The 55,803-nt window shown below is 72.1% G+C and carries 55 protein-coding genes and 1 pseudogene (1 of these 56 only partly in view); 29 read left to right on the top strand and 27 right to left on the bottom strand.

Going from position 1 to position 55,803, the window contains the following annotated elements:
- From BG452_RS09595 to BG452_RS09580, 4 genes are all read right to left on the bottom strand, one after another.
- Positions 1–684 carry the 5' end (the start) of a DEAD/DEAH box helicase gene (locus BG452_RS09595; RefSeq protein ID WP_317620967.1) on the bottom strand. It extends 1,806 nt beyond the left edge of the window, so only the first 684 of its 2,490 coding nucleotides appear in the window; it begins with the start codon at positions 682–684; its stop codon lies off the left edge, out of view.
- 323 nt (positions 685–1,007) lie between these two features.
- Complete coding sequence (locus BG452_RS09590; protein ID WP_223241978.1) at positions 1,008–2,363, bottom strand: serine/threonine protein kinase; 1,356 nt, start codon at positions 2,361–2,363, stop codon at positions 1,008–1,010.
- Positions 2,344–4,476, bottom strand: a complete 2,133-nt coding sequence (locus BG452_RS09585; protein ID WP_188303781.1) for an AIPR family protein — start codon at positions 4,474–4,476, stop codon at positions 2,344–2,346. The genes BG452_RS09590 and BG452_RS09585 overlap by 20 nt, the downstream gene beginning before the upstream one ends.
- 61 nt (positions 4,477–4,537) lie before the next feature.
- Positions 4,538–5,284 carry an SAVMC3_10250 family protein gene (locus BG452_RS09580; protein WP_188303780.1) on the bottom strand — a complete coding sequence of 249 codons (747 nt, stop codon included), beginning with the start codon at positions 5,282–5,284 and terminating at the stop codon, positions 4,538–4,540.
- A gap of 1,147 nt (positions 5,285–6,431) precedes the next feature.
- Between BG452_RS09580 and BG452_RS09575 the strand changes: the two genes are divergently transcribed.
- The 6 genes from BG452_RS09575 (at position 6,432) to BG452_RS09550 (ending at position 12,631) form a co-directional block, all read left to right on the top strand.
- The gene (locus BG452_RS09575) at positions 6,432–6,575 is read left to right on the top strand and encodes a hypothetical protein (protein ID WP_188303779.1); all 144 of its coding nucleotides are present in this window, start codon (positions 6,432–6,434) and stop codon (positions 6,573–6,575) included.
- A 16-nt stretch (positions 6,576–6,591) separates the two neighbouring features.
- A complete protein-coding gene (locus tag BG452_RS09570; protein WP_188303778.1) occupies positions 6,592–7,296 on the top strand; it encodes a VIT family protein in 705 nt (234 codons plus the stop codon).
- Positions 7,297–7,418: 122 nt separating this feature from the next.
- Positions 7,419–9,992 (top strand): ATP-dependent Clp protease ATP-binding subunit, encoded by a 2,574-nt coding sequence (locus BG452_RS09565; RefSeq protein ID WP_411292915.1) that lies wholly within the window; start codon positions 7,419–7,421, stop codon positions 9,990–9,992.
- Between the two features lie 289 nt (positions 9,993–10,281).
- Positions 10,282–11,409: a sensor histidine kinase gene (locus tag BG452_RS47610; RefSeq protein WP_188303776.1), complete on the top strand. Its 1,128-nt coding sequence runs from the start codon at positions 10,282–10,284 to the stop codon at positions 11,407–11,409.
- Positions 11,406–12,083 (top strand): response regulator, encoded by a 678-nt coding sequence (locus BG452_RS09555; protein WP_188303775.1) that lies wholly within the window; start codon positions 11,406–11,408, stop codon positions 12,081–12,083. Before BG452_RS47610 ends, BG452_RS09555 begins: the two co-directional genes overlap by 4 nt.
- 251 nt (positions 12,084–12,334) lie before the next feature.
- Positions 12,335–12,631 (top strand): SHOCT domain-containing protein, encoded by a 297-nt coding sequence (locus tag BG452_RS09550; protein ID WP_188303774.1) that lies wholly within the window; start codon positions 12,335–12,337, stop codon positions 12,629–12,631.
- 93 nt (positions 12,632–12,724) lie between these two features.
- On the opposite strand, the gene BG452_RS09545 is transcribed toward BG452_RS09550, so the two are convergent.
- The 3 genes from BG452_RS09545 to BG452_RS09535 all read right to left on the bottom strand — a co-directional run bounded on the left by BG452_RS09545 (position 12,725) and on the right by BG452_RS09535 (position 14,362).
- Positions 12,725–13,615, bottom strand: coding sequence for a metallophosphoesterase (locus BG452_RS09545; protein WP_317620966.1), 891 nt, complete (start codon positions 13,613–13,615; stop codon positions 12,725–12,727).
- Positions 13,616–13,730: 115 nt separating this feature from the next.
- On the bottom strand, positions 13,731–14,114 hold the full coding sequence (locus BG452_RS09540) for a DUF4190 domain-containing protein (RefSeq protein ID WP_411292910.1): 384 nt from the start codon (positions 14,112–14,114) through the stop codon (positions 13,731–13,733).
- A 92-nt stretch (positions 14,115–14,206) separates the two neighbouring features.
- On the bottom strand, positions 14,207–14,362 hold the full coding sequence (locus tag BG452_RS09535) for a hypothetical protein (protein ID WP_188303803.1): 156 nt from the start codon (positions 14,360–14,362) through the stop codon (positions 14,207–14,209).
- A gap of 121 nt (positions 14,363–14,483) precedes the next feature.
- Here BG452_RS09535 and BG452_RS09530 point away from each other — a divergent pair, with 121 nt between their 5' ends.
- The 6 genes from BG452_RS09530 (at position 14,484) to BG452_RS09505 (ending at position 21,451) form a co-directional block, all read left to right on the top strand.
- Positions 14,484–15,113: a TetR family transcriptional regulator gene (locus BG452_RS09530; protein ID WP_188303773.1), complete on the top strand. Its 630-nt coding sequence runs from the start codon at positions 14,484–14,486 to the stop codon at positions 15,111–15,113.
- A gap of 163 nt (positions 15,114–15,276) precedes the next feature.
- Positions 15,277–16,164 (top strand): serine protease, encoded by an 888-nt coding sequence (locus BG452_RS09525; RefSeq protein WP_188303772.1) that lies wholly within the window; start codon positions 15,277–15,279, stop codon positions 16,162–16,164.
- Between the two features lie 275 nt (positions 16,165–16,439).
- Positions 16,440–17,933, top strand: a complete 1,494-nt coding sequence (locus tag BG452_RS09520) for a S28 family serine protease (RefSeq protein ID WP_223241976.1) — start codon at positions 16,440–16,442, stop codon at positions 17,931–17,933.
- A 200-nt stretch (positions 17,934–18,133) separates the two neighbouring features.
- Entirely contained in the window at positions 18,134–18,850 is a 717-nt protein-coding gene (locus tag BG452_RS09515) for a TetR/AcrR family transcriptional regulator (RefSeq protein WP_188303771.1), read from the top strand.
- Positions 18,834–20,468, top strand: coding sequence for an acyl-CoA dehydrogenase family protein (locus BG452_RS09510; protein ID WP_188303770.1), 1,635 nt, complete (start codon positions 18,834–18,836; stop codon positions 20,466–20,468). Before BG452_RS09515 ends, BG452_RS09510 begins: the two co-directional genes overlap by 17 nt.
- 59 nt (positions 20,469–20,527) lie before the next feature.
- The gene (locus tag BG452_RS09505; RefSeq protein WP_411292913.1) at positions 20,528–21,451 is read left to right on the top strand and encodes an amidohydrolase family protein; all 924 of its coding nucleotides are present in this window, start codon (positions 20,528–20,530) and stop codon (positions 21,449–21,451) included.
- On the opposite strand, the gene BG452_RS09500 is transcribed toward BG452_RS09505, so the two are convergent.
- On the bottom strand, positions 21,444–22,256 hold the full coding sequence (locus BG452_RS09500) for an inositol monophosphatase family protein (RefSeq protein WP_223241975.1): 813 nt from the start codon (positions 22,254–22,256) through the stop codon (positions 21,444–21,446). The two genes, BG452_RS09505 and BG452_RS09500, sit on opposite strands and share 8 nt — an antisense overlap.
- Before the next feature lie 114 nt (positions 22,257–22,370).
- Between BG452_RS09500 and BG452_RS09495 the strand changes: the two genes are divergently transcribed.
- Together BG452_RS09495 and BG452_RS09490 are read left to right on the top strand one after the other, a co-directional pair.
- Entirely contained in the window at positions 22,371–23,360 is a 990-nt protein-coding gene (locus BG452_RS09495) for an Lrp/AsnC family transcriptional regulator (protein ID WP_188303769.1), read from the top strand.
- 191 nt (positions 23,361–23,551) lie between these two features.
- Positions 23,552–23,980, top strand: coding sequence for a hypothetical protein (locus BG452_RS09490; protein WP_223241974.1), 429 nt, complete (start codon positions 23,552–23,554; stop codon positions 23,978–23,980).
- Between the two features lie 23 nt (positions 23,981–24,003).
- On the opposite strand, the gene BG452_RS09485 is transcribed toward BG452_RS09490, so the two are convergent.
- The 3 genes from BG452_RS09485 to BG452_RS09475 all read right to left on the bottom strand — a co-directional run bounded on the left by BG452_RS09485 (position 24,004) and on the right by BG452_RS09475 (position 26,277).
- Entirely contained in the window at positions 24,004–24,831 is an 828-nt protein-coding gene (locus BG452_RS09485; protein WP_188303768.1) for a helix-turn-helix domain-containing protein, read from the bottom strand.
- Positions 24,832–24,904: 73 nt separating this feature from the next.
- Positions 24,905–25,387 carry a DUF2269 family protein gene (locus BG452_RS09480; protein WP_188303767.1) on the bottom strand — a complete coding sequence of 161 codons (483 nt, stop codon included), beginning with the start codon at positions 25,385–25,387 and terminating at the stop codon, positions 24,905–24,907.
- A 182-nt stretch (positions 25,388–25,569) separates the two neighbouring features.
- Positions 25,570–26,277, bottom strand: coding sequence for a 4'-phosphopantetheinyl transferase family protein (locus BG452_RS09475; RefSeq protein WP_188303766.1), 708 nt, complete (start codon positions 26,275–26,277; stop codon positions 25,570–25,572).
- A 312-nt stretch (positions 26,278–26,589) separates the two neighbouring features.
- Between BG452_RS09475 and BG452_RS09470 the strand changes: the two genes are divergently transcribed.
- Positions 26,590–28,032: a choice-of-anchor A family protein gene (locus BG452_RS09470; RefSeq protein ID WP_188303765.1), complete on the top strand. Its 1,443-nt coding sequence runs from the start codon at positions 26,590–26,592 to the stop codon at positions 28,030–28,032.
- An 89-nt stretch (positions 28,033–28,121) separates the two neighbouring features.
- Here the strand turns inward: BG452_RS09470 and BG452_RS09465 are convergent, their stop codons facing one another.
- The 4 genes and pseudogenes from BG452_RS09465 to BG452_RS09450 all read right to left on the bottom strand — a co-directional run bounded on the left by BG452_RS09465 (position 28,122) and on the right by BG452_RS09450 (position 31,384).
- Positions 28,122–28,625 (bottom strand): hypothetical protein, encoded by a 504-nt coding sequence (locus BG452_RS09465; RefSeq protein WP_188303764.1) that lies wholly within the window; start codon positions 28,623–28,625, stop codon positions 28,122–28,124.
- Positions 28,626–28,736: 111 nt separating this feature from the next.
- Positions 28,737–28,964 (bottom strand): annotated as a pseudogene (locus BG452_RS09460) (SDR family NAD(P)-dependent oxidoreductase); the annotation flags it as partial.
- Positions 28,965–29,285: 321 nt separating this feature from the next.
- Positions 29,286–30,518: a kynureninase gene (kynU, locus tag BG452_RS09455; RefSeq protein WP_188303763.1), complete on the bottom strand. Its 1,233-nt coding sequence runs from the start codon at positions 30,516–30,518 to the stop codon at positions 29,286–29,288.
- A gap of 35 nt (positions 30,519–30,553) precedes the next feature.
- The gene (locus BG452_RS09450) at positions 30,554–31,384 is read right to left on the bottom strand and encodes a tryptophan 2,3-dioxygenase (protein ID WP_188303762.1); all 831 of its coding nucleotides are present in this window, start codon (positions 31,382–31,384) and stop codon (positions 30,554–30,556) included.
- A 219-nt stretch (positions 31,385–31,603) separates the two neighbouring features.
- Here BG452_RS09450 and BG452_RS09445 point away from each other — a divergent pair, with 219 nt between their 5' ends.
- A complete protein-coding gene (locus BG452_RS09445) occupies positions 31,604–32,038 on the top strand; it encodes an Lrp/AsnC family transcriptional regulator (RefSeq protein WP_188303761.1) in 435 nt (144 codons plus the stop codon).
- 94 nt (positions 32,039–32,132) lie between these two features.
- Positions 32,133–32,687, top strand: a complete 555-nt coding sequence (locus BG452_RS09440) for an NADPH-dependent FMN reductase (RefSeq protein WP_188303760.1) — start codon at positions 32,133–32,135, stop codon at positions 32,685–32,687.
- Positions 32,688–32,741: 54 nt separating this feature from the next.
- Here the strand turns inward: BG452_RS09440 and BG452_RS09435 are convergent, their stop codons facing one another.
- Entirely contained in the window at positions 32,742–33,377 is a 636-nt protein-coding gene (locus tag BG452_RS09435; protein WP_188303759.1) for a MarC family protein, read from the bottom strand.
- Positions 33,378–33,615: 238 nt separating this feature from the next.
- On the opposite strand from BG452_RS09435, the gene BG452_RS09430 reads away from it, so the two are divergent.
- The 3 genes from BG452_RS09430 (at position 33,616) to BG452_RS09420 (ending at position 37,051) form a co-directional block, all read left to right on the top strand.
- A complete protein-coding gene (locus BG452_RS09430) occupies positions 33,616–34,176 on the top strand; it encodes a DoxX family protein (protein ID WP_188303758.1) in 561 nt (186 codons plus the stop codon).
- Between the two features lie 120 nt (positions 34,177–34,296).
- The gene (locus BG452_RS09425) at positions 34,297–34,905 is read left to right on the top strand and encodes a hypothetical protein (protein WP_223241973.1); all 609 of its coding nucleotides are present in this window, start codon (positions 34,297–34,299) and stop codon (positions 34,903–34,905) included.
- A 328-nt stretch (positions 34,906–35,233) separates the two neighbouring features.
- Positions 35,234–37,051 (top strand): glycosyl hydrolase family 18 protein, encoded by a 1,818-nt coding sequence (locus BG452_RS09420; protein WP_188303757.1) that lies wholly within the window; start codon positions 35,234–35,236, stop codon positions 37,049–37,051.
- A gap of 194 nt (positions 37,052–37,245) precedes the next feature.
- Here BG452_RS09420 and BG452_RS09415 read toward each other — a convergent pair whose 3' ends face one another.
- Positions 37,246–37,830, bottom strand: a complete 585-nt coding sequence (locus tag BG452_RS09415) for a MarR family winged helix-turn-helix transcriptional regulator (RefSeq protein WP_188303756.1) — start codon at positions 37,828–37,830, stop codon at positions 37,246–37,248.
- 155 nt (positions 37,831–37,985) lie between these two features.
- Between BG452_RS09415 and BG452_RS09410 the strand changes: the two genes are divergently transcribed.
- The 4 genes from BG452_RS09410 to BG452_RS09395 all read left to right on the top strand — a co-directional run bounded on the left by BG452_RS09410 (position 37,986) and on the right by BG452_RS09395 (position 42,674).
- A complete protein-coding gene (locus BG452_RS09410; RefSeq protein WP_317620965.1) occupies positions 37,986–39,281 on the top strand; it encodes an MFS transporter in 1,296 nt (431 codons plus the stop codon).
- A gap of 201 nt (positions 39,282–39,482) precedes the next feature.
- Positions 39,483–41,102, top strand: coding sequence for a dolichyl-phosphate-mannose--protein mannosyltransferase (locus BG452_RS09405; protein WP_188303754.1), 1,620 nt, complete (start codon positions 39,483–39,485; stop codon positions 41,100–41,102).
- Positions 41,102–41,884, top strand: a complete 783-nt coding sequence (locus BG452_RS09400) for an ABC transporter permease (RefSeq protein WP_188303792.1) — start codon at positions 41,102–41,104, stop codon at positions 41,882–41,884. The genes BG452_RS09405 and BG452_RS09400 overlap by 1 nt, the downstream gene beginning before the upstream one ends.
- A 205-nt stretch (positions 41,885–42,089) precedes the next feature.
- The gene (locus tag BG452_RS09395; protein ID WP_188303753.1) at positions 42,090–42,674 is read left to right on the top strand and encodes a TMEM165/GDT1 family protein; all 585 of its coding nucleotides are present in this window, start codon (positions 42,090–42,092) and stop codon (positions 42,672–42,674) included.
- A 100-nt stretch (positions 42,675–42,774) separates the two neighbouring features.
- Here the strand turns inward: BG452_RS09395 and BG452_RS09390 are convergent, their stop codons facing one another.
- Positions 42,775–43,857 (bottom strand): peptidoglycan-binding domain-containing protein, encoded by a 1,083-nt coding sequence (locus tag BG452_RS09390; protein ID WP_188303752.1) that lies wholly within the window; start codon positions 43,855–43,857, stop codon positions 42,775–42,777.
- Between the two features lie 358 nt (positions 43,858–44,215).
- Here BG452_RS09390 and BG452_RS09385 point away from each other — a divergent pair, with 358 nt between their 5' ends.
- Positions 44,216–46,318 (top strand): MDR family MFS transporter, encoded by a 2,103-nt coding sequence (locus BG452_RS09385; protein ID WP_188303751.1) that lies wholly within the window; start codon positions 44,216–44,218, stop codon positions 46,316–46,318.
- Positions 46,319–46,373: 55 nt separating this feature from the next.
- Here the strand turns inward: BG452_RS09385 and BG452_RS09380 are convergent, their stop codons facing one another.
- Positions 46,374–46,865 carry a MarR family winged helix-turn-helix transcriptional regulator gene (locus BG452_RS09380; RefSeq protein ID WP_188303750.1) on the bottom strand — a complete coding sequence of 164 codons (492 nt, stop codon included), beginning with the start codon at positions 46,863–46,865 and terminating at the stop codon, positions 46,374–46,376.
- Between the two features lie 47 nt (positions 46,866–46,912).
- Here BG452_RS09380 and BG452_RS09375 point away from each other — a divergent pair, with 47 nt between their 5' ends.
- Both BG452_RS09375 and BG452_RS09370 read left to right on the top strand, forming a co-directional pair.
- Positions 46,913–47,323: a cupin domain-containing protein gene (locus BG452_RS09375; RefSeq protein WP_188303749.1), complete on the top strand. Its 411-nt coding sequence runs from the start codon at positions 46,913–46,915 to the stop codon at positions 47,321–47,323.
- A 99-nt stretch (positions 47,324–47,422) separates the two neighbouring features.
- A complete protein-coding gene (locus BG452_RS09370) occupies positions 47,423–47,749 on the top strand; it encodes an antibiotic biosynthesis monooxygenase family protein (protein WP_188303748.1) in 327 nt (108 codons plus the stop codon).
- 69 nt (positions 47,750–47,818) lie between these two features.
- On the opposite strand, the gene BG452_RS09365 is transcribed toward BG452_RS09370, so the two are convergent.
- Positions 47,819–47,998, bottom strand: a complete 180-nt coding sequence (locus BG452_RS09365) for a hypothetical protein (protein ID WP_188303747.1) — start codon at positions 47,996–47,998, stop codon at positions 47,819–47,821.
- Positions 47,999–48,066: 68 nt separating this feature from the next.
- On the bottom strand, positions 48,067–48,945 hold the full coding sequence (locus BG452_RS09360) for a LysR family transcriptional regulator (protein ID WP_188303746.1): 879 nt from the start codon (positions 48,943–48,945) through the stop codon (positions 48,067–48,069).
- Positions 48,946–49,303: 358 nt separating this feature from the next.
- Here BG452_RS09360 and BG452_RS09355 point away from each other — a divergent pair, with 358 nt between their 5' ends.
- Positions 49,304–49,750: a hypothetical protein gene (locus tag BG452_RS09355; RefSeq protein ID WP_188303745.1), complete on the top strand. Its 447-nt coding sequence runs from the start codon at positions 49,304–49,306 to the stop codon at positions 49,748–49,750.
- A 141-nt stretch (positions 49,751–49,891) separates the two neighbouring features.
- Positions 49,892–50,197, top strand: coding sequence for a putative quinol monooxygenase (locus BG452_RS09350; protein WP_188303744.1), 306 nt, complete (start codon positions 49,892–49,894; stop codon positions 50,195–50,197).
- 85 nt (positions 50,198–50,282) lie between these two features.
- Here the strand turns inward: BG452_RS09350 and BG452_RS09345 are convergent, their stop codons facing one another.
- From BG452_RS09345 to BG452_RS48050, 6 genes are all read right to left on the bottom strand, one after another.
- Positions 50,283–50,945, bottom strand: coding sequence for a hypothetical protein (locus BG452_RS09345; RefSeq protein ID WP_188303743.1), 663 nt, complete (start codon positions 50,943–50,945; stop codon positions 50,283–50,285).
- Between the two features lie 58 nt (positions 50,946–51,003).
- Positions 51,004–51,990, bottom strand: coding sequence for an RICIN domain-containing protein (locus BG452_RS09340; RefSeq protein ID WP_188303742.1), 987 nt, complete (start codon positions 51,988–51,990; stop codon positions 51,004–51,006).
- 53 nt (positions 51,991–52,043) lie between these two features.
- Positions 52,044–52,883 (bottom strand): ECF transporter S component, encoded by an 840-nt coding sequence (locus tag BG452_RS09335; RefSeq protein ID WP_188303741.1) that lies wholly within the window; start codon positions 52,881–52,883, stop codon positions 52,044–52,046.
- Complete coding sequence (locus BG452_RS09330) at positions 52,880–54,481, bottom strand: ABC transporter ATP-binding protein (protein WP_188303740.1); 1,602 nt, start codon at positions 54,479–54,481, stop codon at positions 52,880–52,882. The genes BG452_RS09335 and BG452_RS09330 overlap by 4 nt, the downstream gene beginning before the upstream one ends.
- Complete coding sequence (locus BG452_RS09325) at positions 54,478–55,584, bottom strand: energy-coupling factor transporter transmembrane component T (RefSeq protein ID WP_317620963.1); 1,107 nt, start codon at positions 55,582–55,584, stop codon at positions 54,478–54,480. The genes BG452_RS09330 and BG452_RS09325 overlap by 4 nt, the downstream gene beginning before the upstream one ends.
- A 91-nt stretch (positions 55,585–55,675) precedes the next feature.
- Positions 55,676–55,735, bottom strand: coding sequence for a hypothetical protein (locus BG452_RS48050; RefSeq protein ID WP_411292912.1), 60 nt, complete (start codon positions 55,733–55,735; stop codon positions 55,676–55,678).
- Positions 55,736–55,803: the final 68 nt, after the last annotated feature.

Below are 55,803 nucleotides of genomic sequence, written 5' to 3'. Positions count from 1 at the left end.
GGTGACCTCGCTCTCGCGGTTGGCCCAGGCCCAGAACGGCACCTGGAGCACGGCGGAGGGCACCGCAGTGGTCAGGTCGAGGTAGATGCTGTGCGACTGGAGCCGCAGGTCCTGCTCAAACATGGAAAGGAGCCGGTCAAACGCCTCCGGGTGCTTGTCCTTGGTGACGGTCATCGTGAACTTCTCGCGGACGATGGCGAGCGCCGCGTGGGCGTCGTCCACAACGAGGGTGCCGACGTCGACGATCGGGCGCCGCCCGTCGCCGAGCAGCCCGAAGATGCTCTTGCCGTTGACGAAGCGGTTGAGGCTCAGCACGCAGATCGCCTCGCCGCTGGTGAACTGCGGCGAACGAGGGTCGTCGGTGACGGCAAGGCCGATCTTGCGGGCCTCCTCAGCCGCCTCTTCGGCAAGATGCGAGTTCGGCGCGAGGTAGAGGACGGGCCCCTTGCCCTCATTGAGGCTGGACTGGCAGATCAGCAGGCCAACCACGGTCTTCCCGGCGCCGGTGTTCATCTTGATCACCAGGTCCTGCTCGTGCCGCTGCTCGAACCAGGTCTGGAGCACCTGCCCCTGCGGGTCACGCAGGAACTCGTAGCGCTCGGCCCGCGGCAGGGAGTCGAACAGCACCCGGGGGTCTACGGGCGCGGGGGCGGCGCCGGAGTCGAAGACTGAGAAGTCGATCACCACGAGGAACTCCCGCAAGGTATGTGCCCGTTGTGGCGCTCAACCGGGCCACAACTGGCAGGCTATCCGACCGGATTTCCGGGGCTGAGTGAGGCGCTCGTGCAGTACTAGGCGTGCCAGCTCGATGGCGGCTGGCCCGAGCCTCAGCACACTGACATCGAGCCCGTCAGGGTCGGAGACATAGACGGTGTCGGCGATCAGGATGGCGCTGTTGACCAGAAGACCCCCGCCTCCGCGTAGACGGCCCCTTTCGCCAGGTCAGGCAACGGCTGGCGTTGCTCCGGCGCGCGGGCACGATCTCGGAGGTGTGGGGCGCGCTCTCCCTATTGGGACCAGAATGCGGTATGGAGTAGTGCCCGGCTGACGGTCGCATAGAAATCGGTGTCCTCAGGGCGGTTGGCATCTTTCAAAGCTTGGAAGACTGCGGCGATCTCGATAATACCGTGTCCATCATTCTCATCGAGAAGCAACTGGCCGATGCGAAAGCGGACCTTGAGTAGCAGACGGTCGTCCGACGCGCGACAGGAAGCCAGGTCGTCCACGAGTGTGCGGAGATGATTCAGCGCCTCCTTCAGGTGCCCAAGGTGTGCCAAGCAGCAACCGTGCCTGAAACGGCACCACGCGGCCTTTTCCGCATACTCACGTCCAAGGGCCTCCAACTCTCCTGTGAGGTGGGCGAAGCGAGGAAGCGCCTCACCAATCCGGCCCCCCTCGAAGAGGACCTGGGCCTGTGCGAGCCGTACATTGAGCGGTAGGGGATCGCTTGGGACGGCAGGCGCTATCACTCGGGCGTAGTTCTGCGATGCCGGATTGCTCGGACCTACTACGTTCCGTCCTACCAAGTTGAGCTGTTCACGGAATTCCTGAGCGGACGCTGGGCGGTCGCTCATCCGTTTCGCCAACCCGGCCATGATGACCTCTTCCAGCACGGGGTCGACGCCAGGGCACAGCAGACCTACCGGGTTCGGGGCGCGCTTTAAGTGCTTGAGCATGACACTCGGGACATCATCGCCAGAGAACGGCGGTTGGCCGGTGAGGAGTTCGTACAGCACACAGGACAGGGAGTAGAGATCGCTACGTGGAGTTACGTCGCGGCCCTCCAACTGCTCGGGGGGCATGTAGGTTACGGTGCCCAGCACCCTGTTGCCCTGGGTCAGTCGTGCCTGATCCGTTCGGAACATCCTGGCCACCCCAAAGTCTAGGACGATGACTCGTTGGTCGCCGGTAAGCATGAGGTTGGCCGGCTTGATGTCTCGATGGATGACCGGGACTGCGTGGGTGTATTCCAGCACGTCGCAGATCTGAACAGCAATGGAAACGACCTCTTGCTCGGTAAAGCGGCGTCCTTCCCCGATGATCTCCGCGAGGTCTCGGCCGAGAACATATTCCATTACAAGATAGGGCCTATCGTGGCTGGGCCCCAACCGGGCGTCGAGGAATGCCGGAATGCCCGTGTGCTTCAATTGTGCGAGCAGTCGGGCTTCCCGATTAAAACGATCGGCCAGCTCTTTCGGGTCGCAGGGACCCGAAATTTCCTGATGGATTAGCTTGACGGCGACGGTTTGCTTAGAGTCGCGATCAAGCCCGAGCCAGACCTCTCCCATCGCGCCGCTTCCGAGTAGCTGGCGGAGCTCGTAGCGCCCGTTTATTAGGCGCCATTCATTCCGCACCAGAACCATCGCCCGTTGCGTCCGTGTCAGTCAGGATTTCCTCGGCGAGATCAACGAGCGTACCCTCGCCCGGCAGGTACCAACGAGCCGGGCCCTGTACTGAAAGAGGCCGTTCAGTCCACCCGGCCTCTTCCCATATCTGCATCACCAGCGCAGTCGGCGAGTAGCGCCTATCGTCTACCGCCCAGATCAGGGGCTTGCGAACATCGTTGACCCAGGAAGCGAGGCAACGCTCCGGGGCTTCGCTCATCCAGTCGTGAAGTGCATCCCTCTCTATGTCATTCGTGGGCCGATAGATCAGTTGAGCCCCGTCCTCGATACGACCGTGCTCCACCAGCACAGGAACGGAGTTGGGGCGTCGCTGCTTGCGGGCCGGGTGCTGAGGGGCAGAGGGCCGTTGATCAGTGCCCTGCCCCATGGATAGCAGCACACCCGATACCAGGTGTCGGCAGCTCTCCTCGTTGCGAAAAGTCCGGTTAACGATCCTGTACTGGCCGTATCTGGCGTTCAGTTGATCGCGGAGCCTAGCAAGAATAGTAGCGGTCCGCTTAGCGGTAGGTTCTAGCCGGTCTTCCCAATCGTCGCCCGGATCTTCGATATCATCGATGCCAATTAGTTGGAACGCGATGTGGACGATCAGCAGGTCAGCCTGTTCCGCAATGACACGGTCACGGCCTTCAAGGCTTTCGGTAAGAGATGCCAATTCATCGCGGACCGCACGCATGAGCCTGACCGATCGCCAGACCTGCAGAGCGGAAGGTCTGCTGCCGAAAAGCTGGAGGTAAAGCCCATCGGGGCCTCGGCGCCACAGGGCATCCAGGTCTTGCCGAGCGCGGGCGGCCATCGAAGCATCCGGGTGCGAACAGGCAAGGGCAAGGGCTGCCTCGACTACACTGCACCCCGCGGCTGGTGCCGGCTCCTGCTCGCCTCGCTTGAGGACGTACGACTTTCCTAGCGACAGAGAAAAATCCTCACGGATGAGCTCCTGCTGAGGATCGAGCGCAGCGAAGTCCCTTTCCTCCACGCTGTTTTGCTTATTTGTGGCCCGGGTGATCCGTTGCGCAAGATCAGTGGGAGCACCCTCCAGGCAGATCACTCGAATTGAGACGGCTGCATCCTGGACGGCCTCTGAGTCTCGCATGTAGGCGTAATGAAGAGAAGCGACAGTCTGCGCGCCATTGACGACCCGGGCATTGATCATCTCCAGATCCACTGAATGGCCTGTCGGGTGCCGAAGGCTGGAGTACCTAGGGCGGATCGAGTCGCACAGAACCGTGATCCCGTTGTTGAAGTACCAGAACTCATGGGGACTGTCCAGCAAGGTGTCGACCATGCCCGTGTTGACGCTGGTAAGCCCCAATGAGTAGCGAACATTCTGATCGAAGAGTTTTTCTCCGTGTTCCGCATACCATGCCGCCGGCTGGTCGGCCGGAAGGGTCCCGACAAACGTCTGATAGGGAATCGTATTCGTGTGCCAACCTGGATTCAGCCTGGCCTTGAGCAATACCGGCGCTGGGCGGGTTTCCCGCCGGGCAGCGGCATGGAAGTCGGCGAAGCTCAGGACGCGAAAGTCGAGCAGCTCCCCGTGCCTGTTGTACTCCGCTACCGCCTCGTCTAGTAGGCCCTGCCCCTCGCGCGTCAGGCCGTTCTCGCCCAGGGCCGCCAGGACGAGGTGGATTCGCGGCGTATACCCATTGAGCACCGAATTGATTTGATCGCCGAGCCGCTGGAACTTTCCATTGAACCGGTCATACTGATGATCAAGTAGCCGTTCGAGGCCGTGCAGCAGCTGCGAAGCGGCCGTCCCGTCCAGTCGCGCCGCTCCCTTGTTGCTCCACTTGGCCTGGACCAGCCAGATCTCACCAGTAACGGGTGAGACCAGCACGGCGTCGATGCCGTGGTCGTCGGCGCCGTCTGTCACCGCCTCTGCCGCCTCCGCTGCTGTGCAGTCGGCGACCAGCATCACTGCCTTGGCGGCCAGGGCTCGTGAGAGGAAGGCTTGCTCGCGCTCTACCTCGGCGAGACCGGGGAGGTCGGTCAGGTCCAGGAGGCCCGCGAATTGCCGGGTCAGGGCTTGGTGCACCTGACGGACCTGCAACGGCATGCTGGTGCGATCTTCCATAGTGACCCCCCTTCAGGTCGATTGCTTAGGGATACGCTGTGGTGTGCCATGCGCCAAGAAGTTAGGCGCGCTGCTTCACGTACTCCACGACCAGCGGGCTTGCCACCATGCAGCCGACCTCGGTGGACGTCTCTTCTAGTACTGCGCTGACCCGGGCGAGGCCGGTCACGACAGCGGAGGTCCTTACCTCGGCGTGTTCGCGCTCGGCGTCCAGCGCTGCCAGCAGGTCGCGAAGGCCCTTGCGGTGCAGCGGGGCGGTCGCCTCGGGGAGGGGCTCAGCGCCTTCCCCGGCCTCCGGCCCGAGCTCGTTTAGTGAATGAGCCAGTGCGTTGACGACGTGTCCGGCGTTGGTGACGAAGATTGTCCCGGCGCTGTGGCCACCGCCTTCGAGCCCGGTAAGCGCAGGACCGTCAACCTGGACCGGTGGCCGACCGAGCAAGTGTCGGGCCGATCCGTGCAGCAGCAGCCGACGTGGGCCCCCGGTCTCGTGATTGAGCTCCGAATCCACGAACAGGACCAGGTCCCGATACCTATCCCGCAGCGTAACCCAGTTCAGGCGGGTCTCGAATTTTACCCAGCTGCCCGTATCAATGTTGGCTTCTGTGTAATGAGGCAATTTGCGAGTCAGGGTCTTCTCTACTCGCTTCAAATGACGCCGCAGATCCTGGGCGTTGTTCGAAGTGGGCGTCGCTACGTCCATCCCGGCAAAGGGTAGGCCAGCATGCAGTGAGACAGCGGGGAGAGCTCGGCGGGGTTCTGGTAGGAACTCCCTCAGCTTGCCCTCGGACAGGTAGATGACCTCGCGCACTGGACCCCCCAGGCTCTCTGCTCGTCTCGTCCGCACTGTACCCGATGTGCTGTCGGCAACTGTCTTTCCTCCAGCAAACTGCTACCAGCCACTAACAGCGCAGCGGAGCGGTCGACAGTCAGGTCACCGGCGGCCATCGAGCCCCACGTCGTTGACCCTGCAAGGCACGGCAGACCTCAACTCGGGCCCGGCGAGTTCGGTCGGCTGGTGACAGCCGTAATCCGGCCCGTGCCGGCGCGTACAGCCCCGTGGACACGAGCCACCTGTTCAGCGCGATGCAGGAGGAGACCCTCCTGGAGTGCCTGGGCCTGCTCCTCGCTGTCAAGAGCGACTGCACTGTCGACGCCTTCATCATCCGCTGAGCAGCAGCACGGGGTGGTGCCGTCGCGTCTCGGACGTCCAGAGAAAGGAAATCCGTGAGGTTGCTTGACCTTCGCGAGCAGCGCCCACAAGGCGCGGTGAGCGACCGGAATGGTTGAGTCCGAGAGCAGCTCATCGAACCGCTGAGGGGTGGTGGTGTCGATGAGCAAGGTCAGCTCCTTGGTGGCGTTCCGTGATAGTTGGGGTGGGTGAGCGGGCGCTGTCCCCCCAGGTTCGCAGCGATGTCTAGCCCTGTTCGACGCCCGCGAGGGGGGCGGTGGGCCTGCGATACTTGCGGGGCTGCTGAGCGGCCGAGAAGCGAGGCAGTCGGCGCGGCCAGAACGCCCGCGGATCAACTCGCGGCACGGACTCGGCACACATGAGGCCGAGAAACGCGGAGAGGTCGCGAGAACCCCGGAGAGGCATCTTCGCAGGTCAGCGGCCAAGTGGTCGACGTTTCAGCAGGTCAGAGGCTTGCCCGGGGAAAACTTACAAAGCAGATGTCGGCGGTTCGAAACCGTCCGCGCCCACCCCGTGAACAGCTGAAACGCCCACTGCGGCCCAGGTCAGGATCATGATCCCGACCTGGGCCGCAGTCGTTTTCGCTGTCTCGACACAGCCTCGGACGGCCTCGGTGCAGTCTCGGCGCAGAAGTCGATCTCCCATACTTCTCCTCAATGGTCATAGGGGAACCTGCGGGCCCCCGCCCCTGTCGGTGGACGGCGGGCGGTCGTCACCGCCGGCCTCCTGCCGCGGGGGCGGTGATCTTGCGTGGCAGGAGAGGTGGGTGGCTGCCCGGGCGTTCGACGCGGTGGTGTGTGAGGTGGACGGTGTGATCCGGTTCCTCGACGGGGCCGGGGCGGCGGCGTTGGAGCGGGTGGCGGTGGCGGGGGCGGCGGGCGAGGATCGGGGGGACCGTACGGACCCCTGAGAGCGGTGTGGCGCGGATGGCGGAGCAGACGGGGGAGAGCCGGGCGGAGCTGTCGGCGCGGCTGAACTGGCTGCGGGCGGCCGTGCTGGGCGCGAACGACGGGGTGGTGTCCACCGCCGGGATCGTGACCGGAGTGGCGGGCGCGGCTGGGTCCCGTACCGCGCTGCTGGCGGCGGGGGTGGCCGGGCTGCTGGCCGGGGCGATGTCGATGGCAGCCGGCGAGTACGTCTCGGTCAGCACCCAACGGGACACCGAGCGGGCGGCGTTGGCGAAGGAGCGGCGCGAGCTGGCGGACGATCCGGAGGGGGAGCTCGACGAACTGACCGACTACTACCGGGACAGCGGGCTGACCGACGGGCTGGCCAGGGAGGTGGCGACGGCGCTGACCGCGCAGGACGCGCTGGCGGCCCACGCGCAGACCGAACTCGGCATCGACCCGGAGGCGTTGACCAATCCGTGGCAGGCAGCGCTGGCCAGTGCGGCCGCGTTCACGCTGGGCGCGCTGGTGCCGCTGCTGGCGGTCATGCTGCCGCCGGAGTCCTGGCGGCTGGGGGTGACGGTGGTCGCGGTGGTGCTGGCGCTGACCCTGTCGGGCTGGACGAGTGCCCGGTTGGGCGGGGCCGGGCCGGGGCGGGCGGTGTCGCGCAACGTCGTGGGCGGGCTGCTGGCGATGGCGGTGACGTACAGCGGCGGTGTGGTGCTGGAGCAGTTCACCGGTTGAGCGGGCGGGGTCCCGGGAGGCCGGAGGGCCGGCGCCTCCCGGACGGTTCGCCCGGGAGGCGGGCGCACGCGCGCTGTGTTTGTGTGGCTGCAAACCGCTTGGAGAGGTGAACCTCCGTGACCATGCCCCCGTTCGGATCGAACGACCCGTTCTCCGACCTGCTCAGCCGGTTCTTCGGGATGAGCCCCCTGGCCTCCCCGCCCGCCGTACAGCGGGTGCCGATCGGGCGGTTGCTGAGCGAGTCCTCCCAGGAGTTGCTGGGGCTCGCCGCGCAGCGCGCGGCCGAGGACGGCAGCAGTGACCTCGACACCGCGCACCTGACCTGGGCGGCCACCCGGGTGGAGCCCTCGCGGCGGATGCTGGAGCGGGCGGGCATCGACCCGGACCGGCTGTCCGGGGATCTGGAGCACGCGTTGCCCGTCGGCAACCCGGAGTCGCTGGATGGGAAGCCCGCGCTGACCCCCTCGGCCAAGCGCGCGCTGCTCGCCGCGCACGCCCGTTCGCAGGCGGCCGGTGCCTCGTACATCGGCCCGGAGCACATCCTCGGTGCGCTGCTGGAGCAGGAGCGGTCCGGCGCCGGCACGGCGCTGCGCAACGCGGCGCCCTCGCAGGAGGCGCTGAAGTCGGTGCTGGACGGGCGCGGTACCGGTGGCGAGCGCGGCAGTTCGGGCGCCCACCCGAGCGAGACGCCGACGCTGGACGAGTACGGCCAGGACCTCACCGAGGCGGCGCGCGGTGGCCGGCTGGACCCGGTGGTGGGGCGGGCCGAGGAGATCGAGCAGACCGTGGAGATCCTCTCCCGGCGGACCAAGAACAACCCGGTGCTGATCGGTGAGCCGGGCGTCGGCAAGACCGCGATCGTCGAGGGGCTGGCGCAGCGGATCGTCTCCGGGGACGTGCCGCAGAGTCTCAAGGACAAGCGGGTGGTCGCCCTGGACCTGACCGCCCTGGTGGCCGGGTCCAAGTACCGGGGCGAGTTCGAGGAGCGGCTGAAGAGCGTGATCGACGAGGTCACGGCGGCCGAGAAGGGCGTGATCCTGTTCCTGGACGAGCTGCACACCGTTGTTGGCGCGGGCGGTGGCGGCGAGGGTTCGATGGACGCCGGCAACATCCTCAAACCGGCCCTGGCGCGCGGCGAGTTGAGCGTGGTGGGCGCGACCACGCTGGACGAGTACCGCAGGCACGTGGAGAAGGACGCCGCGCTGGAGCGCCGCTTCCAGCCGGTGCTGGTGCCGGAGCCGAGCGTCGAGGAGACGGTCGAGATCCTCCGCGGGCTGCGCGACGCGTACGAGGCGCACCACCAGGTGCGGTTCAGTGACGAGGCGCTGGACGCGGCGGCGACGCTCTCCGACCGGTACGTCAGCGACCGCTTCCTGCCCGACAAGGCGATCGACCTGCTGGACCAGGCCGGCGCCCGGGTGCGGCTGCGCAGCCTCAGCGGCTCCACCGCGGCGACCTCGGTGCAGGACCGGATCACCAAGCTGAAGCGGGAGTTGGACGAGGCCGTGGCGGACGAGGAGTTCGTGCGGGCCGCCAACCTGAAGACCGAGCTGCGGCAGACCGAGGAGGAGCTGGCGGCGATCGCGGAGTCCCGCGAGGAGGTCGTCGAGGTGACCGCCGACGACATCGCGCAGGTGCTGTCCTCCCGGACCGGCATCCCGGTCGCGGAGCTGAACGCGACCGAGAAGGAGCGGCTGCTCAAGCTGGAGGACCACCTGCACCAGAAGGTGATCGGCCAGGACGAGGCGGTCACCGCCGTCGCCCAGGCGGTGCGCCGCGGCCGGGCCGGGATGGGCGACCCGGACCGGCCGACCGGCTCCTTCCTCTTCCTCGGGCCGACCGGCGTCGGCAAGACCGAGCTGGCCAAGGCGCTGGCGGCGCTGCTGTTCGGCGACCCGGACCGGATGATCCGCTTCGACATGAGCGAGTTCCAGGAGAAGCACACCGTCTCCCGGCTGGTCGGCTCCCCGCCCGGGTACGTCGGCTACGAGGAGGCGGGGCAGCTGACCGAGGCGGTGCGCCGCAAGCCGTACAGCGTGCTGCTCTTCGACGAGGTGGAGAAGGCGCACCCGGACATCTTCAACCTGCTGCTCCAGGTGTTGGACGACGGGCGGCTCACCGACTCCCAGGGGCGTACGGTCGACTTCCGCAACACCGTGGTGATCATGACCAGCAACATCGGGTCGCAGCGGATCCTGGAGCGCGCGGGCAACGTCGACGCCCGGAGCGGAGCTCCGGACCAGGCACTGAGGGACGACCTGATGCGGGACCTGCGCCAGCAGTTCCGGCCGGAGTTCCTCAACCGGATCGACGAGGTGATCGTCTTCCACGCGCTCACCCGGAAGGACCTGCTGTCGGTGGTCGACCTGCTGCTGGAGCGCACCCGGCGGCGGCTGCGGGCCCAGGACGTGCGGCTGGAGGTCACCGAGGCGGCCAAGGAGTACCTGGTCAACCGCGGCTACCAGCCGGAGTTCGGGGCCCGGCCGCTGCGCCGGACGATCCAGTCGGAGCTGGACAACCGGATCTCCAACCTGCTGTTGGACGGTTCCGTGCGGGAGGGGGACACGTTGCTCGCGGACGTCGGTGAAGGGGAGCTGGTGGTGACGCTGAAGCGGCCGGCGGAGGCGTCGGTGTCCCACGGGGAGGCGGAGGAGGCGGCGCAGGCGGCCGCGGCCGCCGTCGGCGCCGAGGGCTGAGCGTCGTCGGCGGGGTGGACGGCAGGGTTGTCGGCGGGGTGGCCGAGGGCGTGACGGGTTCGGGCGTACTCCAGCGGGAGTACGCCCGAACGCCACTGGTGGAGGACGCGTGGGGGCGCGGCGCGGGTCTAGCCTTCCGGGCATGATGCCGCCCACGTCCCAGCCCCCGGAGCCGTCGGGCCCGCCGTCCGCTGCGACGCCCCCGGCGCCGGAGCCGCCGCCCGGGCCGTGGCGCCCACCGTGGGCGCGGTCGGGTCGGTCGGGTCGGTCGGCGCGGTCGGGCCTGCCGGTGCAGGTGGCGCTGGCGGCCGCGGTGGTCCAGGTGGTCGGGTCGGGGGTCGCCGCGCGCCACCAGGGCGGCCGGGTCCCGCTGGACGTGTTCGGCTACGTTCTGCTGCTGCTCGGTCCGGCGCTGCTGGCGCTGTTCGGGCGCCGCCCGGTCGCGGCGGTGGCGGGGACGTCGGTGGTCACCGCCGGGTACCTGGCCGCCGGGTACCCGTACGGGCCGGTGTTCCTGAGCTGGGTGATCGCCTGCTGCTTCGCGATCGGCTGCGGGCACCGCCGGGCGGCCTGGGCGGGGGTCGCCGGGGTGTACCTGGTACACGTCCTGACCACCTTCGTGCTGCCGGACAGCTGGCAGCACGCCGCGCCGACCAGGTTCGTCTGGCAGGCCGAACTCGGGCTGCTGGCCTGGCTGTTGCTGGTGCTGGCGGTCGCCGAGCTGATCCGCTTCCGGCGCGAGCGGATCGCCGCCCACCGGGCCTACCGGCAGCAGCTGGAGCAGCGCCGGGCCAACGAGGAACGGCTCAAGATGGCCCGGGAGTTGCACGACATCCTGGCGCACAGCCTGTCGCTGATCAACATCCAGGCCGGGGTCGCGCTGGCGCTGCTCGACCGGCGGCCGGAGGAGGCCCGCACCGCGCTGGTCACCATCAAGTCGACCAGCAAGGAGGCGCTCGGCGAGGTCCGCCAGGTGCTCGCCACGCTGCGCGGGCCCGACGCGGCGCCGCGCGGGCCGGCCCCGGGGCTCGCCCGGCTGGACGAACTCACCGAGCAGGCCGACCGGGTGGGCCTGGCGGTCGAGGTGCACGAGGACGGCGAGCGCCGCCCGCTGTCCGCCACCGTCGACCTCACCGCCTTCCGGATCGTCCAGGAGGCGCTGACCAACGTCATCCGGCACTCGGTGGCCCGGGAGGCGGTCGTGGTGCTCGACTGGCGGGACGGCGCCGTCCTGGTGGTGCTGGTCGAGGACCCGGGGCCGGCGGTGGTCGGGGACGCCGGCGGGTCGGGCAGCGGGTTGGTCGGGATGCGGGAACGGGCGTCCGCGTTCGGTGGCACCATCACGGCGGGGCCGCTGCCGGACGGCGGCTTCCGGGTCCGGGCGGAGCTGCCGACACCGAAGGCGGAGAGCGATTGATTCGGGTACTGCTGGCGGATGACCAACTGCTGGTCCGGGCGGGCTTCCGCGCCCTGCTGGACCTCCAGGACGACCTCACGGTGGTCGGCGAGGCGGACGACGGCGAGGCGGCGGTGCGGCTCGCCCGCGAACTGGTGCCGGACGTCGTGCTGATGGACGTCCGGATGCCCCGGATGGACGGGCTGGAGGCGACCAGGAGGATCGCCGCGGACCCGGCGCTGTCCTCCGTACGGGTGGTCGTGCTGACCACCTTCGAGCTGGACGAGTACGTCTTCGAGGCGCTGCGCTCGGGGGCGGCGGGCTTCCTGGTCAAGGACACCGAGCCGGCCGACCTGTTGCGGGCGATCAGGGTCGCCGTCGCCGGGGACGCGCTGCTCTCACCGGGCGTGACCAGGCGGCTGATCGGCGAGTTCGCGGCCCGCTCGAAGAGGCCCGAGGCCGCACCGGCGGGACTCTCGGACATCTCGATGCTGACCGAGCGGGAGCGCGAGGTGCTGGCGCTGGTCGGCATGGGGCTGTCCAACGACGAGATCGCCCGGCGGCTGGTGGTCAGCCCGCTGACGGCGAAGACCCACGTCAGCCGGGCGATGGTGAAGCTCGCGGCCCGGGACCGGGCGCAACTGGTGGTGCTGGCGTACGAGTCGGGGCTGGTGCGGCCGGGCTGGCTGGGCTGACGGCCCGCGGCTCGGCTCCCCGGGCGGCCGGCCTGCTGCCGGCGGCTTGCTTTCGGTGGCCCGTTTTCGGTGGCGGCGGCCGGCCTAGACGGCTACTTCCGGCCCGGCGTGTCGTGGGGCGTTCGTACTCTCGCGGGAGTAGCCCAACTGCCGCTGCTGGGAGGACGCGCGATGAGATCCCTTGGCGGGACGCTCAAGGCACCTCGGGAAACCCCGGGGGTGTGGAGCCGACCGCGAGGAGATGAAGCGCGATGTACACGCAGCTGGCAGATTGGCACGGGCCGGGCGCCTGGATCCTGCTGGTACCCCTGCTCTGGATCGCCGTGGTGGTCCTGGTGATCGCGCTACTGCGCCGGACGGTCTGGCGGCGGCGCGGAGCCTGCGGCTTCGCGGCCGCGGCCGGCGCCGCCGGCGAGGCGGAGCACCCGCTCGCCGTCCTGGGCCGCCGCTACGCCGAGGGCGACATCGACGCCGAGGAATACCGGGCCAAGCGGGCCGTGCTCACGGAGCCGACCAGGGACACCGACCGGGGCGGTGGCGCCAGGTGACCGTCCTCGCCGCCGGACGTGGCACCGCCGCCCGGGCTGCCGACGCCGTGGAGGTCCACGGCGTCGGTGGCACCGGGATCCGGGCGCCGACGCTCAGCCCACCGTGACCTGCGGGAACACCTCCCGCAGAAGCGGGTCCGGCAGCCCGCGCTTGCGCCACTCGCGCGGGTATCCGAGCGAGACCTCTTCGAACGGGACGCCGTCGTAGCTGGTCTTGCGCGGGATGTGCAGATGGCCGTAGATCATCGCGGCGGTGTTGAAGCGGCGGTGCCAGTCGGCGGTCAGCTCGGTGCCGCACCACTGGGCGAACTCGGGGTACCAGAGGATCTCGGTGGGGTGGCGGACCAGCGGATAGTGGTTGACCAGGACCAGCGGGACCTCCGGGTCACAGGCCGCGAGCCGCTGCTCGGTCAGCCGGACGCGCTCACGGCACCAGGAGTCGCGGTCCGGGAACGGGTCCGGGTAGAGCATCCGCTCGTCCGCGCAGACGATGCCGCTCTCGTAGGCGGCCGCCAGGGACTCCTCCTTGGTGGTCGTGCCCGGGGCACGGAAGGAGTAGTCGTAGAGAAGGAAGAGCGGGGCGATCCGGACGGGGCCACCCGCGCCCTGCCAGATCGGGTACGGGTCCTCGGGGGTGACGACGCCGAGGGCGCGGCACAGTTCCACCAGGTGGTCGTAGCGGGCCACGCCGCGGAGCTGGACCGGGTCCTCGGGGTGGGTCCACAGCTCGTGGTTGCCGGGCGCCCACACCACGCGGGCGAAGCGGTCGGCGAGCAGGCCGAGCGCCCACTCGATGCTGGTGGTGAGCTCGGCGACGTCCCCCGCGACGAGCAGCCAGTCGTCGGGGTGGGTGGGCCGGAGCTTCTCCACCAGTTCGCGGTTCTCCTGGTAGGAGATGTGCAGATCGCTCACCGCGAGCAGCCGTCCGCCCCCGCCCGCCTCGATGGGCGCCGGCGGTGCGTCGCTGCGGATCTCGGTACTCACTCCTGCCCCCTGTGGTCACCCGGCCGATGAGGCCACCCTACGTGGCGGGCGGGGGTCGTGGGCCGGGTTGAGGTGATCAGTGGTTCGGCGCGGGGGCCGGGGAGTTGAGCGTGGTTCAGGAGCCGAGGTCGATGAGCACGCCGTGGGAGGTCGCGGTGGTGACGGCGAGGATGACCAGGGAGGTGATGCCGAGGGCCAGGCCGAGGAAGGCGCGGATGCGGCGGTCGGTGCCGCGGACCAGGGCCAGCGTGGCGAGGGTGATGGCGATCGGGCCCAGGACGATGTTGAAGAGCAGCAGGCCGGGGAGGCCGAGGAGGAAGGAGGCGATGGCCAGGTTGTCGGCCTCGGCGGTGCCCTGACGGTCATCGGCGGTGCGCTCGGTGACGGTGCGCTCGGTCATGGCGTGGGCGGTGGCGGCACGGTCGGTGGTGCCGCGACGGGCGAAGGTGCGGCCGTTGACTGCACGGCCGTTGACTGCACGGTTGGTGGCGGTGCTCATGGCGGTGGCGGTCCTCTCATCGGGAGTGGACGGGTCGGCGGGGCTTCTGGTGACCGGTGGTGGCCTGCTGGGGCCTGCGGCGGTCGGCCGGGTCAGCGGTGCCGCAGGCGGGCGATGCCCTCGCGGGCGCCGAAGGCGAGCAGCCAGGCGGTGATGGCGGCGGAGGCGGCGAGGAACACCGGGAGGGGGAGGTGGGCGGCGGTGCCGATCAGGATTCCCATGGCGACCAGTGCGGAGAACAGGATCACGGCTGGCTCCTTCAGCTACGGCTGGTGCTGCGCCGGTTTCGGTTGACAAGTGTTCACTGACTTCGGGTCCCACTGTACGCCCGGCTGGCCAATTTCGGCAAACGACTGTTTACTGAATGGCGTGAGTCACACCGTAGGGGCCAGACAGGCCCAGAAACAGCAGAGTCGGCGGGCCTTGATGGATGCGGGGCTGCACCTGCTGGCCGATCAGAACCTGGCCAGCCTGGGCGTCCGCGAGGTCACCCGGGAGGCCGGGCTGTCCCCGGCCGCCTTCTACCGGCACTTCCCCGACCTCGCCACCCTCGGCGTCGCGCTGGTCGAGGAGTCGCTGGCCAGCCTGCACGTCATGATCCGCTCGGTGCTGGCCGAGGCCGACGGCGCCGAGGAGCTGATCGACCGTGCGGTGGACGTGATCCGGCGGCACGTCCGCGAGCACCGGCCGCACGTGCGCTTCCTGGCGCGCGAGCGGCACGGCGGGGTCCGGCAGGTGCGCGAGGCGATCGACGCGGAGCTCGGCCGCTTCGCCGCCGAGGTCGGCTCCGCCCTGGCGCTCCAGCCGGTCTCGAAGGGCTGGAGCGAGCAGGACCTGCGGATGCTCGCCGAGTTGTATGTCGACCACATGGTGTCGACGGCCTCCGCCTTCCTGGAGGCCCAGGAGGCGGACCCCGCCCGCGAGCAGCGGATCGCCGCCACCGCCCGGCTGCAACTGCGGCTGATCAGCCTCGGTCGGCTTCACTGGCAGGGGAGTTGAGCACTCCAGGTCTCTAGCGGGATCTTGGCGGGCTCCTGGTGGGCTCGGCGGGGGAGTGGGCCGGCCCTCGTGGCCAGGGGTGTTTTCTTGGTCTCGTTTTGACTCTTGACAGTAAGTCATGTCCGCGACAGTTTTGGGGGACCCCCACACCGAGAGGTCTCTCATGAAGAAGCCGCTCATAGGCATGCTCGCAACGCTCCTGACCGTAGGCGCCACCTCCCTCGTCGGCGCCCTCCCGGCCCAGGCTGCCGCTCCGGCTCGGGCTGCCGCTCCGGCCCAGGCCGCCGCCCCGGCGGCCCCGGCGAAGGCCCGGGCCGCCGCCGTCACCTTCGCCGGGACAGTCGCGCTCAGCAACTGCTCCGGCTCACTGGTACGGATGCCGAATTCGGCCGCGTCCGACCCGGCCCTCGTGCTCTCCAACGGCCACTGCCTGGAATCCGGTATGCCCGGCCCCGGTGAAGTCGTGCTCGACCAGTCCTCCAGCCGGACCTTCACCCTGCTCAGCGCCACTGGTGGCCGCCTCGCGACACTGCGCGCGACCAAGGTGGTCTACGGCGCCATGACCGACACCGATGTGTCGATCTACCAGCTGAACACCAGCTACGCCTCGATCAAGTCGAAGTACGGGATCTCGCCGCTGACCGTCGCCGACACCCACCCCACCCAGGGTGCCGACATCCGGGTCGTCTCCGGCTACTGGAAGAAGATCTACTCCTGCTCGATCGACGGCTTCGCCTACCAGCTGAACGAGGCCGACTGGACCTTCAAGGACTCGGTCCGCTACACCTCCGGCTGCAACGTCATCGGCGGCACCTCCGGCTCGCCGGTGGTCGACGCCTCGACCGGTCAGCTCGTCGCGGTGAACAACACGATCAACGAGAGCGGCGAGTCCTGCACCCTCGACAACCCGTGCGAGGTCGACGAGACCGGCGCGGTCACGGTGCACCAGGGCATCGGCTACGCCCAGGAGACCTACGGCATCCCCGCCTGCTTCGCACCCGGCAATCGCCTCGACCTCACCCTGGCGGGCTGCGCCCTGCCCCGCCCGTAGGCCTCATCGGCCTGTCCTGACCAGCCCAGCCCACTCCTGAGCCCCAGCCCACTCCTGAGCCCCGGTCCGTCCGCGCCGCACCCCCTCGGCGGGCGACCGCCCGAGCCGCCGACGGAACCGAGGCAAGCCCCCTGACCAGCACCTTCCCCCGATGGGCCACCCGCGACCAGGCGGGTGGCCCATTCGGCCGTCCACCGGGCGGCCGCCGCACCATCCGCACCGCAGTGTTGTGCCGATGAGGCAGCTGTCATGTTCGTTGACCAGATGGAGAGTTGATGACCACCAAGCTGAAGAGGCTGTTGGTTTCCGTCCTGCTGATACCGATGTTCGCGATCGGTGTCCTGGCCGCCCCGGCCTCGGCCGCCACCGGGCAGGGGGCCGAGGCGGCCGGGGCCGCGCACGGCCGGAGCCCCGCCGACGACCCGACCGCCGACATCAAGGACCGCCTGGCGGCGATCCCCGGCGTGACGATCACCGATGAGCAGCCCACCACCACCGGCCACCGCTACTTCCTGGCCACCTACACCCAGCCGATCGACCACTTCCGCCCCTGGCTGGGCACCTTCCAGCAGCGCTTCAGCGTGCTGCACCGGGGCTATGACCGCCCGACGGTCTTCTACACCAACGGCTACACGCTGGGCACCACGCCGTCCCGCACCGAGCCGACCCGGCTGGTGGACGGCAACCAGGTCTCCATCGAGTACCGGTTCTTCACCCCCTCCCGCCCCGAGCCGGCCGACTGGTCCAAGGCGGGCATCCGCCAGCAGGCCGCCGACTCCCACAAGCTGGTGACCGCGCTCAAGCGGATCTACCAGCAGGAGTGGCTCTCCACCGGCGCCAGCAAGGGCGGCATGTCCTCCACCTTCTACCGGCGCTTCTACCCGGACGACGTGGCGGGCACGATCGCCTACGTCGCGCCGAACAACACCGATGTCAGCGACTACTCGGCCTACACCGACTTCTTCCGCACCGTCGGCACCCCCGAGTGCCGCGCCAAGCTGAACGCCGCCCAGCGCGAACTGCTGGTGCGCCGTGACCGCCTGGAGCCCCGCTACATCGCCGACAACAAGGCGGCGGGTTCCACCTTCAACACCCTCGGCACCCCGGACCGCGCCTACGAGGCCGGTGTGCTCGACGTGGTCTGGGCGTTCTGGCAGTACAGCCTGGAGTCGGACTGCGCGAAGGTCCCGGTGGCCGCCACCGCGACCGACGACGAGCTGTACGCGTGGTACGACGCCCAGTCGGGCATCACCGGCAACAGCGACCAGTCGCTGGCGAAGTACACCGCGTACTACTACCAGGCCGCCACCGAGCTGGGTGCGCCGTACTTCGACGTCTCGTACCTGAAGGACCAGCTGCACTACGACTACAAGGAGCTCTACTCGGCCCGTTCCTACGTGCCGAAGGAGATCCCGACCGTCTTCAACCCGCACGCGATGCCCGACATCGACCGCTGGGTGAAGCGCGAGGGCGAGCGGATCATGTTCGTCTACGGCGGCAACGACCCGTGGGGCGCCAAGCCGTTCCACCTCGGCCGGGGCAGTGACGACAGCTACGTCTACGTGGTGCCCGGCGGCAACCACGGCTCCAACATCGGCAAGCTGCCGGCCGCGCAGTCGGGGGAGGCCACCGCCAAGGTGCTGGAGTGGGCCGGTCTGGGCGACCAGGGCGACGCCCGTTCGCTGGCCAAGTCCCCGCAGACGGGGGCGCCCTTCGGCCCGCTCGACATCGAGGGTCAGCGGCTGGAGCAGGAGCGCCGCCCGCTGTAACGCCCCGCAGCAGGACCAGCAAGATCAGTAGGACCAGCAGGACCAGCAGGACCAGGAGGCCGCCCCGCCCGGGGCGGCCTCCCGTCGTTCGCACGGAAGGGGCGGACCGAGCGGAACGGGCCGACCGAGCGGTGCGAGCGGTACGAGCGGTGAGACGCCGCCCCCTCCCCGAAGCAGTGAATCAGTGCTTCAATGCTTCCATGGCCTACCGTCGTACCCCCGCCGTCCAAGCCCGCCTGGACGCCCAGCGCGAGGCGGTGCTGCAGTCGGCGGTCGGCCTGCTCGCCGAGCGCGGCTACGGTGGCTGCACCATGGCCGCCGTGGCGGACCGCGCCGGGATCGCCACCGGCAGCGTCTACCAGCACTTCGCCAACAAGGCCGAGCTTTCGGTGGAGTTGTTCCGCCGGGTGGTCACCCGGGAGATGGCCGCGGTGAACACCGCCGTCGCCCGCCGGGACACCCCGCAGCGGCGGATCGCCGCCGTGGTCGAGACCTTCGCGGCCCGCGCCCTGCGCGCGCCCCGGCTGGCGTACGCGCTGCTGGTCGAGCCTGCCGACGCGGTGGTGGACGGCGAGCGCCTGGTCTTCCGGCGGGCGTTCCGGGACGTGATCGCCACCGAGATCGCCGCCGCCGTGGCGGCCGGCGAACTTCCCGCGCAGGACCCGGTGCTGACCGCCGCCGCCCTGGTCGGCGCGGTCGGCGAGGCGCTGGCCGGCCCGCTCGCGGCCGCACCTGCCGCACCGGTCGAGACGGCCGCACCAGCCGAGCCGACCGAGGCAGCCGAAAAGGCCGATACAGCCGAGACGGCCGAGACGGCCGAACCCTCAGACCCCCAGCGGGCCACCGCCGAGGTGGTTCCCGCCCTGGTCTCCTTCACCCTGCGTGCCCTGGGAGGACGCGATGACAGCGACGCATGAGGTCACCAACCAGGTGCCCCTGCCGTACGGCCACGACACCGCCGCCGACCCGACCCTCCTCGCCGCCCTGCACCGGGCCGGCGCCGGCTGGGCCGAGCCGGAACTGCGCGAACTCGGCCGCCTGGCGGGCTCCGAGCAGGCCGCCGACTGGGGCCGGCTGGCCAACGAGAACCCGCCCGTGCTGCGCACCCACGACCGCTTCGGCCACCGGATCGACGAGGTCGAGTTCCACCCGTACTGGCACGAGCTGATGCGCACCGCCGTCTCGTACGGCCTGCACGCCGCGCCCTGGCGGGACGACCGGCCCGGCGCCCACTCCGCCCGCGCCGCCAAGTTCTTCGTCTGGGGCCAGGTCGAGGCCGGCCACACCTGCCCGATCTCGATGACCTACGCCGCCGTCCCGGCGCTGCGCCAGAGCCCGGACCTGGCCGCCGAGTTGGAGCCGCTGCTGGCCGCCACCGAGTACGACTACGGGCTGCGCGAGCCGCACACCAAGCGCGGACTGATCGCGGGCATGTCGATGACCGAGAAGCAGGGCGGCTCGGACGTCCGCACCAACACCACCACGGCGGTCCCGCAGTCGGACGGCAGCTACCGGCTCACCGGCCACAAGTGGTTCACCTCGGCGCCGATGTCCGACCTCTTCCTGACCCTCGCCCAGGCCCCGGGCGGGCTGGGCTGCTTCGTGCTGCCGCGCGTCCTCCCGGACGGCAGCCGCAACCGGCTGCGCCTGATGCGGCTCAAGGACAAGCTCGGCAACAAGTCCAACGCCTCTGCCGAGCTGGAGTACGACGGCGCGGTGGGCCTGCTGGTCGGCGGGGAGGGCCGGGGTGTGCAGACCATCATCGAGATGGTCAACATGACCCGCCTGGACTGCACCGTCGGGGCCGCCTCCGGGATGCGCTACGGCGCCACCCGGGCGGTCCACCACGCCCTGCACCGGCGGGCCTTCGGCAAGGCGCTGGTCGACCAGCCGCTGATGCGCAACGTGCTGGCCGACCTGGTGGTGGAGTCCGAGGCGGCCACCACCGTGGCGATGCGGCTGGCCCGGGCCACCGACCTCGCCCTGGCCGGGGACGAAACCGAGGCGCTGGTACGGCGGTTGGGCCTGGCCGTGGCCAAGTACTGGGTGTGCAAGCGCGGTCCGGCGCACTCCGCCGAGGCGCTGGAGTGCCTGGGCGGCAACGGCTACGTCGAGGAGTCCGGGATGCCCCGGCTCTACCGCGAGGCGCCGCTGGTGTCGATCTGGGAGGGCTCCGGCAACGTCGCCGCGCTGGACGCCCTGCGCGCCATGGCCAAGCGCCCGGAGACGGTCGAGGCCTTCCTCGGCGAACTGGACGCGGCCGCCGGGGCGGACCGCCGGCTGGACGCGGCCGTCGCCGAACTGCGCAAGCAGCTCAGCGACGTGAGCGACCTGGAGTACCGCACCCGGCGGCTGGTCGAGTCGATGGCGCTGGCCTTCCAGGGCTCGCTGCTGGTTCGGTACGGCAGCCCGGCGGTGGCCGACGCCTTCTGTGCGAGCCGGCTCGGCGGCGACCACGGCGCCGCCTTCGGCACCCTGCCCTCCGGCGTCGACACCACGGAGATCATCGACCGCGCCCGCCCGGTGCCCGCGTGAACGACCGAGGGGCCCGCGTGAACGACGAACAGGCCCGCGTGAACGACGAACAGGCCCGCGTGAACGACGAAGAGGCCCGCGCGAACGACGAACAGGCCCGCGCGGACGGCCAGGAAGCCCGGAGCGTACGGGAGTTCTGGCAGGCCCTCGGCCTGCCCGGACTGATCGACGTGCACACCCACTTCATGCCGAAGAACGTCCTCGACAAGGTGTGGGCGTACTTCGACGCGGCCGGCCCGCTGGTGAACCGCCCCTGGCCGATCACCTACCGCGAGGCCGAGGAGCAGCGCGTCCAGCGGCTGCGGGACTTCGGCGTCCGGGCGTTCACCTCGATGCTCTACCCGCACAAGCCGGGCATGGCCGGCTGGCTGAACGCCTGGGCGGCCGAGTTCGCCGCCCGCACCCCGGACTGCCTGCACACCGCGACCTTCTTCCCCGAGCCGGAGGCGGCCGGTTACGTGGCGCGGGCGATCGAGGACGGCGCCCGGGTGTTCAAGGCGCACCTCCAGGTCGGCGGCTACGACCCGACGGACGCCCGGCTGGACGAGGTCTGGGGGCTGCTGGCCGACACCGGCACCCCGGTGGTCACCCACTGCGGATCCGGGCCAATGCCGGGCAAGTTCACCGGCCCCGGCCCGATCGGCGCGGTGCTGGACCGGCACCCGGGCCTGGTCCTGGTGGTCGCCCACCTCGGCATGCCCGAGTACCGCGACTTCCTCGACCTGGCCGAACGCCACCCGGCCGTCCGACTGGACACCACCATCGCGTTCACCGACTTCGCCGAGGCCGACGTCCCGTTCCCGCGCGAGGAGCTGCCGCGGCTGCGCGGGCTGGGCGAGCGCGTCCTGCTGGGCAGTGACTTCCCCAACATCCCGTACCGGTACGTCCACCAGCTGGAGGCGCTGGCCGGGCTGGGGCTGGGGGAGGAGTGGCTGCGGGCGGTCTGCCACGACAACGCGGCCGCGCTGTTCGGCCTCAGCTGACGGCGCCCAGCACCCCCACCGCGTCCCGGTGCAGTCCGGGCGCGGCGGCGAGGAAGCTGTCCGAGCCGGCCGTCCAGGCCGCCCCGGCGGCGTCCGTCACCGTCGCGCCCGCCTCGCTCGCGATCAGGGCGCCGGGCAGCAGGTTGCCCGCGTCCCGCCCGTACTCCCAGAACAGCGCCAGGTGCCCGGAGCCGACCTGCGCCACCTGCAGCGCGGTCGGGCCGAGGTTGCGCACCGCCAGCACCGCGCCGGCCATCGCGGACAGCGACTCGCCGGCCCGGCGCAGCGCCACCGGGTCGGCGGCCACCAGCGGCGGCTGGCTGGTGGCGGCCACGGTGGCCGCCAACTCCCGCTCCAGCGGCGCGACCGGCCGCCCGTCCAACTGCGCCCCGCCGCCCAGCACCGCCCGGTAGGTGCGGCCCGCGCCGAACAGCTGCGGGGCGTGCACCACGGCCAGCACCGCCACGCCGTCGCGCACCAGGGCCGCCGTCAGCGCCCAGTGCGGCTGCCCGAGCAGGTACTGCACCGCGCCGTCGGTCGCGTCGCACACCCACCACTCGCCCTCGGCGGGCACCGAGCCGTCCAGTTCCTCCGGCAGCCAGCCGGCCTGCGGGCGCAGCGCGGTCAGTCGCTCGCGCAGGTCGGTGGCGGCCGGGCCGTCCAGTTCGGCGAACCGTGCCATCGCCTCGTCGACGGTCCGCGCCGGGGTCGGCTCGGCGGGCCGGTTCGCGGCCAGCTTCGCGCCGACCTCCCGCACCGCCGCCTCCACGGCCTCCGCCAGCGTCCACAGCTCCGTCGTCGTCATCGCGCTCTCCCTCTCCCCGGTGGCCGGTCCGCTCCGGCCGAACAGGACAAGGAGTACCGTCAGGGCTGCCGAACAGGACGCTCAATCAGCCTTGAACGACGGAGATCGGATACCATGGACCTCACCACGAACGATCCGGACACCGTGCTGGACGCCCTCGACCGCCGCCTGGTCGGCGCCCTCCAGGTGGACGGACGGGCCGAGCCCGGCCGGATCGCCGAGGTGCTGGGGGTCTCCGCCCGGACGGTCACCCGCCGGCTGGGCCGGATGCGGCAGGCCGGGGTGCTGCGGGTGGTCCGGATGCCCGATGTCGAGGACGCCGCCGTGGGCGCGCTGCTGCTGCGGGTCCGGGTGCTGCGCGGCCGGGTGGACGCCATCGCCCGGGCGCTGGCCGACCGGCCAGACGTCCCGTTCGTCGACATCATGCTCGGCGGCCACGAGGTCGGCGCCGTGATGCTGAGCGACGCCGGCGCCCGCGACCGCCTGCTGTACGGGCAGTTGCCCGCGACCGACGCCGTCACCGAGACCACCACCCATGCCGTGCTGCACGCCTTCGCGGATGCCGGGCAGTGGCGGGCCGGCTCGCTGACCGACCAGGAGGCCGCCGCGCTCGCCCGGCCCCTCGTCCCGCGCCCGGCCACACCCCCGCCGCTGGACGGTCTCGACCGCGCGCTGCTGGACCGGCTGGAGGAGGACGCCCGGCAGTCCCATGCCGTACTGGCCGCAGCGGCCGGCGCCCCCGAGTCGACCGTCCGGCGCCGCCTGCACCGGCTGGACGGGCTCGGGCTGCTGCGCACCCACGCCACCGTGGACCCGCAGCTGCTCGGCATGGCCGTGGACGCCAACCTCTGGCTGGACGTGCCGCCCGGCCGGCTCGCCGGGGTCGGCGCCGAACTGGCCCGCCACCCCCAGGTGCACGGCGTCTTCGCCACCAGCGGCCCGACCAACCTGCTGGCCACGCTGTTCTGCCCCGACCACGGCGGCCTCTACCGCTTCCTCACCGACACCCTCGGCCCGCTCGGCGTCACCCGCGCCGAGACCACGATCACCGCCCGCGCGGTGAAGCGGGCGGGTGTGCTGCTCGGGCGGCCCCGCAGGCCGTGAGCGGCCGGGCCCGGGCGGCGGCGGGCCCTTGCCTGCGTGGCGGTTCCCAGGGGTCCTTGCCCCGCGAGGCCGGCGGGGCCCTTACCCGCGAGGTAATCGACGCCCGGCGCCGCGCCCGGCAGGGTGGAGCCGTCCGGTCAGGGCCGTCGGCGCCACCGGGCCACCACCACCCCGCTCAGGAGGCGATCCGCATGCCCGCGAACGCGTACACCGGCACCCCCGACCGGCCCGGTCCGGTGTTCTCCCCGTGGACGGTCCGCGGGGTTCTCGCCCTGGACGCGGTTGTCACGGCCGGCAACGGCCTGGCCTACCTGGTCCTCGCCGGACCGCTCGGCCGGCTGCTCGGGGTCGGCCGCGTCACCCTGCTGCTGCTCGGGCTGCTCCTCACCGGCCACGGCCTCGTGGTCGGCGCGCTGGCCGCCCGCCGTCCCCCGCGCGCCGCAGTGGAGGTGGTGGTGGGCGTCAACGCGGCCTGGGTCGCGCTCAGCCTGGCCGCGCTCGCGGTGTGGTTCGAGCCGACCGCGGTCGGTGCGGTCTGGATCCCGTTGCAGGCCGCCGCCGTGGCCCTGTTCGTGGTCCTCCAGCTCGCCGCGCTGCGCCGCGGCGGTGGCCGGGGTTAGCGCCCGGGCCCGCCGGCAGCCGACTACCGTTCCGGGCCGACCACGGACTGGAGGTAGCGGACGGTCTCCCGGTCGGCGGGCAGGAAGGTCTCCATGGCGAGTTCGGAGACGGTCACGTCCAGCGGCGTGTTGAAGGTGGCGATGGTGGACAGGAAGGAGAGCACCCGTCCGTCGTGCCGGATCCGCAGCGGCAGCGCGAAGGGGTGCCCGTACTCGGCGGTGTCCCCGGCCGGTCCCTCCTGCGCCGGTTCGGGGTAGCCGCGGACCTCCTCGTACAGCCGCCGCAGCGGCTCCGCGCGGACCAGCTCCAGCCGGTGTTCCAGCCGTGCCAGCAGGTGCCCCCGCCACTGCCGGAAGTTGACGATGTGCGGCGCCAGCCCGCCCGGGTGCAGGGCGACCCGGACGGCGTTGAACGGCGGCCGGACCAGCTGCGGGTCGACGCCGTCCAGTAGCAGGGTGAGCGAGCGGTTGGCCGCCAGCACCTGGAAGGTCCCGTCGACCACCACCGCCGGGTACGGGTCGTGTGCGGCGAGCAGCCGCTCGACGCCGCCGCGCAGCGCCTCCATGGACGGGTCGTCCAGTGGTGTCTCGGGGTAGTGCGGGGCGTAACCGGCCGCCAGCAGAAGGGAGTTGCGTTCGCGCACCGGGACGTCCAGCTGTTCGGCCAGTCGCAGCAGCAGGTCCCGGCCCGGCCGGGCGCGTCCGTTCTCGACGAAGCTGAGGTGCCGGGCCGAGGAGTCCGCCCGCAGGGCCAGCTGCAGCTGGCTGAGCTGTCGGCGTTCCCGCCAGCCGCGGATCAGCGGGCCGACGCCGGTCCCGGTGGGGCTGCCCATGCCCGCCACGATCGTCATGGGCAAGGACGGTACTCGAACGAGCCGGGCCCGCGGCAGGGGGCCTCGGGACCGGGCGTCGATCAGACGTCGATCAGGCGCCGGTGGTCGAGCCCGGGCGGATCACCATCAGCACCACGACCACGGCCCACAGCAGGTTGAACACCCCGGCGGTCATCGGCAGCATCCGCAGGCCGCTGACGGCCTTGGTGTGCTTCTCGTCCGCCGGGTCGAGGCCGAGCGCGTCCACGGCGGCCTGCTGGCCGGGCAGCACGAAGAGCAGCAGGGAGAGCGCGGCGATCGCGGTGAGCACCATCGAGGCGATCAGCCAGGACTGGCTCAGCACGTCCATCACCTGGGCCACACCGATGCCCAGCACCGGCACCGCGACGCCGAGCAGCGCGTAGACCTGGGTGATCCGGTGCAGGACGCGCAGCACGCCCGCGTCCGAGGCCTGGTCCGGCCCGCCGGCCAGGGCGGCCTTCGCCCGGCGCGGGAACATGCTGACGGCCACCGCGACCGGGCCTATGAACAGGACCGACGCGAGGACGTGCAGGCTCAGCAGGAACTTGGCCATGGCGGGGCACCCTTTGAATCCGGTGGGCAGCTGGGAGTCGGCGGGCGTGCGCGGTCGGCGTGCCCACGACCAGGCACGCTAACACCGCTTATTCACCGGCCCCGCGCTCGGGTGGCCCCCGCTCGGCCCGCCGGGCGGCCCGCCTGCCCGGAACCGGCCGAAGCCGAGAGCCCGCCCGGAACTCAGTCCGCCGGGAGCAGCTCCACCAGGCGGGGCGGGGCGGTGCTGACGGCCGCGACGGCGGCGCCGTGCCCGGGGTCGGTCCAGTCGAGCAGGTAGAGGTCCTCGAAGCGGCCGCGCAGCGGGGCGCCGGGCGGGACGTCCAGCGGCAGGGCGGAGAGGTCGACCTGCCCGAGGGTGTCCAGGGTGGCGCGCCCGATCTTGATCAGCGACTCCTTGCGCACCCACTGCCGCAGGAACGCCCGGTCCGGCTCCGGCGCCGCCTCGACCAGGGCCAGCTCGGCCGGGGTGAGCACCCGGCGGGCGACCGCGCGCAGCGAGCCGCCCCGGGCGGCGAGTTCCACGTCCACGCCGACCGGCCGGCGGCCCGCCCCGGCAGCGACCACGCCCCGGGTGTGGGACAGGCTCACCTCCACCCCGGGATGGTCGGGCAGATAGGGCTTGCCGTGGTCGGCGAGGCCGCAGTCCGGGCACTGCTGGGCGAGGACCAGTCCGGCGGTGGGGACGCCGAGCAGCCGGGCGGCGCAGAGCCGGACCAGGACGTGCCCGGCGACGAAGTCGGCCCGTCCGGACTCATGGCGGAAGCGTGCGGCGCGGGCCCGTTCGATGTCGGTGAGCAGGTGCTCGCCCACCTCGGGGTGCCGCAGTACGGCGTCTGCGGACGCGACGGCGACGAGCGGTGCGTCCTGCTCCTGGGCCTCGGTGGTCATGTCCTCCAACCTAGCCCGCCCGGTGACCGGGCGGGGAGCCGGACCTCGCGGAGCCGGACCTCGGGGAGCGGGCCGAGGGCGGGGCGGCTGGGCGGGCAGGTCGGGATCCTGCGCCGTTCGAATGGTTTTCGGATCGGACCTGATGGTCTATAGGGTGTGAATAGTCCGCTTTAAGGTTGGATGCCACGGATCTGTGGGATCGCCAGCAATGACACGGAACGCGGCAGGTCCTCCGGGCCTGTCCTTTTTCTATGCGCGGAGGAATTGTCGATGGGTCAGGCCGCCGGTTCGCCGGATCACCGAACGACCGCCGTGAGAAGAACGCCCGCCAGTGGACGGCGCCGGGCCGTCCGGATCGCCGTGGCCACCGCCGTCGCGGCGGTGCCGCTGGCCGCCGTGCTGACGGTCGGTTCGGCTGCTCCGCTGGCCCCGCCGCTGGGTGCCTGCTCCGGGCCCGACTGCCCCTCCACCTGGCCGTCGCCGAACAACGGTGACTTCACCGGGCGGGACGCCACCATCAACGTCTTCACCGGTGGCGACTACACCGTCAACGGTCGCGCGGCCGAGGCCGAGGGCAAGATCGTCACGCTGGGGAAGCTGACCGTGGACAAGAACGGCGGCGGCGTCTACAACATGGGCGTCGTGGGCGTCGGCTCGCGCGTGGTGCCGCCGAACGGCAGCGACTTCGTCACCACCGGCGGCGACGTCGACGTGAAGGGCGGCAACTCGATCCTGATCGGCGGCAGCGACTCCCACGGCCCGGCCTTCGGCAACCTGCGCCACGCGGGCGGCGTCACCGGCACCGTCGCCATCGACCCCACCGGCCAGGCGATCCAGGACCCGAACGCGGCCGCGCCGTACCAGGACGTGCTGACCCGGATCGAGGAGGTCTCCGACTGCGTCGGGCGGGCCACCGCGACCGGCACCGTCGACGTCTCCTCCAGCCAGGCCACCTTCACCGGTGACGGGACCAGCATGAAGCAGGTCTTCAACGTCTCCCAGAACCTCGCCTCGCCGAGCGGAGGCCAGATCGGCCTGGTCTTCGACAACATCCCGGCCGGGGCCACCGTGGTGGTGAACATGCTCGGGGACAGCCCGATCATCAACACCTACACGGGCACCGGCCTGGCGGGCGACCGGACCACCGACATGCGCTCCAAGCTGATGTACAACTTCCCGACCGCGACCAACGCCCAGATCCTCGGCAGCGCCCAGTTCCAGGGCTCGGTCCTGGCCGGCAACCCGGGCGGGACCACCACCCTGGCCCAGCCGGGCATGAACGGCCGGGTGTACCTCGCGGGCAACCTGATCCACACCGGTACGGGCGGCTACGAGCTCCACAGCTACCCGTTCGACGGGGACCTGCCGGACTGCAAGGTGACCCCGAGCCCCTCGCCGACCTCGCCCTCGCCGAGTCCCACCTCTCCGTCGCCCACCTCCCCGTCGCCGACGTTGCCCTCCCCGACGTCCCCGCCGCCTACTTCTCCGTCGCCGACGTCCCCCTCCCCGATGTCCCCGAGCGCGAGCACCACCTCGCCGTCGGCCGGCGCGTCCACGTCGAGCGGGGGCCCCGCTCCGACCAGCCACCACCCGTCCGGGTACCCGACCGGCCGTCACCCCGGTGGCGGTGGTGAGTTGCCCTCGACCGGTGCGGGTGACGCGCCGGTGGTCCTCGGGCTGGCCGGTGTCGGCCTGCTCGGACTGGGCGGTCTCGCCGTCCTGGCCGCCCGCCGTCGCCGGGGCCGCCACAGCTGACGGTCGTGCCGATGCGAAGGCCGCCCCGGTCGGATCGACCCGGGCGGCCTTCGTCGTCGGCGGTGAACGGAAGCTGAGATGACGATGCGTCAGTCGGACGCCGAGGCGAAGAACCGTTCCACCGTGCGGCGTTCGGCGGCGACGGTGTGCACCGGTTCCCCCACCACCCGGCCGGCCAGGGTGACGGCCAGGTCGCCGACGTCCTGCCGCAGGACGTCGGCGACCTCGGCCCGGTCGGCCACGATCCGGGCGCGGCCGGTGCGCAGGAGCAGGTCGCGGTCGCGGGCGCCGTCGGCGCGGGCCGAGGCGATCGCCGCCGAGCCCCGCTCGGTGTACTCCTGGCGGATCCGGGCGGCCTCGTGCCGGGCCTCGGTGATCTCGTGCAGGGCGGCGTCCCGGACCGCCTCGGCCTCGGCGAGGACGGCCTCCGCCCGTTCGGTGCGGCCCTCGGTCGCGTCCCACCGTTGGGCCTGGATCCGCTCGACGCGCGGCAACAGCAGGACGCCGAGCACGAACATCAGCAGGAAGAGCAGGGTCAGGCCGAGGACCAGCATGGAGGGATCGGGCTTGAGCGGACCGAGTTCGATGTGCACGTCAACCTCCCCGTGGTATGACGGATCGTCAAATAGGAGGTTTCCCTGGGGTGATGGCGGTCGAACTCCGGCCCGGCCATGACCTGCGTCACGTCACGGGTCCTGAGGCGTCACTGCCCCATGACGTGCGCCGAACTCCGCGGTCGCGAAGTCCACCACCTGCTGCCAGTCCGCCTCGGAGGTCACGTCGTGCCGGACGAACCGGGCCCGCTCGCCGAGTTCGGCGGCGGTGGCCCTGCCGTCGTCTGTCAGGACGTCGGTGATCACCACGTTGGCGCCGGCCGCGACGGCGAGCCGGGCGGCCTCGGCGCCGAGGCCGCGGGCGCCGCCGGTGATGATGACGGTCCTGCCGGTGGGGTCGTTCCCGACGTGCTCTTTCGGGGGTGGGGGCGCAGAGCATGGCGGCGGACACCGTCACCAGGTCGGCGAGGAAGGTCTCCCCGTCCGTGAGGGGGGTGGACCCGGTGAGGTACTGCCGCGCCCGGTCGGCCAGGGCCGCGCCGATCAGGGTGAGGACCAGGTCGATCCGTTCCAGCCGGATCGGCTCCGGCAGTGCGGTGATCCGCTCCTCGATCAGCTCGATGGCCCGCCGGTGTCCTTGCCCTGCGCACCAGATCAATGCTGCGCATCATTGAGGGCCGACCGACCCCCGTGGCCCGGCTACGTCACCTCGCCCCGGCGGGAGAAACGGTCCTCCCGCCACTCACCGCTCGCCAGCACCTCGGCCAGCTGCCGGGCCGCGTCCCACACCTCGGTGTACGAGAGGTAGAGCGGAGTGAAGCCGAAGCGCATCAGGTCCGGTGCGCGGAAGTCCCCGATCACCCCGCGGGCGATCAGCGCCTGCACCACCGGGTAGCCGTCCGCGTGCCGCAGCGCGACCTGGCTGCCCCGCCGGGCGTGCTCGCGCGGGGTCACCACCTCGACCCCGTCCAGGCCCTCGACCAGCGAGACGAACAGGTCGGTCAGCGCCAGGCTCTTCGCCCGGACGGCGGCCAGGTCGGCCCGCTCCCAGATGTCCAGGGAGACCTCCAGCGAGGCCTGGCCGAGCAGCGAGGGCGAGCTGGTCAGGAAGCGCCCGATGCCCGGCTTCGGGTCGTACCCGGGCTCGAAGGCGAACGGGCGGGCGTGCCCGAACCAGCCGCTCAGCGGCTGCCGCGGGGCGGCCGCCAGGTGCCGCTCGGCGACGTACAGGAAGGCCGGCGAGCCGGGGCCGGAGTTCAGGTACTTGTAGGTGCAGCCGACCGCGAAGTCTGCGTTCGCGGCGCCGAGTTCGATCGGCAGCGCGCCCACCGAGTGGCACACGTCCCAGATCATCAGGGCGCCCGCGGCCTGCACGCGGGCGGTGATCCCGGGCATGTCCAGCAGCTCGCCGGTGCGGTAGTCCACGTGCGACAGCACCACCACGGCGACGTCGCCGTCCAGGTGCCGGTCCAGCTCCTCGGGGTGGATCAGCACGCTGCGCCCGCCCTCGACCAGGCCGGTCACGCCCTCGGCGATGTACAGGTCGGTCGGGAAGGCCTCGACGTCGCCGAGCACCGTGCGCCGCTCCGGGCGCAGCCGCAGCGCGGCCGCGAGCACCTTGAACAGGTTCACCGAGGTGGTGTCGCAGACGACCACCTCCGCCGGATCGGCCCCGATCAGCGGCGCGATCCGCCGCCCCAGCCGGTACGGCTGCTCGAACCAGCCGGCGTCGTTCCAGCTGCGGATCAGCTCCCGGCCCCACTCCTGCTCGACCACCCGGGCCACCCGCTCCGGGGTGCGCACCGGCAGCGCGCCCAGCGAGTTGCCGTCCAGGTAGATCACCCCGTCCGGCAGGGTGAACTCCTCGCGGAACGCCGCCAGCGGGTCGACGGCGTCCAGCGCCGCGCACTCCTCGCGCGTGATCATGCCCATCCCTCGTTCGTCGCCCCTGTGCACCGCTGGTCTGCTCACAGCTCGTCCCGGATCGTCCACAGCTCCGGGAACACGTCCTGCTCGGCCGCCTTGCGCAGCCAGGTCAGCCCGCTGGAACCGCCCGAGCCGGGCTTGCCGCCCATGGTCCGCTTGACCGAGGTCAGGTGCCGCTGGCGCCAGCGGGTGACCCGCTCGGCCACGTCCAACAGCGCCTCGCCGAGCGGCTGCAGGTCCGCGAGCTCCGGCTCCGTGTAGACCTGCCGCCAGGCCGCGGCGACCTCCTCGGAGGGGCGGTAGCGCTGCTCCGAGACCTCCGCGCGCACCGCCAGGCCGCGCCGGGCCAGCAGGCTGACGGCCTCGTCGTACAGGCCGGGGGAGCGCAGTGCTTCGGTCAGCTCGGCCTGGATCTCCGGCACCTGCGCGTACATGTTCAGCAGCGCGGCGTTCTTGTTGCCGAGCAGGAACTCCAGGTGCAGGAAGGCCGAGGACTGGAAGCCGGAGGCCTCGCCGAACAGGGCGCGGAAGGAGTTGAACTCCTGCGGCGTCATGGTGGCCAGCAGCTCCCAGGACTCCACCAGCACGTCCTGCACGTGGGTGCCGCGGCGCAGTGCGGCCAGCGCGGCGGTCAGGTCGTCCTCGCGCAGCGCCTGCCGGGCGATCGTCCACTCGTGCCGCAGCAGGTCGAAGAGCAGCTCCATCACCTGGGTGGTGACGATGAACGACAGCTCGGCCGGCTCCTTGCTGAGCGGGTGCTGGAGGCTGTGCAGCTCCTCCAGGCGCGCGTACTGCGCGTACGGGGTGCCCCGACCCGGCCGGCCGCCCCGACCGAACGACAGGTTGGGTGTCTCCACCGTGTCGTGCCCCATCCCGATCCCTCCTGATCCGTCCGGGCCTCGTGGCCCGGGGCCGGCGGAGCGGACGGACGTCCTGGTTCCACCGGGGAGCCCATTGTGCGGCGCCGTGGCCCCCCGGTTGAATGGCCGATGAGCACCGCAACCGTGCTTCGGGTTGTCGTTCGCGAGGCGTTCGGTCGATCTGCTTTGTGAATGTAAAACCGCTGATCGCAACGGATCCCGGGAGCCGTCATGGACGCCGTAGACCGCCGCCTGCTGGCCGAACTCCAGGCCGACGCCAGGCTCTCGTACAACGAACTCTCGCGCCGGGTGAGCCTGTCCGCACCCGCGGTGGCCGAACGGGTCCGCCGCCTGGAGGCGGACGGGGTGATCAGCGGCTACCACGCCCACGTCGACCCCACCCGGGCCGGACTGCCGATCACCGCGCTGGTCCAGGTCCAGTGCTACGGCCCGCGCTGCGTGCTGCGCGACCCCGAGGTGGCGACCTGGCCGGAGGTGCTGCAGCTGCACCGGGTCACCGGCGGGGCGTGCTGCGTGCTGCTGGTCGCGGTGTCGACGATGGCCGGGTTCGAGGCGCTCTGCGACCGGCTCGGCGGGTACGGGCCGCCGTCCAGCTCGATGATCCTCTCCAGCCCGGTGCCCTGGCGGCCGCTGCTGCCGAACTGACCGCCCCGCGGCACCGACGGCGGTGCCGCACTGATCGCCGTGCGGCACCGCCGGCCGTGCGTTGACGCGCACGTCAAGGAGTAGGTTCCTCGGCATGCCGAACGAGCGCCACATCCTGCTGCTGCCCGGGAGCCTGCGGGCCGGCTCCGCCAACGAGGCCGTGCTGCGCACCGCCGCCGCGGTGGCCGACACCCTGCCCGGCGTCCGGACCACGTACTACCGGGGCCTCGCCGGGCTGCCGCACTTCAACCCGGACCACGACACCGACCCGCTGCCGGAGCCGGTGGCCGCGCTGCGGGCGGCGATCGAGGCGGCCGACGCACTGCTGGTCTGCACCCCCGAGTACGCCGGGACGCTGCCCGGCGCCTTCAAGAACCTGCTGGACTGGACGGTCGGCGGGGTCGAGATCTCGGACAAGCCCGCGGCCTGGATCAACTGCGCCGGGCCCGGCCGCGGCCAGGGCGCCGAGGCCACCCTGCGCACCGTGCTCGGCTACACCGGCGCGGTGGTCGTGGCGCAGGCCTGCGTCCGGATCCCGCTGGAGCGCGGCGCGGTCGGTCCGGAAGGGCTGGTCGCCGACCCGCTGGTGCGCGGGCGGATCGGCGAGGTGCTGACCCGCCTGGCTGCGGGCGGGGCCCAGCCCTCCTGAGCCCAGCCCTCCTGAGCCCAGCCCCCTGAGCCCAGCCCCCTGAGCCCAGCCCTCCTAGTGCACCGAGGTCAGGTGTACCCCGAGCCCGGCCAGGCCCTCCAGGAACAGCTCGATGCCGACCGCCGCGAGCAGCAGCCCGAGCAGTCGGGACAGCACCTCCAGCAAGGTCTGGTGGGTGCGCCGCAGCAGCGGCGCGAGCACGGCCACGCAGACGTAGTTGAGCACCACCACGGCCACGTACGCCCCGGCGACGGCCGCCTTCCAGCCCACGTCGTCCCGGTTCAGCGAGGCGACCAGGACGGCGCTGACCGCGAGCGGGCTGGCGATGTACGGCAGCAGCAGTTCGCGGATGCCTTCGGCCAGCGGGTTCGCCAGGTGCCCCTCGTCGCCGTCGTCGTCCCGGCCGAGGTGGATGCCGAAGACCAGTGCGACCGCGTAGAAGAAGAAGATCGCCCCGCCCGCGAGCCGCAGCGACTCGTCGCTGATGTGGAAGAGCGTGGTGACCGCGTCCGCCCCGAAGCCGAGCACCAGGCCGATCAGCGCCGAGATCAGCGTGCTCCAGGCCGCCAGCCGGCGCAGTTCCCGGTCGCTCCGGTCGGCGGCCAGCTGGGCGAAGGTCAGCAGGGTCTTGGGCGGGCCGACCACGGCGAAGAAGGTGATGAACGCGCTGCTCAGGTTGAAGACGAACATGGGCCCAGCATGACCGCGGTGCCCGGTGCGACCGGCCCGCCACGCCACGCTCCGCGGTCGGGCGCGGCGGGGATCCCCGGCCCGCCGGTTCATTCCTCGCCACGGGCGGATTCGCCCGGATGGCGGTCCCGGCTCGAACAGGTGCGCGCTCTCGGGTGCCATGGAAGTACGTACGACCACTCCGTGGCGGTACGACCGCTCCTTGGCGGAGACTCCTTGGCGGAAACGAGGATGCGACATGTGCCTGAACCGTAGGGACCTGGGCCTGCTGGCCCTGCGCAGTGCGGTCGGTGGGGTGCTGATCGCGCACGGCACCCAGAAGCTGTTCGGCTGGTTCGGTGGCGGTGGGCTGGAGGCGACCACCCAGGCGATGGACCACATGGGCTTCCACCCGGCCCGGGAGAGCGCCATCGCGGCGGGTCTCGGCGAGGCGGGCGGCGGGGCGCTGCTGGTGGCCGGGCTGGCCACCCCGGCGGCCGGCGCGGTGGTGGCCGGGACGATGGCCGGAGCCGTGTCGGTGCACGCTCCGGCGGGCTTCTTCATGACCGGCGGCGGCTACGAGTACCCGGCGTTCCTCGGTGCGACCGGGCTGGCGATCGGTCTGGCCGGCTCGGGGCGGTACTCGCTGGACCACTTCACCGGGCACGTCTTCGACCGGCCGTGGGTCGGTGCGCTGGCCTTCGTGGCGAGCGCGGCGGGCGCGTACGGGGTGGTGGCGCGGCGCCGTCACCTGGTGCGGCTGCGCGAGGAGCGGGCGGCCGTGGAGGCGGACGAGCAGGAGGGCTCCGGGCTGTCGTAGCGCGTGGCCTGGGCGTCACCCGGAGGCAGCACCCCTGCTGGCGGGGGTGGCGGGCGGCTCGGAGGGTGGGCGGGGAGGTGTGCCGGGCAGTCCGGCGCCGGCAAGGAACGAGGGACTCCCATGGACCGCACGGACCGCCAGCCGCCCACCCGCGCCGCCTCCGGGCCGCGCCCCACCGCACCGGTGAGGCGTCGACACCGGCTTGCCGCAGGGGTGTTGGCCGCCGCCGTACTGGGTTCGGTGGCGCTGGCCGGCTGCTCCTCCGGCAAGAGCGCGAGCAGTGCGGCCTCCTCGGCGGCCGGGGAGGCGCAGAAGCTGGCGAGCGCTGCGGCCTCCGCCGCGTCGGCGCTGGCCTCGGCGGCCGGCGGGGTGGGCGGGGCGATCTCCTCGGCGGAGGCGGAGGCTTCGTCGGCGATCTCCTCGGCCGCCTCGGCGGTCGCCGGGATCAAGGGCGGGCTGGACGCCAAGGGGGACGTTTCGGTCGGGTCGGTGTCGACCGGTTCGGACGGCAAGCCGCAGGTGCAGCTGACCGTCACCAACCACGGGCAGCAGTCGTACAAGTACGTGGTGCAGGTGAACTTCACCGACGGCAGCGGCAAGCTGCTGGACGCGACCGCGGTGACGGTCGACGACGTGGCCGCGGGTGGGAATTCCCAGGCCACCGCGCATGCCAATCGGGACCTCACCGGCACGGTCAAGGCGGAGGTGGCCAACGCCGTCCGCTACTGAACCGCCGCAGCTCAGGCCCGGTCCGGGGCCGGGGTGCGGGTGGGTGTGCGGGCGGGGGCGGAACCTTAAGCGGGTCTCAAGGCCCAACAGCACCCCTTGACGGGCGAGTTGGTCTAGTCCATTTTTATTGCCCAGGTGCAGGGAGCCCCTGAACCGGCGTCACCGGCCTCGCGCCGGGGGCGCCGGTTCGGCGCATCCCGGTGTCCGTCAAAGGCCTGCCCGCTCGATTCCCACCCCCTGTCTGTCATGTCCCGGTCGTCCGGCCCCACCCCGGATGTGCCACCCCACCGGGCGACGGAACCCCCCCACACCCAGGAGTCACGCACCCATGCTGCGCTCACGCATTGAAAGGGCCGGGACCCCGGCTCCGGACGGGCCCCGCCGGCGCCGCCCGAAGAGCCTGGCCGCCATCGCGGCCGGCACCGCCGCCTCCCTGCTGCTCGGTGCGGGCCTCGCGCTGACCGGCGGCGGCGCGGCCAACGCCGCGACCACCAACTCCACCGGCGCGGCCGCCACCAGCGGCGGCATCAAGGTCGCCTACTACGACCAGTGGTCGGTCTACGCCAACGCGTACTACCCGAAGACGATCCAGGACACCGGCGTGGCCGGGAAGCTGGACTACCTGATCTACGACTTCGCCAACATCTCCCCGACCGACCTGGGCTGTTTCGAGGCGACCAAGGCCGCCGACACCAACGACAACAACCCCAACGCCGGTGACGGTGCGGCCGACGCGTTCGCGGACTACCAGAAGAGCTTCGGCGCGGACATCTCGGTGGACGGCGTCGGCGACGTCTGGAACCAGCCGATCGCGGGCAACTTCAACCAGCTGAAGAAGCTGAAGGCGAAGAACCCCAACCTCAAGATCCTGCTCTCGATCGGTGGTTGGACCTACTCCAAGTACTTCTCGTCGGCGGCCGCCACGGACGCCTCGCGCAAGCACCTGGTCTCGTCCTGCCTCGACATGTTCATCAAGGGCAACCTCCCGTCCGACGCCGGCTACGGCGGTCCGGGCACGGGCGCCGGCATCTTCGACGGCATCGACATCGACTGGGAGTACCCGGGCGGCGGGGGCCACACCGGCAACATCTCCAGCCCGGCCGACAAGCAGAACTTCACCCTGCTGCTGCAGGAGTTCCGCAACCAGCTGAACGCCCAGGGCAAGGCCGACAACAAGACCTACGCCCTGTCGGCGGCGGTCGGCGCCGGCCAGGACAAGATCATGAACGTCGAGACCGACAAGATCGGTCAGTACCTGACCTTCCTCGATGTCATGACCTACGACATGCACGGCGGTTGGGACCCTCAGGGGCCGACCAACCACCAGGCCCCGCTGTACTCCGGCCCGAACGACCCGTCGACCCCGGCCAAGCCGGGCAACGGCAAGTACTCGATCGACAACGCCGTCAAGGCGTGGACGGTCGGCGACGCCCAGTACGGCATCCCCGGCGGCTTCCCGGCCAACAAGATCAACATGGGTGTGCCGTTCTACTACCGCGGCTGGACCGGCGTCCAGAACAACGGCAAGAACGGCCTCTTCCAGCCCGCCACCGCTCCGGCCACCGGCGCCGCGATGTCCGGCAACGTCGCGGGCATCCAGATGTACAAGGAGCTGGCCGGCTTCGTCGACAACCCGTCCAAGACCTACTGGGACGACGACGCCAAGGCCGCCTACTTCTACGACGGCAACACCTTCTGGAGCGGTGAGAACGCCAAGTCCATCCAGGCCAAGCTCGACTACGCGCACTGCAACGGCCTCGGCGGCTCCTTCGCCTTCTCGCTGTACGACCTGGGCACCAACACCACCCTGTTCGACACGATGGTGAACGCCACCAACGGCTCCGCGGCCGGCTGCCCGGCCCCGCCGACCGGCACCCCGACCCCGACCCAGACCCCGACCGGCACCCCCACGGGCACGCCGACCGGCACGCCCACCGGGACCCCGACGGGTACGCCCACCGGTACCCCGTCCTCGCCGGCCACCTGCCCGGCCGCCCCGAGCTGGGACGCGAACGCCACCTACGCGGCCGGCGGCACCAAGGTCTCGTGGAAGGGCCACTACTACACCAACAAGTGGTGGACCAAGGGCGACGACCCGACCCAGAGCGGCCAGTGGGGCGTCTGGACCGACAACGGTCCCTGCTGAGCGGCTGACCTGCCGATCTGCTGATCTGCTGGCCGCCCGAGCGCCTGACGGGCCTCGCGGTGCCCGAAGCCGCAGTAGCTGAACCCGCGGTGCCTGAAGTCGCAGCACCCGAAGTCGCAGTGCCTGAACGGGTCCGGCCCGCCGGGGGAGCACCTCCCCCGGCGGGCCGGACCCGTCGTTTCACCCGCCCCGGCTCACGGCGCCAGGTCGGCCGTGCGCCCGAGCGCGTCCGGCTGGCTCTCCTCGATCCGCCGCAGCATCCGGGCCAGCAGGGCGGAGAGCGCGGTGCGCTCCTCGCCCGCGATGTCCTGCAGCAGCTCCTCCTCGAACACCGCCGCCATCCGCATCGACTCCAGCCACTTGTCGCGGCCGTTCTCGGTCAGCTCGATGATCACCCGCACCCGGTTGGACTCGTCCCGCTCCCGGGTGACCAGGTCCTCGGCGACCATCCGGTCGATCCGGTGGGTCATCGCCGCCGGGGTGAGCCCCAGCCGCTTGGCCAGCTCGCCCGGCCCCAGCTGGTAGGGGCTGCCGCTCACCACCAGCGCCTTGAGCACCTCCCACTCGGCGGAGGTGATTCCGAGCACAGTCAGCTGCCGGTCGTACGCCACGCCCATCCGCCGGGAGACCCGGTTGAGGGTCTGCACGATCGTCTCGACCTGAGGGTCGACGGTGGGGAACTCCCGCTGGTAGAGGGCCACTTGCTCGGCGATGCCGAGCTCCAGGGGGGTGGCCCGCGAAGGCTTGTCGGCAGCCGGCGACGGCTTGTCCGTAGTCATGCGGACCAGTGTCGCACGGGCGTGCACTCCTTAAGCCTTTGACTCCGCAGTCTTCCGGTGCTAAGACTTTATCTCGTCACAGTTTAGGTCTGAAATCTTCTGGGCTTAAGAGTTCCAGTCGAAACAGGGAAGGGATGTGCACGGTGACCGGCACGGTGAAGCAGCAGAGGCAGCAGCGACGTGGGACGGGCGGCCCGCTGCGCCGCGTCCAGATCGGCAACGCGCTCAGTGCGTTCGGCAGCGGGTTCACGATGCCGTACATGTTCGTGTACGTGGACCAGGTGCGCGGCCTGGGTTCGCTGGCGGCCGGGATGGTGTTCACCGTCTTCGCGCTGGCGGCGCTCGCGGTGCTCCCGTTCACCGGGCGCGGCATCGACCGCTACGGTCCCCGTCCGGTGCTGCTGGCGGGTGCGGCCCTGGCCGCCACCGGCGCGTTCGCGTTCGGCCACGCCACCGGCACCCCGGCCCTGCTGGTCTCCTCGTTCCTGTTCGGCGCGGGTGTCACCACCTGCCAGCCGGCGCTCGCCACGATGATCGTCCGCTGCTCCACCGCGGCGACCCGCTCGCACGCCTTCGCGCTGCAGTTCACCCTGGTCAACCTGGGCATGGGCATCGGCGCGCTGGTCGGCGGGCAGATCGTGAACGTCGCCGACCCGGCCAGCCTCACCCGGCTGTTCACCATCGAGGCGGTCACCTTCCTCGGCCTGGCCCTGGTCACCGGCACCGCCCGGATACCGAAGGCCCAGCTGAGCGCCGTCCAGGGGCGGAACGACGGCCCGACCGGCCTGCGCGCCCTGCTCGCCGACAAGGCGATGGTGCGGCTCTGCATCCTCGCCGGGCTGATCTTCTTCACCTGCTACGGCCAGTTCGAGTCCGGCGTCGCGGCCTTCGCCACCGACACCGTCGGCACCGCGCCGTCCACCCTGGGCCTCGCGATCGGCGCCAACGCGGTGACCATCGTGGTGCTGCAGATGTTCATGGTGCGGATCACCGCGCGCCGCCGCCGCACCACCGCGATGGCCGCGGCCGGCCTGGTCTGGCTGGGCGCCTGGGCGATGGCCCTGGTGGCCGGCCTGATCCGGACCGAGACCATGGCCGCCACGGTCGCCATCGTCTCGATCTACGCCCTGTTCGGCGTCGGCGAGTCGCTGCTCGCGCCCACCATGGGCCCGATGGTCGCGGAGCTCGCCCCGGCCCGGCTGCTCGGCACCTACAACGCCGGGTACGCCCTGGTGAAGCAGATCGCGATCGCGGTCGGCCCGGCCGTCGGCGTGCTGCTGGTCGGCTCCGGCACCTGGCCGCTCTACCTCGCGGCCATGACGGGCTCGACGCTGCTGATCGTCCTGCTGGCGCTGCGGCTGCGCCCGTACCTCACGGCCGAGCAGGACAACGCGGCCCCGGCCGTGGTCCGCACCCCGGCCCCGGTCCGGGAACTGCAGACCGCCGCCTGACGGGCCCGCGCTCCGCGGTCACGCAAGGGCGTTCGAGGCGGGCGCCGGCCAGGTCACCTGGTCGGCGCCCGTCGCGCTTGGCTTCCCGGGCACCGCCACATAGTGTCAGTGGCTGTTGACCGCCCGGCCCCGGCCAGGGCAGCGGACCCGGGCCCGGCGCAGCAGCCGAGGGCCCCGCAGACAGGCGAAATCGGCGAGGCTATGACGCAAGCGGCGCTCACGCACCCCCCGGCGGCCCGGGCCACCGCCGACCCGGACCCGGCACCGGCCCCGCGCGGGGGTCTGCTCCGCTGGGCGGCCGACCACTCCGGCTGGCTCGGCCCGATCGGCGTCGCGGTCTTCGCGGGCCTGCTGCGGTTCTGGAACCTCGGCTACCCCAACGCCTTCGTCTTCGACGAGACGTACTACCCCAAGGACGCCTGGTCCCTGCTCCAGCAGGGCTACGAGGGCACCTGGCCCGACCACGCCAACGCCGACATCCTGGCCGTCCCGCAGTCCGTCCCGCTCGGCTCCGCGCCCGAGTTCATCGCCCACCCGCCGCTCGGCAAATGGGTGATGGCGGTCGGCGAGCAGCTGTTCGGGCTCCACCCCTTCGGCTGGCGGTTCATGACCGCCCTGCTCGGCACCCTCGCGGTGCTGATGCTGGCCCGGATCGGCCGCCGGCTCTTCGGCTCCACCCTGATCGGCTGCACCGCCGCCCTGCTGATGTCCGTCGACGGCCTCCAGCTGGTGATGAGCCGGGTCGGCCTGCTCGACGGCATCCAGATGTTCTTCGTGCTCGCCTCCTTCGGCGCCCTGCTGGTCGACCGCGACCACGCCCGCGCCCGGCTGGCCGCCGCGACCGACGGCGACACCGTGCGGCTCGGAGCGCGCCCCTGGCGGATCGCCGCCGGGGTGCTCATCGGGGCCGCCTGCGCGGTCAAGTGGAACGGCGCCCCGATCCTCGCCGCCTTCGGCGTGCTGACCGTGCTGTGGGACCAGTCCGGCCGCCGCGGCGCCGGAGCCCGCCACCCCTGGCGCTCCATGCTGCGCCGGGACGCCGTACCCGCCTTCCTCGCCATGGTCGGCTCCGCCGTGGTGGTGTACGTCGGCGCCTGGAGCGGCTGGCTCGCGAGCGGCGCGAACGGCGGTGGCGGCTACGACCGGCACTGGGCCGAGGGCCGCGCCGGACTCTCCCCGGACCACGCCTTCGGCATCCCGCTGCCGCAGGTCTCGATGAGCTGGGTGCCCGCGCCGCTGCGCAGCCTGTGGCACTACCACGCGCAGATGTACGACTTCAACACCGGCCTGAGCACCCCGCACACCTACCAGTCCAACCCCTTCGCCTGGCTGGTCGACGGCCGCCCGGTCTCGATGTACTGGGAGCCGGCGCAGGGCGGGACCCGCGGCTGCACCTCCTCCGGCGGCTGCGCGTCCCAGATCCTCGGCCTGGGCACCCCCTTCCTGTGGTGGGCGGCCTGCTTCGCGCTGGTCTACCTGCTGTGGCGCTGGTTCTTCCGCCGGGACTGGCGCTCGGGCGCCGTGCTGTGCGCGGTGGCCGCGATCTACCTGCCCTGGTTCCAGTACCAGGAGCGGACGATCTTCTCCTTCTACATGGTCGTGCTGGTGCCGTTCCTGTGCCTGGCCGTCGCCCAGATGCTCGGCGCGATCCTCGGCCCGGTGGGCTGCACTCCCGAGCGCCGCCGGTACGGGGCCGTGGCGGCCGGGCTGATCGTGCTCGCGATCGTCGGCTGCTTCGCCTTCTTCTATCCGCTGTACACGGCGGAGGTGATCCCGATGTCGTCCTGGCAGGACCGGATGTGGTTCACCAGCTGGATCTGATGCCGGTGCCGTCGGCGGCGTCCGGCGGACAGCTGCTGCCGGTCACCCCGGTGCTCGGGGTGGTCACCGCGGTGCTGCTGCTGGCCGCCGTGGCGGTGGCCGGCTGGGGGCTGCTCGGTCACGGGCGGGCGGTGGCGCGGGCCGGACTGCGCGCGGTCGTCCAGCTGGCCGCAGTCGCCGCGGTGATCTCCTGGGTGGTCGCCTCGCTGTGGTGGTCGGCGCTGTTCGTGCTGCTGATGTTCACCGTCGCGGTGCGCACCGCCGGGCGGCGGATGACCCCGGGCCCCGGCTGGGTCTGGGCGGCGGCCCCGATCGGTGCCGGGGTGCTGCCGGTGCTGGCCCTGCTGCTGGGCGTCGGACTGCTGCCGCCCAAGGGCCTCTCGGTGATCCCCGTCGCCGGCATCCTGATCGGCGGCGGTCTCACCGCCACCTCGCTCGCCGGGCGGCGCGCCCTGGACGAGCTGCGGCAGCGGCGCGGCGAGGTGGAGGCGGCGCTGGCGCTCGGCTTCGAGGAGCGGGACGCCCGGCTGGAGATCTGCCGCCCGGCCGCCGCGACCTCACTCGTCCCGGCGCTGGACCAGACCCGTACGGTCGGCCTGGTCACCCTGCCCGGCGCGTTCGTCGGCATGCTGCTCGGCGGCGCCTCGCCGGTCCAGGCGGGGACGGTGCAGCTGTTCGTGCTGATCGCGCTGCTGGCGGTGGAGTCGGTGGCGATCGTGGTGGTGCTGGAGCTGGTCGGGCGGGGTCTGGTGACGGCGGGGGCGGTCGACGGCGTCGGGTAGGCTGGGGCCCGTTGAAGGGGAGTAGCCCTCCACCGGACCGTCGACATACTGGCCCCCACGGGCCCGGCGCCCGGGGCACCGCGCGGTTGGCGGCTGCCGGCGAGACCTTCGGCCGCAGTGCTGTGACCGTTTCCAGTGCTGTCGGGCCGAAGCGTCCCCTGACGGACCTGCGGAGGCCGGACAGCCCGACCGAGGGATTCCTCCGATGAGTTTGACCGTTGCCGCGTTGACGTTCGGCATCATCTTCCTGGCCGAACTGCCGGACAAGACCGCGCTGGCCAGCCTGGTGCTCGGCACCAAGTACCGGGCCGGCTACGTCTTCGCGGGCGTCGCCGCCGCCATGCTGGTCCAGGTGGTGCTGGCGCTGGTCGCCGGGCACCTGCTCTCGCTGCTGCCGCACCGCTGGGTGGAGGGCGTCACCGGCGTGCTGTTCCTGGTCGGTGCGGCGATGCTGCTGTTCCACGGCGGCGAGGACGAGGAGGAGCACGCCGCCAAGGAGCCGTCCTCGAATCGCTTCTGGAAGGTGGCCGGGACCAGCTTCGTGGTCGTCGCGGTCGCCGAGTTCGGCGACCTGACCCAGATCATGACCGCCAACCTGGCCGCCAAGTACGCCGATCCGCTGGCCGTCGGCCTCGGCTCCTGGTTGGCGCTGTGCGCGGTCGGCGGGATCGCCATCGTGGGCGGGCAGAAGCTGCTCAAGTACGTGCCGATGAAGCTGATCATCCGGGTGGCGGCGGCGATCATGGTGGTGCTGGCCGGGGTCAGCATCTTCGGGGCGATCACCGGCTGACGCGGGGCGTCTGCGGTCGCCGGAGGTCGGCGGTCGGCGGTGGGTGGTGGGCGGTGGTCGCCTGCGGTCGCCTGTGGTGGGCGCTGGTCGGCAGGGGGAATCAGCAGCCGGGGTCGGCGGTGAGGACGGCCTGGGTCTTGGGGCCGTAGACGCCGTTCTCGCCCTTGATGCGGTTCTGGCTCTGGTAGTCCTGCAATGTCGACCGGGTCCAGGAGTCGAAGGTGCCGGTGACGAGCGACTTGTCGACGTATCCGCACTCGGCGTTGACGAGCAGTTGTTGCATCGCCTTGACGTCGGGCCCGCTCATGCCCATCTGGAGCAGCCGCGGGGTCTGCGTGGCCGTGGGTGTCGGGGTCGGCGTCGGGGTCGGTGTGGGCGTCGGGGTGGGGGTGGGCGTCGGCGTGGGGGTCGGTGTCGGGGTGACCGTCCGCGTCGGGCTCGGCTTGCGGGTCGGTGTCGGTGTCGGGGTCGGGCTGGGCGCCTCGGTGGTCGGCGCGGGGGAGCCGGTCGGCGGGGCGGCCAGGGTCGGCGGGTCCACCGGGGCGGGGGCGAGCGAGGTGGTGGGCGCCGGTGCGGCCCGGCCGGTCGGCTCGGAGGAGGGTGTCACGGCGTACGCGAGGCCCACGGTGAGCGCCAGCAGTCCGGCGCCGACGCCCGCGATCAGCCCCTTGCGCCCGGCGAACGGGCTGCGCCCGGCCTGCTCGGCGGCTCGGCGCGCGGCCCGTCCGGTGGCGGGGGCGGCACCGGGCTCGGGCGCGCCGTTGTCGAAGGGGAAGTAGCCGAGGTCGTCCCCGGTGCCGGGCGGGGCGTGCTGGCCCGACTGGAGCGGCGGGCCCGGCTGGACCGGTGGCAGGACGCTGGTGGCGTACGCGTCCTGGGCGGGGCCCGGGACGGGCGGCAGCACGGTCGTCGCGTAGGCGTCCGCGTCCGGCCCGAGCGGGGGCGTGCCCGGTCTGCCCTGGGAGCCCGGCTGGACGGGCGGCAGGACGGTGGTCGCGAACGGGTCGGTGGCCGGCGGCGGCTCGTCCGCGACCTGGTCGGGCGCCTGCGGCACGTACGGGCGGACCAGCGGCGGGCCCTCCAGGTGCGGGAGGACGGCGGTCTCGTCGAGGCTCCGGTCGGGGAGGCAGCCGCACCCGGTGGAGCGGGCGGTGCCGCACGTCGGGCAGTGCTGGTCCGGCATCGGCCGGTCCTCCTCGGTTCTCGGGTCGCGGGATCGGGCCTGATTATGCAGGACGTCCCGGAGGGTGGACAGGGGCGTCCGGCTCCCGGCGGGGCTGTTGTGCCGGTTGGTGGCGGTTGGCACCCGGGGAAACCGCTGGAACGCGTGGGACGGGCCGGGTGCTTACGTTCGGCTCAACCGGGCGGCGCAAAACGGGATATATCTGCCAGCATGGGGAACCGGGAGTGATCATCCACCGGGCGTCCGGCCGTCCGGCCCCGCAGCCCCGCAGCCCCGCAGCCCCGCAGCCCCGCGACCCCGCAGCCCCGTGACCCCGCAGCCCCGCGACCCCGCGACCCCGCGACCCTACGGAGACGCCATGACGGACCCTCCCGCAACCTCCGGCCCGGGGTACCCCCGTTCCGCGCCCGACCGGAGCCCGGCGCACGAGCCCGGCCCGCCCGAGGTCACCGTCCCCAACCTGTGGGTGCCCATCGGCGCCCTGCTGCTGGCGATGCTGCTCGCCGCCCTCGACCAGACCATCGTCTCCACCGCGCTGCCCACCATCGTCAGCGACCTCGGCGGCCTGGACCACCTGTCCTGGGTGGTCACCGCCTACCTGCTGGCCTCCACGGCCGCCACCCCGCTCTGGGGCAAGCTCGGCGACATGTACGGCCGGAAGCGGTTCTTCCAGGCCTCGATCGTGATCTTCCTGATCGGCTCGGTGCTCTGCGGAATCGCCCAGAACATGGGCGAGTTGATCGCCTTCCGGGCTCTCCAGGGCCTCGGCGGCGGCGGGTTGATGGTGCTCTCCCAGGCGATCGTCGGCGACCTCGTCGCCCCCCGGGACCGCGGCAAGTACCAGGGCCTCTTCGGTGCCGTCTTCGGCGTCACCAGCGTGCTCGGACCGCTGCTCGGCGGCCTGTTCGTCGATCACCTCAGCTGGCGCTGGGTCTTCTACGTCAACCTGCCGATCGGCGTCGTCGCCCTGGTGGTGATCGCCGCGGTGCTGCACGGCGTGGAGGTCCGGCGCGAGCACCGGATCGACTACCTGGGCACCGCGCTGATCGCCGCCGTCGCCACCTGCCTGGTGCTGATGACCTCGCTCGGCGGCACCACCTGGGCCTGGAGCTCCTGGCAGGTCGTCGGCCTGGGCGTGCTCGGCCTGGTGCTGCTGGTCGTCTTCGTCCAGGTGGAGCGGTCGGCCCCCGAGCCGGTCCTGCCGCTGCGGCTGTTCCGCTCACGCACCTTCAGCCTGGTCGCGGTGATCTCCTTCGTGGTCGGTTTCGCGATGTTCGGCGCCCTCACCTACCTGCCGACCTTCCTCCAGGTGGTCCAGCAGGTCTCGCCCACCATGTCCGGCATCCACATGCTGCCGATGGTGCTCGGCATGCTGCTCACCTCGATCGGCTCCGGCCAGATCGTCGCCCGCACCGGTCACTACCGGATCTTCCCGATCGCCGGGACGGCCGTCACCACGGTCGGGCTGCTGCTACTCTCCCGGCTGGACGAGCACAGCAGCACCGCCGAGATGAGCCTCTACTTCCTGGTCTTCGGCCTCGGACTGGGCCTGGTGATGCAGGTGCTGGTGCTGATCGTGCAGAACTCGGTCGGCTACCAGGACCTCGGCGTGGCCACCGCCGGCGTCACCTTCTTCCGCTCCATCGGCGCCTCCTTCGGCGTCTCCATCTTCGGGACGGTCTTCGCCAGTGGCCTGCGCTCCCGGCTCGCCGACGCCCTGGCCGGGCAGCCGCTGCCACCGGGCTTCCGGGTGGAGGCGATCACCGCCGACCCCCGCCTGATCACCCGGCTGCCCGCCGCCGCCCAGGCCGGCGTCCACCACGCGTACGCCGAGTCGATCACCCGGGTGTTCCTCTACGCGGTGCCCGTCGCGGTGGTCGCCTTCGTGCTGTCGCTGTTCCTGCGCGAGCAGAAACTGCGCTCCACGGTGACCGCGCCCGACCTGAGCGAGTCCATCGGGATCAACCCCGTCGAGCGCTCCTCCCTGGACGAGATCGCCCGCGCCCTGTCCGTACTGAGCACCCGGGAGGCCCGGCGCGACCTCTTCCGGCGGATCACCGCCACCGCCGGACTCGACCTGCTGCCGGCCTCCAGCTGGCTGCTGCTGCAGATGCACCACCACGGTTCGGTGGAGCCCGCCGAACTGGCCGAGCGGCGGATCGTCCCGGTCGCGGTCGTCGAGGAGGCCGTCCGGGAGGTGGAGGGCCGCGGCCTCGCCGCCCGCTCCGGCGGCCTGCCGCTGCGGCTCACCGAGCCGGGGGAGGAGACGGCGCTGCGCCTGGTCGCGGCCCGGCGCGCCCAGCTCGCCGACCTGCTGGGGGACTGGGACGAGCAGCAGTACGACGACCTCGCCGCCCTGCTCACCCGGCTCAGCTCCGCGCTCTGCGCCGACCGGCGCGACCGGCCCGACCCGCCGCTCGGCCCCCAGCCGCCGTACCGGGGGGAGGGGCGGTCGTTCTAGCCCTGGGCGCCGTTCGCGGGCCGCCGCTCAGGGGCCGCCGTTCGCGGGTCGCCGCTCAGGGGCCGCCGAACCAGCGCGGGGTGTCGAGCCGGAACGGGTCCCCGGGGGCGAGCTGCCGCAGGCCGTCCTCGATCCGGCGGAGCTGTTCCTCGCCGAGGGTGGCGGACCACTCGGCGCGCAGCTCGTCGAAGATCCGGGCCGAGCGCACCAGGCAGTCCACGCCCCGGTCGGTGAGCCGGACCACCTTGCGCCGGGCGTCGCCCGGGTCGCTGCCGCGTTCGACGTAGCCGAGCTGCTCCAGGTTGTCGATGGTCTTGCCCGCAGCCTGCTTGGAGACGCCGAGCCGGCGGCCGAGCTCGACGGCAGTGGTGCCCTGGGGGCCGATGGCCTGGAAGACGAAGCCGTGCATCGGGCGCAGGTCGGGGTGTCCCTCGCGGGCGATGCGCTCGTGCAGCTCGTCGATGATCGTCCGGAAGGCGAGCAGCAGGCGCAGCGGCAGCTCGAAGCCGGGCGGGGCGGGGTCACTTGACACGATAGACAACCTCATTGACCATATAGACAACGACATTGTCCATCTTAAGGGGTTCCTTCACCATGCCCGTGATCCGCTCCGCCGACGCCCGTCGCACCGAGACCCCGAACGCCGTCATGACCACCCTCGCCTCGCCCACCCAGGGCGCGACCGCCCTCGCCCAGTGGCGGGTCGAGATGCCCGCCGACCGGCAGGGCCCGCTGCACGCCATGGACACCGAGCAGATCTGGACCCTCCTCGCCGGCTCGGCCGACGTCCACCTGGCCGGTGAAGTCCTCACCGTCACCGCCGGCGACACCCTCGTCCTCCCCGCCGACGCCCCCCGCCGCCTCACCACCGCGGAAGGCTTCACCGCCCTCGTCGCCTCCCCCTCCCCGTCCCACGCCTACAACCCCGACGCCCGCACCCCCGCCGACGCCTGTGCCCTCGCCCCGCGCGACGCCGACCGCCTCCTCCCGCCGTGGATCGCCTGAGCCGCAGCGCGTGAGGTGCGGCGCGTGAGGTGTAGCAGACTGCTCGGGAGCAACCGAGCCGACGGCCGTACGGGCCCCGGCGGATCAGTGAGGAGCGGCATGTCCGTCGTCAAGATCAACGTACTGACGGTGCCCGCCGAGCAGCGCGAGGTGCTGGAGCAGCGCTTCGCCTCGCGGGCCGGCGCGGTGGAGAACTCCGACGGCTTCGAGTGGTTCGAGCTGCTGCGTCCGGTCGAGGGGACCGACCAGTACCTGGTCTACACCCGCTGGCGCAGCGAGGAGGACTTCAAGGCCTGGATGGAGGGCCCGATGCAGGCGGCCCACCGCGGTGGCGGTGAGGGTGGCGAGGCTCCGAAGCGGCCGGCCGCCTCCGGGTCCACGCTGTGGTCCTTCGAGGTCGTCCAGTCGGCGGGCCCGAAGGCCTGATCCGGCGGGCCGGGCTTGATGAACGGCGCGCCCCGGGGTTGCGGGGCGCGCCGTTCGCCGTTCGGTCCGTCAGTCGTCGGGCCACTCGATCCCGTCCGGGCCGACCGGGTGCGCCCTGAACGGCGAACCCGCCCAGGCGTTCTGGTGGACGTACTCGCCGGTGTCGGCGACGGCGGGCCCGCCGAGCAGGAGTGCTCCGAGTGCCGCCAGCGCTGCGGCGGCGAGCGTCCCGGCGATGGTGCGCTTCATGCTGGTTCCCCTTCCCCCGTTGGTCGTTCGTCCAGCATGCCACCAACCTGCCCGTCGGGCACGGGAGTTCAGGCCGCGGCGGCGTAGAGGGCCTCGCGTAGGCCGGGGACGGTGTCGCGGTCGGCGCGCCAGACGAGGCGGAGGTGGAGGGGTGGGGGAGCGAGCGGGAGACGGACGAGGGTGCCGGCGGTCAGGGCGTCCTGGACGGCGAAGTCGGGGAGCAGGGCGACGCCGAGGCCCTGTTCGGCGCAGGCGCGGGTGACGGCGATGCCGCCGGTGCGGACGCGTTCGACGTCGTTGCCGAGCAGGCGTTCGCCGGCGAGCCGGAAGGAGCAGGCGGGGGCGTTCACCAGGAGGCGCCGGCCGCGCAGGTCCTCGCGGGTGAGGGTGGTGGCGCCGCCGAGCGGGTGGGTCGGGGCGACGACCAGGGCGAGCGGGACTTCCTTGAGGTCGAGGTGGTCGAGCGGGGCGGGCGGCAGGTAGAAGCCGAGTTCGCCGAGCGGGCCGGCGCTGTCCAGGATGAGCGCGGCCGCCAGGGCCCCGGCCGCGACGCCGCCGAGCAGACCGTCCCGGGCGGTGTCGGTGTGCAGGGAGACGTCGAGGTCGGGGCGGCGTTCGGCGAGCCGGGCCAGCACGGCCGGTACGTGGGTCGCCGCTATGGTCTCCAGCGCGCCGAGCCGGAGCCGGGCGCGGTCGGCGGTCACCTCGCGGCGGGCCAGTTCGGCCTGGTCGAGCAGTCTGCGGGACCAGGGCAGCAGCCGTTCGCCGGCCGCGGTGAGGGGCATGCCGTGCGGGGCCCGGTCGAACAGCTCGACGGCCAGGCTGTGTTCGAGGGTGCGGATCTGCTCGGAGACCGAGGAGGGGGCGAGGCCGAGCGCCACGGCGGCGGCGGTGACGGTGCGGTGGGTGGCCACGGCTTCGAAGACCCGCAACTGACGAAGTTCCACTGGTTTCTCCGGTTCCCCGAAACGCCCGCCTGTGGTCGGATGGCTCGCTCGGCGCGCCCGGCCCGCTTGCGGTTCGTGGTGCGGCTCGTGTCGATGTGTCGCGTTGTCGTGTGGTGCGTTGTCGTGTGGTGCGTCATGGCGTTGTTGTGTTCGCGATGATGCTGCCGGTGTTGCGGGACAGCGTACGGCTGCGTTCGGGTAATCCGAACGGTTCGTGAGGAACCCCGGTGGAGCGGATTCCGGGCGGCGGCGCGGAGTGGGCGTCGTTCGCGGCCGAACGTCACTGTGACTCGCGGATCCGGCCCTCGGTGCGCCCTGCCCGTCGCGTGTCGCGGGGGAGGTGGGTAGATTTTGGATCATGAAAGCATCAACGGGGGACGGCCGGTCGCTGCGCGCGGCGCTCGGCCACGTGGGATCGGAACACCCGGCGGCCGACCGCACGCGCAGACTCCTCGCCGGAGCCCTGCTCGCCGTCTCGGCCCTGCTCTTCGCCTGGATCCTGGTGCTTGGATCGATCACTCGGGGGCAGGCCGAGGTCAGGAACTGGTCCACGGCGTGGGTCGGCCTGGACGTCCTCCAGGTCGCCGGGCTGGTCGCCACCGGCCGACTGCTCGTCCGGCGCTCCCGTCTCACCGCCCTGGCCGCCGCCGCGGCCGCCACCCTGCTCCTGCTCGACGCCTGGTTCGACGTGATGACCGCCGAGGGCGGCGGCGCCTGGTACACCGCCCTCGCGATGGCCCTGCTCGTCGAACTCCCGGCCTCGCTCGCGCTGACGGCCCTTGCCCGGTCCGCCCTGGACTGGTGAGGCGCTACGGCTGCCGCCCGGGGCCGTCGGGGCCGTCGCAGCCGTACGGGGTGGCCGGCGCGGTTCCGACCGCCGCCGGGCCGCCAGAACGGCGCCGATCGCCCTCGTTAGTGTGATCACCTGACCCAGGAGGAGAGCCACATGCCCATCGTCATCGCCACCCTCAGGACCAAGCCCGGCCACCGCGACGAAGTCCTCGCGGCCTTCGAGCAGCACACCCCGGCCATCCATGCCGAGCCCGGCTGCGAGCTCTACGCCGTCCACGCCGGCCCCGACCGCGTCACCGTGGTCGAGAAGTGGAGCGACCAGGCCACCCTCGACGCCCACAGCGCCGGCGCTCCGCTGGCGGCCCTCGGCGCCGTCCTCGCCGCCGCCCTCGCCGAGCCCGCCGACGTCGCCGTCCTCGACGCCTTCCCGGCCGGCGAGCCGGCCAAGGGCCTCGTCTGACCGGTGCCGTTCCCGTTGTGCGGGAAGTCGGCCCGGCCGACTTCCCGCGCGAGGGCCGGGCGAGCGCGCGGCGGCCGCCGGGCGGTTACCAGATGAAGAAGTCGGGCAGCTCGTCGGCGGGCGGCAGCGGGGCGTCGGCCGGGAGGGGGCGGATCTGGATGAAGGCGTGCTCGAACTGGGAGTACGAGAAGGGGTCCAGGCCCGGGGCCACCACCAGGGCGTTGGAGCCGCGGCGCCAGACGCGGTAGCGCCAGACGCCGTTGGAGTGCGGTCGTCGGTCGTGGCTGACGTCGTGGTCGGGCGGGCCGAGCAGGGTGGTGAACTGGGCGGCGACCGCGTCCAGTTGGTCGTTGAAGGTGTCGGTCTCCTGGTCGGTGCTGCGCTGCCAGCCGGGGAGGGTGCCCCAGAAGTCCTCTGCCATCGCCCCAGCGGGGTGCACGTAGTACTCGTACGCGAAGGGCAGGAAGAGGCAGTCGTCGCCGTACCCGACGTGGCCGGCGGGCGTGTAGGCCGTCCCGTCGAGGTCGTCCGGGAGGGGGCGGGAGCGCCAGCCGGCGTCGGTCAGGGCCTGCCGGCCGGCGTCGTCGTCCGTCCAGTCGAGTTCCGCCATCTCGACGAGCTGCGCGGCGAGTTCGGGACCGACGGGGCAGTACGCGACGATCCAGGGATCGTCCTCGTATGCGTCCTCGTCCTCGTCGTTTTCGTCTTCGTCTTCGTCGAGGTCGAGGTCGAGGGGCTCGTCGGGCACTGGGGTGAACTCCCGTTCTGGCTGGCGGTTCGAACGTTCACCCTAGTGCCGGGCCCGCTCAGAGGGTGTCGCGGACCCTGATGTAGCCGCGTTCCACCACGAACTTCTGGTCGGGGTCGGTGGCGCCGCAGGTGGCGAGGAAGGCGGTGTCGCCGTCGTCGCGGTCGGCTCCGACGTCGATGCACATCTCGTCGGCGGTGCCGACGGTGCGTTGCAGGACGAAGGAGCCCGCGCGCAGCAGCCAGGTCTGGTTGGCGCGGCCGGCCTGGGTGTACTCGCAGGCCCAGATCCGGACGTTGTCGCCGTTCTCACCGGTGTAGTCGGCGTCGAGGCACATCTCCTGTGCCGTGCCCACCGTGTCGGCGACCTTCACCCGGCCCTCGTCCAGGACGAAGCGCTGGTTGGTGTGGTCGAGGCACTGCCAGATGCGGACGTCGTCGGCGTTGTAGCGGGCGTTGCCGACGTCCAGGCACTTGGCGGTGGTGGCCAGGGGCGGGGTGTGGACGTTGAGGGTGCCGTCGTCGATGGTGTAGATCGTCCCGTTGTCGGGGCGGGCGTAGCGGAAGCTGCCGGTGCCCCGGGGGAGCGAGGTGTCGTACGGGGTGTACGGGTCGACGGTGACGGTCGGTGAGAAGCGGAAGTAGCCGTTGGCCGGCCAGCCGCTGTTGCCGCCGTTGCGGCCGTAGCCCTCGCAGCTGAGGGTCTGGTTGCCGTTGCTGAGCGCGCAGTTGCGCAGGCCGACGTTGTTGCCGGTCCATGAGTGGCCGTCGCCGGCGTACTCGGTGGGGACGGTGGTCTGCGGGGCGAAGGTGGTGCCGTGGGGGGCGGTGAAGACGGCGGTCATGCCCGCGGGCGGGAGCAGGCCGGTGCCGCCGGTGTTCTGGTACGTCCACGGTACGGGCGCGCTCCGGCCGGGGGCGATGGTGGCGGGCCGGGGGACGTCGCGGCCGATGAAGGTGACGGCGGCGGCCGGGGAGGCGAGCGCGACGGCCAGGGCGAGGGCCGTCGCGGTGACGGCGGTGGTGCGGGCGAGGGTTCGGATCACGGTCGCGATGATCGTGGACGAACGGCATCGGGGCGGTGTGCGGCGCGGAGTGTTCACCCGGCCGGCGGCGGACGGAAGTCGACCGGCGCGTCGAAGGCCGCCCGCCGGGTCGTCCGGCGCAGGGCGCGCAGCACCGGCGTGCCGAGGGTGAGGCAGAGCACGACGGTGAGCGCGGCGCGCGGCAGGTCCCAACCCAGCGACGTGGTCAGGCAGTAGGCGGCGAAGCGGACCAGGTTGGCGGGCAGCGGGTCGCCGGGGTGGAAGGAGATGGAGCCGGCCAGCCCGCCGATGTACGGCCAGCCCTGGAGATTCATGATCGTGCCGTACACCACCGAGGCCAGCGCCCCGTACCCGGCCAGCAGCAGGAGTTCGCGCCGCCCGCGCAGCGTGGCCGACCCCGGCAGCAGGCCCGCGCCGAGGCAGACCCAGCCCATGGCGAGCATCTGGAACGGCAGCCAGGGCCCGACCCCGCCGGTGAGCAGCGCGGAGGCGAACATCGACAGCGAGCCGAGGACGAAGCCGAACCCCGGCCCCAGCACCCGCCCGGACAGCACCATCAGGAAGAACATCGGTTCCAGGCCCGCCGTCCCCGCCCCGAGTGGGCGCAGGGCCGCACCGGCCGCCGCCAGCACGCCCAGCAGGGCGACGGACTTGGCGTCCAGCCCGGGTGCGCCGCCGCCCGCCGAACGGCCTTCGGAGATCTGGGCGATGACGACGGCCAGCAGCAGCGGCAGCAGCAGCGCGAACAGCCAGGGCGCGTCGGCGGAGTGGCCGACCAGCGCGGACCCGGTGGAGGCGAGCAGCGGCCAGCCGAAGGCCGTCACGCCGACGAGGGAGACCAGCAGCAGGGCGGCGGCGGAGCGGCGGCCGAGCGGGACGGGACGGCTGTTCATGCGCTCAGCGCCTCCGCGACCTGCTGGACGGTGAGCCACGGCCCGGGCGTCAGCACCTTCGACACCTGGGGCGCGAACGCGGGCGAGGAGACCACCACCGACGCCGTGGGGCCGTCCGCGACGATCTCGCCCTCGGCCAGGATCAGGGTGCGGTGGGCGAGTTCGGCAGCCAGCTCGACGTCGTGGGTGGCCAGCAGGACGGCGTGCCCCTCGGCCGCCAGCGTGCGCAGGATCCGCACCAGCCGGGCCTTGGCGGCGTAGTCCAGGCCGCGGGTCGGCTCGTCCAGGAGCAGCAGCGGGGGCCGGGCGGTGAGGACGACGGCGAGGGCGAGGGTGAGGCGCTGGCCCTCGGAGAGGTCGCGGGGGTGGGTGGTGTCGGCGATGCCGGGCAGCAGCCGTTCGACCAGGGCGCGGCAGGTGCCCGGGACGGCGCCCGCGTCCGCGTCGGCGGCGGCGCACTCGGCGGTGACGCTCTCGCCGTACAGCAGGTCGCGCGGGTCCTGGGGGACGAGGCCGACGTGGCGGATCAGTTCGGCCGGGCGGGTGCGGTGCGGGGCGCGGCCGCCGACGGTGACGGTGCCGGAGGTGGGGGCGTGCAGGCCGACCAGGCTGCCGAGCAGGGTGGACTTGCCCGCGCCGTTGCGGCCCATCAGGGCGGCGATCTCGCCGGGGCGCAGCGTGAGGTCGATCCCGCGCAGGGCCTGGACCGTGCCGCGCCGGACGGCGAGGCGGTCGGTGGCGGCGATCGGGGCACCGCTCGGGGCGCCGACGGCGGCGGGCGCCCGCCCGTCCAGCTCGGCACGCAACGACGAAGCCTTGCGCCGGGCGTCGCGGACGGACAGCGGCAGCGGCCGCCAGCCCGCGAGTCGGCCGAGGCCGACCACCGGCGGGTGCACGGGGGAGTGGGCCATCACCTCGGCCGGTTCGCCGAGTACGGGTGCTTCGCCCGGGGTCAGCAGCAGCACCTGGTCGGCGTACTGGACGACCCGCTCCAGCCGGTGCTCGGCCATCAGTACGGTGGTGCCCAGGTCGTGCACGAGCCGCTGCAGCACGGCCAGCACCTCCTCGGCCGCGCCCGGGTCGAGCGCCGAGGTGGGCTCGTCCAGGACGAGTACGCGCGGGTGCACGGTGAGCACCGAGCCGATGGCGACGCGCTGCTGCTGGCCGCCGGAGAGCGAGCCGAGGGCGCGGTCGCGCAGGTCGGCGAGGCCGAGCAGGTCGAGGGTCTCCTCGACCCGGCGCCGCATGACGTCGCCCGGCAGGCCCAGGGACTCCATGCCGTAGGCGAGTTCGTCCTCGACGGTGTCGGTGACGAAGTGCGCCAGCGGGTCCTGGCCCACCGTGCCGACCAGGTCGGCGAGTTCGCGAGGCCGGTGTTCGCGGGTGTCCCGGCCGCCGACGGTGACCCGGCCGTGCAGCACCCCGCCGGTGAAGTGCGGCACCAGGCCGCTGACCGTCCCCAGCAGGGTGGACTTGCCGGAGCCCGACGGGCCCACCAGCAGGCAGAGTTCACCCTCGGGGACGGTGAGGTCGAGGTTCGAGAGCACGGGTGCGGCGGCGTCCGCGTACCGGACGGAGACCTGCTCGAAGGTGATCACGAGGCCCTCCGGGGCGGGGTCGGGGCGGCGAACGCCGGTACCAGGCCGAGGAGTACGGCCAGGACGGCGGCCAGCGGCAGCGCGGGGACGGTCGGCGGGACGACGGTGGGGGCGAAGGCGGCCGGATCCCGCGAGGCCAGGTGGGTGACGAGGGCCGCCACGGCCGCGCCGGAGCCGGCGGTCAGCCACTCCGGCAGTGCCCAGGGGTCCGGCCGGTAGCGTGATCTGACGGACCGCCGGTTGCCGAGCAGCAGTCCGGCGAAGGCCGCGGCCAGGCCGAGCAGCAGCACCGGCAGCGCCCAGCCGGCGCCCCCGGCGGTCAGCAGCCCGTACGCGGCCAGGCAGACCCCGAGCAGTCCGGCCAGGGTGAGCGCGGCGGTGGCCCGGGCCAGTCGGCGCGGGACGTCGGCGGTGCGGCCGAAGCCGCGGGTGTCCATCGCCGCCGCCAGGGCGATCGACCGCTCCAACGCGCCTTCCAGGACGGGGAGTCCGACGCTCAGTACGGCCGCGATGCCCCGGTCGGTACGGCCGCGCAGCCGCCGGGCGGCGCGCAGCCGGCGGACGTCGGCGACCAGGTTCGGCGCGAAGGTCATCGCCACCACCACAGCCACCCCCGCCTCGTAGAGCGCGCCCGGCAGGGCGCGCAGCAGCCGGGCCGGACTGGCCAGGGAGTTGGCGGCGCCGACGCAGACCAGCAGGGTGGCCAGCCGCAGCCCGTCGTACAGGGCCGACAGCAGCCCTTCGAGCGTCACCCGCCCGCCGATCCGCACCCCCTGCGCCCAGGCGGGCAGCGGGAGTTCGGGCAGCGTGAACAGCACATGGGTGCCGGGGATCGGCGAGCCCAGCAGCACCGCGAAGACCAGCCGGATGCCGAGCACCAGCAGGCCGAGCCGCAGGAACGCCCCGTACGAACGCGACCAGGGCGCGTCGCCGCGGCGCGCCGCGACCACGTACCCGGCGGTCGCGGCGAGCAGCAGCAGGATCACCGGGTTGGTGGTGCGGGTCGCCGCCGCGCCCAGCCCGAGCGCCCACAACCACCAGGCCCCGGGGTGCAGTTGGCGCGGGCCGACGGGTGGGCGGGTGCTACGGGTGGGGCTGCTCACGGATCTGTCCTGGGAACGGGGGCGGGGAGTGTCTCGTGGATCTCGTCGGCGCAGGGCGTCGCGGACCCGGCAAAGGTCCACAGGACACTCCCTAGGAGGAGCGGCGGCGGCGCGCCTGCCAGACGGCGCCACCGGCGAGGACGACGACCAGCGCGCCACCGGCGACCAGGCCGAGGTCCGGGCCGCCGCCGGCCGCGCCCTTCGGACCGTCCGGCTGGG

Origin of the sequence: Streptomyces sp. CBMA123, from assembly GCF_014596465.1 — a bacterium.
Lineage (GTDB): Bacteria > Actinomycetota > Actinomycetes > Streptomycetales > Streptomycetaceae > Kitasatospora.
This window is presented reverse-complemented; position numbering and strand designations above follow the sequence as displayed.

Bases quoted from the DNA above. Each gene is read 5' to 3' on its own strand.
- BG452_RS09565 (WP_411292915.1), top strand. From the start codon at position 7,419: ATGCCCCCGTTCGGATCGAACGACCCGTTCTCCGACCTGCTCAGCCGG.
- BG452_RS09450 (WP_188303762.1), bottom strand. From the start codon at position 31,384: ATGGGGCACGACACGGTGGAGACACCCAACCTGTCGTTCGGTCGGGGC.
- BG452_RS09495 (WP_188303769.1), top strand. From the start codon at position 22,371: ATGGACCTCACCACGAACGATCCGGACACCGTGCTGGACGCCCTCGAC.
- BG452_RS09590 (WP_223241978.1), bottom strand. From the start codon at position 2,363: ATGGTTCTGGTGCGGAATGAATGGCGCCTAATAAACGGGCGCTACGAG.
- BG452_RS09480 (WP_188303767.1), bottom strand. From the start codon at position 25,387: ATGGCCAAGTTCCTGCTGAGCCTGCACGTCCTCGCGTCGGTCCTGTTC.
- BG452_RS09440 (WP_188303760.1), top strand. From the start codon at position 32,133: ATGCCGAACGAGCGCCACATCCTGCTGCTGCCCGGGAGCCTGCGGGCC.
- BG452_RS09375 (WP_188303749.1), top strand. From the start codon at position 46,913: ATGCCCGTGATCCGCTCCGCCGACGCCCGTCGCACCGAGACCCCGAAC.
- BG452_RS09335 (WP_188303741.1), bottom strand. From the start codon at position 52,883: ATGAACAGCCGTCCCGTCCCGCTCGGCCGCCGCTCCGCCGCCGCCCTG.
- BG452_RS09390 (WP_188303752.1), bottom strand. From the start codon at position 43,857: ATGCCGGACCAGCACTGCCCGACGTGCGGCACCGCCCGCTCCACCGGG.
- BG452_RS09400 (WP_188303792.1), top strand. From the start codon at position 41,102: ATGCCGGTGCCGTCGGCGGCGTCCGGCGGACAGCTGCTGCCGGTCACC.
- BG452_RS09570 (WP_188303778.1), top strand. From the start codon at position 6,592: ATGGCGGAGCAGACGGGGGAGAGCCGGGCGGAGCTGTCGGCGCGGCTG.
- BG452_RS09420 (WP_188303757.1), top strand. From the start codon at position 35,234: ATGCTGCGCTCACGCATTGAAAGGGCCGGGACCCCGGCTCCGGACGGG.
- BG452_RS09445 (WP_188303761.1), top strand. From the start codon at position 31,604: ATGGACGCCGTAGACCGCCGCCTGCTGGCCGAACTCCAGGCCGACGCC.
- BG452_RS09520 (WP_223241976.1), top strand. From the start codon at position 16,440: ATGACCACCAAGCTGAAGAGGCTGTTGGTTTCCGTCCTGCTGATACCG.
- BG452_RS09515 (WP_188303771.1), top strand. From the start codon at position 18,134: ATGGCCTACCGTCGTACCCCCGCCGTCCAAGCCCGCCTGGACGCCCAG.
- BG452_RS09550 (WP_188303774.1), top strand. From the start codon at position 12,335: ATGTACACGCAGCTGGCAGATTGGCACGGGCCGGGCGCCTGGATCCTG.
- BG452_RS09430 (WP_188303758.1), top strand. From the start codon at position 33,616: ATGTGCCTGAACCGTAGGGACCTGGGCCTGCTGGCCCTGCGCAGTGCG.
- BG452_RS09395 (WP_188303753.1), top strand. From the start codon at position 42,090: ATGAGTTTGACCGTTGCCGCGTTGACGTTCGGCATCATCTTCCTGGCC.
- BG452_RS09355 (WP_188303745.1), top strand. From the start codon at position 49,304: ATGAAAGCATCAACGGGGGACGGCCGGTCGCTGCGCGCGGCGCTCGGC.
- BG452_RS09370 (WP_188303748.1), top strand. From the start codon at position 47,423: ATGTCCGTCGTCAAGATCAACGTACTGACGGTGCCCGCCGAGCAGCGC.
- BG452_RS09350 (WP_188303744.1), top strand. From the start codon at position 49,892: ATGCCCATCGTCATCGCCACCCTCAGGACCAAGCCCGGCCACCGCGAC.
- BG452_RS09435 (WP_188303759.1), bottom strand. From the start codon at position 33,377: ATGTTCGTCTTCAACCTGAGCAGCGCGTTCATCACCTTCTTCGCCGTG.
- BG452_RS09540 (WP_411292910.1), bottom strand. From the start codon at position 14,114: ATGAGCACCGCCACCAACCGTGCAGTCAACGGCCGTGCAGTCAACGGC.
- BG452_RS09500 (WP_223241975.1), bottom strand. From the start codon at position 22,256: ATGACGACGACGGAGCTGTGGACGCTGGCGGAGGCCGTGGAGGCGGCG.
- BG452_RS09585 (WP_188303781.1), bottom strand. From the start codon at position 4,476: ATGGAAGATCGCACCAGCATGCCGTTGCAGGTCCGTCAGGTGCACCAA.
- BG452_RS09485 (WP_188303768.1), bottom strand. From the start codon at position 24,831: ATGACGATCGTGGCGGGCATGGGCAGCCCCACCGGGACCGGCGTCGGC.
- BG452_RS09385 (WP_188303751.1), top strand. From the start codon at position 44,216: ATGACGGACCCTCCCGCAACCTCCGGCCCGGGGTACCCCCGTTCCGCG.
- BG452_RS09365 (WP_188303747.1), bottom strand. From the start codon at position 47,998: ATGAAGCGCACCATCGCCGGGACGCTCGCCGCCGCAGCGCTGGCGGCA.
- BG452_RS09425 (WP_223241973.1), top strand. From the start codon at position 34,297: ATGGACCGCACGGACCGCCAGCCGCCCACCCGCGCCGCCTCCGGGCCG.
- BG452_RS09510 (WP_188303770.1), top strand. From the start codon at position 18,834: ATGACAGCGACGCATGAGGTCACCAACCAGGTGCCCCTGCCGTACGGC.
- BG452_RS09475 (WP_188303766.1), bottom strand. From the start codon at position 26,277: ATGACCACCGAGGCCCAGGAGCAGGACGCACCGCTCGTCGCCGTCGCG.
- BG452_RS09490 (WP_223241974.1), top strand. From the start codon at position 23,552: ATGCCCGCGAACGCGTACACCGGCACCCCCGACCGGCCCGGTCCGGTG.
- BG452_RS09415 (WP_188303756.1), bottom strand. From the start codon at position 37,830: ATGACTACGGACAAGCCGTCGCCGGCTGCCGACAAGCCTTCGCGGGCC.
- BG452_RS09525 (WP_188303772.1), top strand. From the start codon at position 15,277: ATGAAGAAGCCGCTCATAGGCATGCTCGCAACGCTCCTGACCGTAGGC.
- BG452_RS09405 (WP_188303754.1), top strand. From the start codon at position 39,483: ATGACGCAAGCGGCGCTCACGCACCCCCCGGCGGCCCGGGCCACCGCC.
- kynU (WP_188303763.1), bottom strand. From the start codon at position 30,518: ATGGGCATGATCACGCGCGAGGAGTGCGCGGCGCTGGACGCCGTCGAC.
- BG452_RS09380 (WP_188303750.1), bottom strand. From the start codon at position 46,865: ATGAGGTTGTCTATCGTGTCAAGTGACCCCGCCCCGCCCGGCTTCGAG.